At 55.8% G+C, this 55,780-nt stretch carries 58 protein-coding genes, 1 pseudogene and 1 other annotated feature (2 of these 60 cut by a window edge); of the genes and pseudogenes, 33 read left to right on the plus strand and 26 right to left on the minus strand.

The genetic code is table 11. The features are described 5' to 3' along the window. Nucleotides 1-431, minus strand: the 5' portion of a protein-coding gene (locus tag LOC22_RS19300) for a D-hexose-6-phosphate mutarotase (RefSeq protein WP_040117548.1). Its footprint begins 454 nt before the window's first position; 431 of the gene's 885 nt are visible here — the first part of the coding sequence; the start codon lies at nt 429-431; its stop codon lies beyond the left edge, outside the window. 74 nt (nt 432-505) lie between these two features. Next, nucleotides 506-1,501, minus strand: a complete 996-nt coding sequence (gene gapA, locus LOC22_RS19305) for a glyceraldehyde-3-phosphate dehydrogenase (protein WP_006809136.1) — start codon at nt 1,499-1,501, stop codon at nt 506-508. Nucleotides 1,502-1,842: 341 nt separating this feature from the next. Between gapA and msrB the strand changes: the two genes are divergently transcribed. Beyond that, a complete protein-coding gene (gene msrB, locus LOC22_RS19310) occupies nt 1,843-2,256 on the plus strand; it encodes a peptide-methionine (R)-S-oxide reductase MsrB (RefSeq protein ID WP_003857865.1) in 414 nt (137 codons plus the stop codon). 41 nt (nt 2,257-2,297) lie between these two features. Then, complete coding sequence (locus LOC22_RS19315) at nt 2,298-2,570, plus strand: YeaC family protein (RefSeq protein ID WP_063931388.1); 273 nt, start codon at nt 2,298-2,300, stop codon at nt 2,568-2,570. Between the two features lie 50 nt (nt 2,571-2,620). On the opposite strand, the gene LOC22_RS19320 is transcribed toward LOC22_RS19315, so the two are convergent. From LOC22_RS19320 to sppA, 4 genes are all read right to left on the minus strand, one after another. Then, nucleotides 2,621-3,874 (minus strand): glycoside hydrolase family 18 protein, encoded by a 1,254-nt coding sequence (locus tag LOC22_RS19320; RefSeq protein ID WP_230239130.1) that lies wholly within the window; start codon nt 3,872-3,874, stop codon nt 2,621-2,623. Between the two features lie 219 nt (nt 3,875-4,093). After that, the gene (gene pncA, locus LOC22_RS19325; RefSeq protein ID WP_017384686.1) at nt 4,094-4,735 is read right to left on the minus strand and encodes a bifunctional nicotinamidase/pyrazinamidase; all 642 of its coding nucleotides are present in this window, start codon (nt 4,733-4,735) and stop codon (nt 4,094-4,096) included. A 9-nt stretch (nt 4,736-4,744) separates the two neighbouring features. Further along, nucleotides 4,745-5,761 (minus strand): asparaginase, encoded by a 1,017-nt coding sequence (gene ansA / locus LOC22_RS19330; protein WP_023303507.1) that lies wholly within the window; start codon nt 5,759-5,761, stop codon nt 4,745-4,747. 62 nt (nt 5,762-5,823) lie between these two features. Beyond that, entirely contained in the window at nt 5,824-7,680 is a 1,857-nt protein-coding gene (sppA, locus tag LOC22_RS19335) for a signal peptide peptidase SppA (RefSeq protein ID WP_032653247.1), read from the minus strand. A gap of 167 nt (nt 7,681-7,847) precedes the next feature. On the opposite strand from sppA, the gene LOC22_RS19340 reads away from it, so the two are divergent. From LOC22_RS19340 to LOC22_RS19350, 3 genes are all read left to right on the plus strand, one after another. After that, nucleotides 7,848-8,399, plus strand: a complete 552-nt coding sequence (locus tag LOC22_RS19340) for an NAD(P)H nitroreductase (protein WP_045329659.1) — start codon at nt 7,848-7,850, stop codon at nt 8,397-8,399. Nucleotides 8,400-8,515: 116 nt separating this feature from the next. Further along, nucleotides 8,516-9,559, plus strand: coding sequence for a selenide, water dikinase SelD (gene selD, locus LOC22_RS19345; protein ID WP_045329661.1), 1,044 nt, complete (start codon nt 8,516-8,518; stop codon nt 9,557-9,559). A gap of 4 nt (nt 9,560-9,563) precedes the next feature. Beyond that, on the plus strand, nt 9,564-11,486 hold the full coding sequence (locus tag LOC22_RS19350) for a DNA topoisomerase III (protein ID WP_063931385.1): 1,923 nt from the start codon (nt 9,564-9,566) through the stop codon (nt 11,484-11,486). A 113-nt stretch (nt 11,487-11,599) separates the two neighbouring features. Here LOC22_RS19350 and gdhA read toward each other — a convergent pair whose 3' ends face one another. Beyond that, nucleotides 11,600-12,943 (minus strand): NADP-specific glutamate dehydrogenase, encoded by a 1,344-nt coding sequence (gdhA, locus tag LOC22_RS19355; protein ID WP_015570765.1) that lies wholly within the window; start codon nt 12,941-12,943, stop codon nt 11,600-11,602. A gap of 225 nt (nt 12,944-13,168) precedes the next feature. Here gdhA and LOC22_RS19360 point away from each other — a divergent pair, with 225 nt between their 5' ends. Further along, nucleotides 13,169-13,441 (plus strand): YnjH family protein, encoded by a 273-nt coding sequence (locus LOC22_RS19360; RefSeq protein ID WP_003857857.1) that lies wholly within the window; start codon nt 13,169-13,171, stop codon nt 13,439-13,441. Here LOC22_RS19360 and LOC22_RS19365 read toward each other — a convergent pair. Further along, nucleotides 13,401-13,817 carry a pyrimidine (deoxy)nucleoside triphosphate diphosphatase gene (locus LOC22_RS19365; RefSeq protein ID WP_017384679.1) on the minus strand — a complete coding sequence of 139 codons (417 nt, stop codon included), beginning with the start codon at nt 13,815-13,817 and terminating at the stop codon, nt 13,401-13,403. The two genes, LOC22_RS19360 and LOC22_RS19365, sit on opposite strands and share 41 nt — an antisense overlap. Nucleotides 13,818-13,892: 75 nt before the next feature. On the opposite strand from LOC22_RS19365, the gene LOC22_RS19370 reads away from it, so the two are divergent. Both LOC22_RS19370 and LOC22_RS19375 read left to right on the plus strand, forming a co-directional pair. Continuing rightward, nucleotides 13,893-14,465, plus strand: a complete 573-nt coding sequence (locus tag LOC22_RS19370; RefSeq protein ID WP_023303511.1) for a carboxymuconolactone decarboxylase family protein — start codon at nt 13,893-13,895, stop codon at nt 14,463-14,465. Further along, a complete protein-coding gene (locus LOC22_RS19375; protein WP_230239131.1) occupies nt 14,455-15,072 on the plus strand; it encodes a CDP-alcohol phosphatidyltransferase family protein in 618 nt (205 codons plus the stop codon). The genes LOC22_RS19370 and LOC22_RS19375 overlap by 11 nt, the downstream gene beginning before the upstream one ends. Here LOC22_RS19375 and LOC22_RS19380 read toward each other — a convergent pair. The 6 genes from LOC22_RS19380 to xthA form a co-directional block, all read right to left on the minus strand. After that, a complete protein-coding gene (locus LOC22_RS19380; RefSeq protein ID WP_023303512.1) occupies nt 15,069-16,376 on the minus strand; it encodes a sulfurtransferase in 1,308 nt (435 codons plus the stop codon). The two genes, LOC22_RS19375 and LOC22_RS19380, sit on opposite strands and share 4 nt — an antisense overlap. 73 nt (nt 16,377-16,449) lie before the next feature. Beyond that, entirely contained in the window at nt 16,450-17,070 is a 621-nt protein-coding gene (locus LOC22_RS19385; RefSeq protein WP_126291201.1) for an ATP-binding cassette domain-containing protein, read from the minus strand. Next, nucleotides 17,070-18,599 carry an ABC transporter permease subunit gene (locus LOC22_RS19390; RefSeq protein WP_230239132.1) on the minus strand — a complete coding sequence of 510 codons (1,530 nt, stop codon included), beginning with the start codon at nt 18,597-18,599 and terminating at the stop codon, nt 17,070-17,072. The genes LOC22_RS19385 and LOC22_RS19390 overlap by 1 nt, the downstream gene beginning before the upstream one ends. Next, a complete protein-coding gene (locus LOC22_RS19395) occupies nt 18,572-19,741 on the minus strand; it encodes an ABC transporter substrate-binding protein (protein ID WP_413464783.1) in 1,170 nt (389 codons plus the stop codon). The genes LOC22_RS19390 and LOC22_RS19395 overlap by 28 nt, the downstream gene beginning before the upstream one ends. A gap of 6 nt (nt 19,742-19,747) precedes the next feature. After that, nucleotides 19,748-20,431, minus strand: coding sequence for a TVP38/TMEM64 family protein (locus LOC22_RS19400; protein WP_032670970.1), 684 nt, complete (start codon nt 20,429-20,431; stop codon nt 19,748-19,750). A 6-nt stretch (nt 20,432-20,437) separates the two neighbouring features. After that, complete coding sequence (gene xthA, locus LOC22_RS19405; protein ID WP_230239133.1) at nt 20,438-21,244, minus strand: exodeoxyribonuclease III; 807 nt, start codon at nt 21,242-21,244, stop codon at nt 20,438-20,440. A 433-nt stretch (nt 21,245-21,677) separates the two neighbouring features. Here xthA and LOC22_RS19410 point away from each other — a divergent pair, with 433 nt between their 5' ends. The 7 genes from LOC22_RS19410 (at nt 21,678) to ves (ending at nt 29,257) form a co-directional block, all read left to right on the plus strand. Next, complete coding sequence (locus LOC22_RS19410; protein WP_230239134.1) at nt 21,678-22,898, plus strand: aspartate aminotransferase family protein; 1,221 nt, start codon at nt 21,678-21,680, stop codon at nt 22,896-22,898. After that, a complete protein-coding gene (gene astA / locus LOC22_RS19415) occupies nt 22,895-23,929 on the plus strand; it encodes an arginine N-succinyltransferase (protein ID WP_022650887.1) in 1,035 nt (344 codons plus the stop codon). The genes LOC22_RS19410 and astA overlap by 4 nt, the downstream gene beginning before the upstream one ends. Further along, complete coding sequence (gene astD, locus LOC22_RS19420; RefSeq protein WP_230239135.1) at nt 23,926-25,413, plus strand: succinylglutamate-semialdehyde dehydrogenase; 1,488 nt, start codon at nt 23,926-23,928, stop codon at nt 25,411-25,413. The genes astA and astD overlap by 4 nt, the downstream gene beginning before the upstream one ends. Continuing rightward, the gene (astB, locus tag LOC22_RS19425; RefSeq protein ID WP_023303517.1) at nt 25,400-26,725 is read left to right on the plus strand and encodes an N-succinylarginine dihydrolase; all 1,326 of its coding nucleotides are present in this window, start codon (nt 25,400-25,402) and stop codon (nt 26,723-26,725) included. Before astD ends, astB begins: the two co-directional genes overlap by 14 nt. A 9-nt stretch (nt 26,726-26,734) precedes the next feature. Next, nucleotides 26,735-27,700: a succinylglutamate desuccinylase gene (astE, locus tag LOC22_RS19430; RefSeq protein ID WP_230239136.1), complete on the plus strand. Its 966-nt coding sequence runs from the start codon at nt 26,735-26,737 to the stop codon at nt 27,698-27,700. Nucleotides 27,701-28,037: 337 nt separating this feature from the next. Beyond that, entirely contained in the window at nt 28,038-28,532 is a 495-nt protein-coding gene (gene spy, locus LOC22_RS19435; RefSeq protein WP_015570753.1) for an ATP-independent periplasmic protein-refolding chaperone Spy, read from the plus strand. A 167-nt stretch (nt 28,533-28,699) separates the two neighbouring features. Next, a complete protein-coding gene (gene ves / locus LOC22_RS19440) occupies nt 28,700-29,257 on the plus strand; it encodes an environmental stress-induced protein Ves (RefSeq protein ID WP_017384666.1) in 558 nt (185 codons plus the stop codon). On the opposite strand, the gene cho is transcribed toward ves, so the two are convergent. Continuing rightward, nucleotides 29,235-30,113: an excinuclease Cho gene (gene cho / locus LOC22_RS19445; RefSeq protein WP_063136382.1), complete on the minus strand. Its 879-nt coding sequence runs from the start codon at nt 30,111-30,113 to the stop codon at nt 29,235-29,237. The genes ves and cho overlap by 23 nt on opposite strands. A 115-nt stretch (nt 30,114-30,228) precedes the next feature. Beyond that, nucleotides 30,229-31,056, minus strand: a complete 828-nt coding sequence (nadE, locus tag LOC22_RS19450; RefSeq protein ID WP_003857837.1) for an ammonia-dependent NAD(+) synthetase — start codon at nt 31,054-31,056, stop codon at nt 30,229-30,231. Nucleotides 31,057-31,287: 231 nt separating this feature from the next. On the opposite strand from nadE, the gene osmE reads away from it, so the two are divergent. The 7 genes from osmE (at nt 31,288) to chbG (ending at nt 37,139) form a co-directional block, all read left to right on the plus strand. Next, entirely contained in the window at nt 31,288-31,632 is a 345-nt protein-coding gene (gene osmE, locus LOC22_RS19455; protein ID WP_003857836.1) for an osmotically-inducible lipoprotein OsmE, read from the plus strand. Between the two features lie 281 nt (nt 31,633-31,913). Beyond that, on the plus strand, nt 31,914-32,231 hold the full coding sequence (chbB, locus tag LOC22_RS19460; RefSeq protein ID WP_230239137.1) for a PTS N,N'-diacetylchitobiose transporter subunit IIB: 318 nt from the start codon (nt 31,914-31,916) through the stop codon (nt 32,229-32,231). A gap of 80 nt (nt 32,232-32,311) precedes the next feature. Then, entirely contained in the window at nt 32,312-33,670 is a 1,359-nt protein-coding gene (chbC, locus tag LOC22_RS19465) for a PTS N,N'-diacetylchitobiose transporter subunit IIC (protein WP_017384664.1), read from the plus strand. 47 nt (nt 33,671-33,717) lie between these two features. Continuing rightward, nucleotides 33,718-34,065: a PTS N,N'-diacetylchitobiose transporter subunit IIA gene (gene chbA, locus LOC22_RS19470; protein ID WP_230239138.1), complete on the plus strand. Its 348-nt coding sequence runs from the start codon at nt 33,718-33,720 to the stop codon at nt 34,063-34,065. 29 nt (nt 34,066-34,094) lie between these two features. After that, nucleotides 34,095-34,913 (plus strand): transcriptional regulator ChbR, encoded by an 819-nt coding sequence (chbR, locus tag LOC22_RS19475; RefSeq protein WP_017384663.1) that lies wholly within the window; start codon nt 34,095-34,097, stop codon nt 34,911-34,913. Between the two features lie 109 nt (nt 34,914-35,022). Next, the gene (locus LOC22_RS19480) at nt 35,023-36,378 is read left to right on the plus strand and encodes a 6-phospho-beta-glucosidase (RefSeq protein WP_017384662.1); all 1,356 of its coding nucleotides are present in this window, start codon (nt 35,023-35,025) and stop codon (nt 36,376-36,378) included. Between the two features lie 11 nt (nt 36,379-36,389). Then, nucleotides 36,390-37,139 carry a chitin disaccharide deacetylase gene (chbG, locus tag LOC22_RS19485; protein ID WP_230239139.1) on the plus strand — a complete coding sequence of 250 codons (750 nt, stop codon included), beginning with the start codon at nt 36,390-36,392 and terminating at the stop codon, nt 37,137-37,139. A gap of 89 nt (nt 37,140-37,228) precedes the next feature. Here the strand turns inward: chbG and katE are convergent, their stop codons facing one another. After that, nucleotides 37,229-39,478, minus strand: a complete 2,250-nt coding sequence (katE, locus tag LOC22_RS19490) for a catalase HPII (RefSeq protein ID WP_017384660.1) — start codon at nt 39,476-39,478, stop codon at nt 37,229-37,231. Nucleotides 39,479-39,680: 202 nt separating this feature from the next. Here katE and cedA point away from each other — a divergent pair, with 202 nt between their 5' ends. Beyond that, nucleotides 39,681-39,920 (plus strand): cell division activator CedA, encoded by a 240-nt coding sequence (cedA, locus tag LOC22_RS19495; protein ID WP_015570744.1) that lies wholly within the window; start codon nt 39,681-39,683, stop codon nt 39,918-39,920. Between the two features lie 48 nt (nt 39,921-39,968). On the opposite strand, the gene tcyP is transcribed toward cedA, so the two are convergent. The 4 genes and pseudogenes from tcyP to hxpB form a co-directional block, all read right to left on the minus strand. Then, the gene (tcyP, locus tag LOC22_RS19500) at nt 39,969-41,360 is read right to left on the minus strand and encodes a cystine/sulfocysteine:cation symporter (protein ID WP_015570743.1); all 1,392 of its coding nucleotides are present in this window, start codon (nt 41,358-41,360) and stop codon (nt 39,969-39,971) included. 127 nt (nt 41,361-41,487) lie between these two features. After that, a pseudogene (locus LOC22_RS19505) lies at nt 41,488-42,079 on the minus strand (metal-dependent hydrolase). Between the two features lie 95 nt (nt 42,080-42,174). Then, nucleotides 42,175-42,936, minus strand: coding sequence for a 2-dehydro-3-deoxy-D-gluconate 5-dehydrogenase KduD (gene kduD / locus LOC22_RS19510; protein ID WP_230239140.1), 762 nt, complete (start codon nt 42,934-42,936; stop codon nt 42,175-42,177). A gap of 128 nt (nt 42,937-43,064) precedes the next feature. Continuing rightward, entirely contained in the window at nt 43,065-43,736 is a 672-nt protein-coding gene (gene hxpB, locus LOC22_RS19515) for a hexitol phosphatase HxpB (RefSeq protein ID WP_003857825.1), read from the minus strand. Nucleotides 43,737-43,878: 142 nt separating this feature from the next. Here hxpB and LOC22_RS19520 point away from each other — a divergent pair, with 142 nt between their 5' ends. Further along, a complete protein-coding gene (locus LOC22_RS19520) occupies nt 43,879-44,415 on the plus strand; it encodes a YniB family protein (protein ID WP_063132866.1) in 537 nt (178 codons plus the stop codon). Nucleotides 44,416-44,451: 36 nt separating this feature from the next. On the opposite strand, the gene LOC22_RS19525 is transcribed toward LOC22_RS19520, so the two are convergent. The 3 genes from LOC22_RS19525 to pfkB all read right to left on the minus strand — a co-directional run bounded on the left by LOC22_RS19525 (nt 44,452) and on the right by pfkB (nt 46,732). Next, nucleotides 44,452-45,312, minus strand: a complete 861-nt coding sequence (locus tag LOC22_RS19525; RefSeq protein ID WP_032619835.1) for a fructosamine kinase family protein — start codon at nt 45,310-45,312, stop codon at nt 44,452-44,454. A 105-nt stretch (nt 45,313-45,417) separates the two neighbouring features. Beyond that, complete coding sequence (ghoS, locus tag LOC22_RS19530) at nt 45,418-45,708, minus strand: type V toxin-antitoxin system endoribonuclease antitoxin GhoS (RefSeq protein ID WP_047051472.1); 291 nt, start codon at nt 45,706-45,708, stop codon at nt 45,418-45,420. Nucleotides 45,709-45,799: 91 nt separating this feature from the next. Then, nucleotides 45,800-46,732: a 6-phosphofructokinase II gene (pfkB, locus tag LOC22_RS19535; RefSeq protein WP_230239562.1), complete on the minus strand. Its 933-nt coding sequence runs from the start codon at nt 46,730-46,732 to the stop codon at nt 45,800-45,802. 296 nt (nt 46,733-47,028) lie between these two features. Here pfkB and LOC22_RS19540 point away from each other — a divergent pair, with 296 nt between their 5' ends. Both LOC22_RS19540 and LOC22_RS19545 read left to right on the plus strand, forming a co-directional pair. After that, a complete protein-coding gene (locus tag LOC22_RS19540; protein ID WP_026080717.1) occupies nt 47,029-47,787 on the plus strand; it encodes a YdiY family protein in 759 nt (252 codons plus the stop codon). Between the two features lie 275 nt (nt 47,788-48,062). Continuing rightward, on the plus strand, nt 48,063-48,296 hold the full coding sequence (locus LOC22_RS19545) for a hypothetical protein (RefSeq protein WP_063132863.1): 234 nt from the start codon (nt 48,063-48,065) through the stop codon (nt 48,294-48,296). A gap of 150 nt (nt 48,297-48,446) precedes the next feature. On the opposite strand, the gene yniD is transcribed toward LOC22_RS19545, so the two are convergent. Then, nucleotides 48,447-48,554, minus strand: coding sequence for a small membrane protein YniD (yniD, locus tag LOC22_RS19550; RefSeq protein ID WP_003857815.1), 108 nt, complete (start codon nt 48,552-48,554; stop codon nt 48,447-48,449). Nucleotides 48,555-48,652: 98 nt separating this feature from the next. After that, nucleotides 48,653-48,745 carry a stress response membrane protein YncL gene (yncL, locus tag LOC22_RS19555; protein WP_071842885.1) on the minus strand — a complete coding sequence of 31 codons (93 nt, stop codon included), beginning with the start codon at nt 48,743-48,745 and terminating at the stop codon, nt 48,653-48,655. 324 nt (nt 48,746-49,069) lie between these two features. Between yncL and thrS the strand changes: the two genes are divergently transcribed. From thrS to pheT, 7 genes are all read left to right on the plus strand, one after another. Beyond that, on the plus strand, nt 49,070-50,998 hold the full coding sequence (gene thrS, locus LOC22_RS19560; RefSeq protein WP_047051470.1) for a threonine--tRNA ligase: 1,929 nt from the start codon (nt 49,070-49,072) through the stop codon (nt 50,996-50,998). A gap of 3 nt (nt 50,999-51,001) precedes the next feature. Beyond that, nucleotides 51,002-51,544 (plus strand): translation initiation factor IF-3, encoded by a 543-nt coding sequence (gene infC, locus LOC22_RS19565; protein WP_023616141.1) that lies wholly within the window; start codon nt 51,002-51,004, stop codon nt 51,542-51,544. A gap of 97 nt (nt 51,545-51,641) precedes the next feature. After that, nucleotides 51,642-51,839: a 50S ribosomal protein L35 gene (rpmI, locus tag LOC22_RS19570; protein ID WP_001124225.1), complete on the plus strand. Its 198-nt coding sequence runs from the start codon at nt 51,642-51,644 to the stop codon at nt 51,837-51,839. Nucleotides 51,840-51,889: 50 nt separating this feature from the next. Next, on the plus strand, nt 51,890-52,246 hold the full coding sequence (gene rplT / locus LOC22_RS19575) for a 50S ribosomal protein L20 (RefSeq protein WP_000124850.1): 357 nt from the start codon (nt 51,890-51,892) through the stop codon (nt 52,244-52,246). 117 nt (nt 52,247-52,363) lie between these two features. Next, nucleotides 52,364-52,488: a sequence feature (Phe leader region), on the plus strand. Beyond that, nucleotides 52,369-52,413, plus strand: a complete 45-nt coding sequence (gene pheM / locus LOC22_RS19580; RefSeq protein ID WP_001386830.1) for a pheST operon leader peptide PheM — start codon at nt 52,369-52,371, stop codon at nt 52,411-52,413. It overlaps the preceding feature by 45 nt. 62 nt (nt 52,489-52,550) lie before the next feature. Further along, complete coding sequence (pheS, locus tag LOC22_RS19585; protein WP_003857809.1) at nt 52,551-53,534, plus strand: phenylalanine--tRNA ligase subunit alpha; 984 nt, start codon at nt 52,551-52,553, stop codon at nt 53,532-53,534. A 15-nt stretch (nt 53,535-53,549) separates the two neighbouring features. Next, nucleotides 53,550-55,780: the 5' portion of a phenylalanine--tRNA ligase subunit beta gene (pheT, locus tag LOC22_RS19590; protein WP_015570734.1), read on the plus strand. The gene runs 157 nt beyond the window's last position; 2,231 of the gene's 2,388 nt are visible here — the first part of the coding sequence; it begins with the start codon at nt 53,550-53,552; its stop codon lies off the right edge, out of view.

Below are 55,780 nucleotides of genomic sequence, written 5' to 3' on the forward strand. Positions count from 1 at the left end.
CCCAGCTTGAAGCGGGCATACAGGGTGAACTCGTGTGGCCACAGGGCACGCGTTTCATCATTCGCCTGGAGTTCAAAGGTCAACACCGCAACGTTTTCATCTTCGTTGTGGGCTTTCAGCGTCCACTGCTGGTTACGGGCGAAACCGTGTGAGGGTAAACCCTGCTGCGCTGACGGGCCAAACCATGGCCAGCAGATCGGTACGCCGCCGCGGATCGCCGCCCCTTTTTTGAACGAGGTGGCCTCGCTCAGCCACAGGCCTTCTTCTTCACCTTCTGGTTTCCAGGAGAGCAGGTGGGCACCATTGAGCGCTACGGAGGCTTTAACGCGCGGATGATCAACGACGATGATATCAGCACCGTCGATCTGACGGCGGGAGAGCACAGGGGTAAGTTGTTCGACTACCGGAAGTGCAAAAATTTTATTAATCATTAAGCAATCCTCTGTCTAAAAACAATAAAAAAGGCGACCGAAGTCGCCTTTTAGGATCAAGCACTCATCTCAACTTATTTGGAGATGTGAGCGATCAGGTCCAGTACTTTGTTAGAGTAGCCAGTTTCGTTGTCGTACCAGGAAACCAGTTTCACGAAGTTGTCGTTCAGTGCGATACCTGCTTTAGCATCGAACACGGAAGTGCACACTTCGCCGTTGAAATCGGTAGATACAACGTCGTCTTCGGTGTAACCCAGAACGCCTTTCATTGGGCCTTCGGAAGCAGCTTTGATTGCTTTCTTAATTTCTTCATAAGAAGCAGCTTTTTCCAGACGAACGGTCAGGTCAACAACGGATACGTTAGGAGTTGGAACGCGGAACGCCATACCAGTCAGTTTGCCATTCAGTTCTGGCAGTACTTTACCTACTGCTTTAGCAGCACCGGTAGAAGATGGGATGATGTTCTGAGCCGCGCCACGGCCGCCGCGCCAGTCTTTGTGAGACGGGCCATCAACGGTTTTCTGAGTAGCGGTGGTTGCGTGAACGGTAGTCATCAGACCTTCGATGATGCCGAAGTTGTCGTTGATAACTTTAGCCAGCGGTGCCAGGCAGTTGGTGGTGCAGGATGCGTTGGAAACGATGTCCTGGCCAGCGTAAGTTTCGAAGTTTGCACCGCGAACGAACATTGGGGTGTTGTCTTTGGAAGGACCAGTCAGAACAACTTTCTTCGCACCCGCAGTGATGTGTTTACGTGCAGTTTCGTCGGTCAGGAAGATACCGGTAGCTTCAGCTACAACGTCAACACCGATTTCGTTCCATTTCAGGTTAGCTGGGTCTTTCTCAGCAGTAACGCGGATGGTTTTGCCATTAACAACCAGGTGGCCGTCTTTCACTTCAACGGTGCCGTCGAAACGACCGTGAGTTGAGTCGTACTTCAGCATGTACGCCATGTATTCAGCGTCCAGGAGATCGTTGATACCAACGATTTCGATGTCAGAACGTTTCTGAGCAGCACGGAAAACAATACGGCCGATACGGCCAAAACCGTTGATACCTACTTTGATAGTCATATATTCCACCAGCTATTTGTTAGTGAATAAAAGGTTGCCTGTAAAATTACAAAAACCTTACGCAGCGTCAAGCGGAATCGTGTCAATCATTGCGACAAATCAATCCTGTGACTAACGTTTGTGCGACTGACTCGCCTCACTTTCCCTTTGAGCTAGCAACCACATGGGGGCTGCGCCCGGAATTTTAAAGGCCTCGCAGGATTAAAATGTGAAATTGATCACAATTGCCTGACCGCCTTTTCGCGACACATAAGTTTAGAACAAAAGTGCACGCGCGGGTGTTAATGTTTTGTTAGAATCTGGGTTAAAAGATGTCTGTTTCAACAGCGAGATGTAAGCATATGTCGAACCAACGTAACCCCGACGATTTGAAAAAAAACCTTACAGAGATGCAGTTTTACGTGACGCAAAATCACGGCACAGAACCGCCGTTTTCCGGGCGTTTGCTGCACAATAAACGGGAAGGCGTCTACCACTGCCTGGTGTGTGATGCACCGCTGTTTAACTCCCAGACGAAGTACGATTCTGGCTGCGGCTGGCCGAGCTTTTACGAGCCTGTCAGCGATGATGCGATCCGCTACCTGACGGATACCTCGCACGGCATGGTGCGCACCGAAATTCGCTGCGGGAACTGTGACGCCCATCTCGGGCATGTCTTCCCGGATGGCCCGCAGCCGACGGGGGAGCGTTTCTGTGTAAATTCAGCTTCCATGAGCTTTACCGATGATGAAAACGGCGACCAGACCAAGGGTTGAAAAAACGATTCAGCAAATTATTCCTTTGAAAGGGAGAGATCATGAATATTGATGACATGATTGCAGGTATGACCCCGGAGGTTTATCAGCGTCTGGTAACGGCCGTTGAGCTGGGAAAATGGCCGGACGGTGTGGCGCTCACACCTGAGCAAAAAGAGAACAGTTTGCAGCTGGTGATGCTGTGGCAGGCGCGTCACAATACCGACGCCCAGCACATGACCATCGACACTAGCGGTCAGATGGTGATGAAAAGCAAGCGCGAGCTGAAAGAAGAGTTCGGCATCGCGCCGAAGCCGATTGCGACCTTCAAATAAAGCTCCCATGTAGGCCGGGTAAGCGCTAGCGCCACCCGGCACACTGCACTTTAGTGCGGGATCCCAAGCGACTCCGCCAGCTGTTTCGCGAGCTGGTTTTCGTCGTCAGCCCCATACTCCCAGAACATGGCGCCAGCCAGACCTTTCTCCTTAATGTAATCCGCTTTGATCGCCACGGATCGCGGGTTCTCATAGGAAATCGCAAACAGCGCCTTCCCGTCGGCGGATTTCACCGACAGCCACGGCACCTTCGCCTGTTCGTCCCAGTGCTCGGTAAAGCGTTTCTGCGGATCGTTCAGCAGCTTGCGGACGATATCGTTGTATTTCACATAGGTATCTTTGGTCAGATCATAGCCAAGCGATTTGAACAGGCCCAGTTCCTGCGGCCCGAAGTAGGGCTGCGTCACCGGATTGTTCTGCGCGTCCGATTTGCTCCAGTCGATACCCGGTTCAACGGCGCGCTTCGGCACGCGCCCATAGAAACCAATTCCGAGGTTCATCTGCTGCGGCTTCAGCCCGGCGGCCAGATAGTTATTCACCACAAAATCGACGCTGTACTTGTCTGCGGCAGCCACCGTTGGCCAGGCGCTGGAGTCATACAGATTCGCGTTAAAATACTGTGTACCGTACGCCATGTCGTAGGTCATCAGGTTGATGTAATCGAGCAGGGGGGCAATGGCTTTCACATCCACCCAGCTTTTCGGACTTTCCGCATTCGCGCCCACCGCAATCGTGACCAGCTTTTTCTTACCAAACGCGTCACGCATCTCTTTTAACAGCGCGGTGAAATTATCCTGGTCGGCAGGGGTGCTCTCGACCAGTCCCCACGCGCCGTTGACCGGATATTCCCAGTCCAGGTCGATCCCGTCCAGGCCGTATTTACTGACGATCTCCTGCGCGGAGCGAATAAATACCGCGCGACTCTCTTTGGTTGCCGCTGCGCCAGAAAAACCACGCGCCCCCCAGCCGCCAACGGAAAGCAGGACTTTCAGGTTCGGGTTTTGTTTACGAAGCTGAGGAAGTAACGCCAGATCGGATGCCACCTTAGGTGATAACCAGATTTGATGCAGTTTTGCCGGATCTTTCAGCACGGCGTTGGTTTCGTCTTTCTCGTTGTTATAGACCAGACCAAACGAGTAGTTGAGGTGGGTGATCTGGCGGACGTCCAGTTTATTAATATCGCCACCCGGTCCGGCGGTAACATCGCCACCGCCATTGAAGTAACCCACGGACATCAGGGGCGCGGCGGAAGCCAGTGACGCGCAAAGCAAGGGTAATGCTGCCAGCAAGGGCAAACGTTTCATATAATTTCCTCTTTGACTGAACAAAAATAACCACGCCACAGAAAAGGCGTGGCGAAAAAACAGCCTGAAGAGAATAGCATCGCCGTTTCGCTTGTGATGCGAGGGAGTTCACTTTATGGGGATTGGGGAAGAAATGCCGGGTGGCGCTGACGCTTACCCGGTCTACAAAACCAGAGAAAGTAGGCCGGGTAAGGCTAAGCCGTCACCCGGCTAAAAAGCTTACGCCTGCGTCTCCATCCAGTCAGCCAGCGTATACAGCGTTGCGCCTTCTGCGGCCATATCCATAAACGCCTGAGCGCTGTCATGCGGCTGAATATTTACCCCGCGACAGCCGTCGGTGATGACATTCACGGTATAGCCCAACTGGAGCGCATCCAGCACGGTGAACTTCACGCAGTAATCCGTCGCCAGGCCCAGCACAATCAGCTCGGTGATCTCATGGTGGCGCAACCACGCGTCCAGCGCCGTCTTCTGACGATGACCGTTATCAAAGAACGCGCTGTAGCTGTCGATGGTTGGGTTTTCACCTTTGTGGAACACCGCGTCGATGGCCTTCTGGTTCAGCAGCGGATGCAGCTCAGCGCCTTCCGTCTGCTGCACGCAGTGATCGGGCCAGAAGGTTTGCGCCAGCCCGTCCAGTTCGCCCTGGCTGTAAGGCTCAACGTTGTGCTGGCTGGCAAAGCTGCCGTGGTTTGCCGGATGCCAGTCCTGACTCGCCACCACCGCTTCACCACGAGCTTTACACCACTCAATCAGCGAATTCGCGACGTCTACGGTGCTGTCACCTTCCGCGACGGCCAGCGCACCGCCCGCACAGAAATCATTTTGCAAATCGACCAGTAACAGGGCGCGTTGCTTCATGGGACCTCCTTATTCGTCCGGCGTCAGTTCACCGCGCAGGTTTTGCATCATGGCGCGGCGAATGGAATCAATATCCAGATCCTGACTCAGTAAATAGTGAAGTTTAGTCAGCGTTGCCTCAACGGTCATATCGAAACCACTGATCACGCCAGCGTGCGCCAGGGCATTACCGGTGGCGTAGCCGCCCATATTGACTTTGCCGGACATACACTGGGTGAGGTTGACCACCACAATCCCGCGATCGCTCGCCTCCTGAAGCTCTTTCAGGAATTCACCGTTCTGCGGGGCGTTACCCACACCATAGGAGCGCAGTATTAGCGCCTTTACCGGCTGGCGCAGGAAGTTGCGCACCACGTCGGCGGAAATACCCGGATAAATCGTCACCACGCCGATCGGCTGCGGGGTGATCGGGTGAACGATCAGTTCGCCTGCGGTATTTGGTGCGGGCGGCGTGCCCAGACGACGGATATGGATCCCCGCTTCCAGCAGCGGTTGCAGGTTAGGTGAGGCAAAAGCGTCAAAGCCATCGGCGTGCGCTTTAGTGGTACGGTTCCCGCGGTACAGCCGGTTGTTGAAGAACAGCGTTACCTCGTTGATCGGGTAATTAGCGGCCACGTACAGGGAGTTAAGCAGGTTGATCTGCCCGTCTGAACGCAGTTCCGCCAGCGGGATCTGCGAGCCGGTCACGATGACGGGCTTGCTCAGGTTCTCCAGCATGAAGGAGAGCGCCGAGGCGGTGAACGCCATGGTGTCGGTGCCGTGCAGGATCACGAAGCCGTCGTACTGGTCGTAATGGGCTTTAATATCGTCCGCAATATGCTGCCAGTCTTCCGGCGTCATGTCGGAGGAGTCCATCAGCGGCTCATATTCGTGGATGGTAAAGTCAGGCATTTCCGGACGGTGGAATTCAGGCATCAGCGCCAGCTGGCGCTGCAAGTGGCCGGAAACCGGGATATAGCCATTTTCTGAGCGCTGCATACCGATGGTACCGCCGGTATAGGCGACATAAATTGATTTCTTCTGCATGGTAATGAGTTCTTGTTCTTCAAAAGAAAAAATCCCCTCTTCACGGGAAGAGGGGACGGTTTTTAACGCACGTTCGCACAGGTCAGGCAAAACGCGTAGCGGCTTTGTGGATCATTAAAGGCTGCAAGCTTGTCGCTCTCCGCTTTCATGGCTTTCGCCGCGGTCGCCACCGGCGCCGGCAGATAAGCCTGAAGCGCGTCCGGCAGCATGGCACGAACGGAGCCGGACATGCTGTCCATGACCATATCGAAGAACGTTGGTTCGTCCTGATAATAGTCCACGTGCCACTGCTTGAGCTTCGCCAGCTCCGCCGCTTTCTTCACGGCGTCGTCGAAGTCACCCAGGCTGTCTACCAGGCCGTTGCTCTTCGCGTCCTGGCCGGTCCAGACGTGGCCCTGAGCGATCTGGTCAATCTGATCGGGCGTCTTTTTACGGGAGTCCGCAACAAGCGTGATGAAACGTTTATAGCCACTCTCAATGCTGAGCTGCATCATCTCAGACACTTCAGGCGGCAGGGATTTGGTAACGGACACGTCCGCCAGCGGCGAGGTGGAGACGCCGTCGGTGTGGACGCCGAGATAATCCAGGCTGTTCTCTACGGTGTTGATCACGCCGAAGATGCCAATCGAGCCGGTCAGCGTGCTTGGGTTAGCCACAATGTAGTTGGCTGGCGTCGAGATCCAGTATCCCCCGGAAGCCGCCATGCCGCCCATCGAGACCACTACCGGCTTGCCTGCGGCGCGCGCGGCGGCCAGTTCAGCACGGATCACTTCAGAGGCGCTGACGCTGCCGCCAGGGCTGTTCACCCGCAGGACAATCGCCTTCACTTTCGGATCCAGGCGCGCATCGCGGATCTGCGACGCGGTGGTGTCCCCGCCGACGTTCCCCGGCGTTTCTTCGCCGTCCATAATGGCCCCGTTAGCAAACACCACGGCGATGCTGTCACCGCTGTCGTCCGGCTTTTTCGCGGCGTAGTCATACATGCTGATGGCGCTGTAGTTTTTATCCTCTTTACTCCAGCCGAACTGTTTGGTCAGCGCTTTTTCAATTTCAGCGCTGGAACCCAGCTGATCGACCAGTTTGTTATCAAGCGCGTATTTCGCTGTATCGCCGTCCACCTTGCGCAGGCCGTCCAGCACGCCGCGCGCGCCCGGGAAGACCTGCTCAGCGGTAATCTGACGGTTAGCGGCAATGGTGCCGAGGTAGTTCTGCCACAGCTCGCCAATCCAGCGGCTGTCCGCTTCACGGGCGGCAGGGGACATATCATCGCGGATAAACGGCTCCACGGCGGATTTATAGGTCCCGACGCGGAAGACGTGGGTAGTGACCTTCAGCTTATCGAGCAGCGATTTGTAGTACAGACCGTTAGTGGCGAAGCCATGCAGATCGACCGTGCCCTGTGGCGAAAGCCAGATCTTATTGGCAAAACTCGCCAGATAATATTGTCCCTGGGTGTAGCTGTCGCCAATGGCAATAACCGGTTTACCGCTGTCGCGGAATTCGCGCAGCGCCTTACCGATGTACTGCATTGACGGCTGATCGGCGCCGGCAAAATCTTTCAGGTCCAGCACGATACCGGTAATGTTACGATCGTCTTTAGCCTGACGGATGGTGTCGACAATATCAAACAGGGAGTTTTCCTGAAGACGGTCTGACGTTGCGCCGAACAGCTGGCGACCAATCACGCCCAGACGGTTGCTGGTCGATGGCTTATCAACAATCACCCCGGTGATATCGAGTAACAGCGCGCCGCGCGTCGAATGCTGCGACTGGTTTGCATTGCTGATATGCATCCAGATACCTGCGCATACCAGGACCAGGAAGATGAAGAAGATGTTCATCACCAGGTTGCGGACGAAGTTGAGCAGTCGCCACGTCCATTTAAAGAAACCGGCAAAGATTCGCCAAAGGGTTCGCATGTATTCTCCCTAACCAGAAAAGGACTGTTTCCGTCGCCACGGGACGGTAATGTGCGGTTATCGTAATGACCCAACCGCCACTTGTCAGCAGGAATCGCCTGCCACGCTGTAACAAATTCTGCTGTCGTGTTAATTTTGTGAGTAAATTTCATGAAAGGAGTTAACCAATGGACGCACTTGAACTGCTTGTTAACCGTCGTAGCGCTTCCCGCCTGGCCGAACCGGCACCCGTCGGCGAGCAGCTGGAAAACATTCTGCGTGCCGGAATGCGTGCGCCGGACCATGGCACATTGCAGCCGTGGCACTTCTTTATCATTGAAGGCGAAGGGCGCAACCGCTTCAGCCAGCTGCTGGAGCAGGGGGCTGTTGCCGCAGGCCAGGATGAGAAGGGGATTGATAAAGCCCGCAACGCGCCGTTCCGTGCGCCGATGATCATCGCGGTAGTCGCAAAATGTCAGGCCGATCATAAAGTGCCGGTCTGGGAGCAGGAGATGTCTGCCGGTTGCGCGGTAATGGCAATGCAGATGGCCGCCGTCGCGCAGGGCTTTAACGGCATCTGGCGTACCGGGCCGCTGACCGGGAGCGCCGCCGTGCGGGAAGGTTTCTCCTGCGGCGAACAGGATAAAATTGTCGGCTTCCTCTATCTCGGCACCCCGCAGCTTAAAGCTTCCAGCACCATTAGCGTGCCGGACACTACGCCTTTCGTCAGCCGTTTTTAATCACCCGCGCTAAACTGTCTGGATTCTGAGCATCCGCCGCAGAATTCAGACAGTCATACTTACCTCTTTATGGAATGAGCGCTACCATAGCGCGATTGAGATGACAGGAGACGTCCATGAGCGAGCAAACCATTCGTTTAACGCAATACAGCCACGGAGCCGGTTGCGGTTGTAAAATTTCCCCGAAAGTGCTGGAGACCATCCTGCACAGTGAGCAGGCGAAGTTTGTCGACCCGAACCTGCTTGTCGGTAACGAAACGCGTGACGATGCAGCGGTTTATGACCTGGGTAACGGCACCAGCATTATCAGCACCACTGACTTCTTTATGCCGATTGTCGACAACCCGTTCGACTTCGGGCGCATTGCGGCCACCAACGCCATCAGCGATATCTTTGCGATGGGCGGTAAACCGATTATGGCGATCGCCATTCTGGGCTGGCCGATTAACACCCTCCCGCCGGAGATTGCCCGCGACGTGATCGAAGGCGGACGCTTTGCCTGCCAGCAGGCGGGTATTGCCCTGGCCGGTGGGCACTCTATCGATGCGCCGGAGCCGATCTTCGGCCTGGCCGTCACCGGCGTGGTGCCGACCGAGCGCGTGAAGCGCAACAGCACCGCGCAGGCGGGCTGCAAGCTGTTCCTCACTAAGCCGCTGGGCATTGGCATACTGACCACTGCCGAGAAGAAATCCCTGCTGAAGCCCGAGCATATCGGTCTGGCAACGGAAGTGATGTGCCAGATGAACCTCGCCGGTGCGGCATTCGCCAATATCGACGGCGTGAAGGCCATGACCGACGTGACCGGTTTTGGTCTGCTGGGGCACCTCTCTGAAGTCTGTCAGGGCGCGGGCGTGCAGGCGCAGGTCTGGTATCAGGATGTGCCGAAGCTGCCGGGCGTGGAAGAGTACATTGCTCAGGGCGCAGTGCCGGGCGGGACGCAGCGCAACTTCGCCAGCTACGGCCATTTAATGGGCGAAATGCCGGAAGCGTGGCGTAACCTGCTGTGCGATCCGCAAACCTCCGGCGGCCTGCTGCTGGCGGTGACGCCGGAAGCTGAAGCTGACGTTCAGGCGACGGCTGCCGAGTTTGGCATCACCCTGACGGCCATTGGTGAGCTGGTGACCGCCCGCGGTGGTCGCCCGATGATTGAGATCCGTTAATTCGATGCGGTTGTTTATTGCCGAAAAGCCGAGTCTGGCGCGTGCCATCGCCGATGTGCTGCCCAGGCCGCATCGCAAAGGCGACGGCTTTATCGAATGCGGTAACGGGCAGGTGGTCACCTGGTGTATCGGTCACCTGCTTGAACAGGCGCAGCCGGATGTCTACGACAGCCGCTACGCCCGCTGGAATCTCAACGATCTGCCGATTGTGCCGGAAAAGTGGCGTCTCCAACCGCGTCCTTCCGTCACCAAACAGCTCAACGTCATTAAGCGCTTCCTGCATGAGGCGACGGAAGTGGTCCACGCGGGTGACCCGGACAGGGAAGGGCAACTGCTGGTCGATGAAGTGCTGGACTACCTGGAGCTGGCGCCGGAAAAGCGCCAGCAGGTGCAGCGCTGCCTGATCAACGACCTCAACCCTCAGGCGGTAGAGCGGGCCATTTCACGCCTGCGCGCCAACAGCGAATTTATTCCCCTGTGTGTCTCCGCGCTGGCGCGTGCCCGTGCGGACTGGCTGTACGGGATCAACATGACCCGCGCCTACACCATTCTCGGGCGCAACGCGGGTTATCAGGGCGTACTCTCCGTCGGTCGTGTCCAGACACCGGTGCTGGGGCTGGTGGTGCGTCGCGACGAAGAGATCGAAAATTTCGTCGCCAAAGACTTCTTCGAAGTCAAAGCGCATATCGTCACGCCGAAAGACGAACGCTTTACCGCCGTCTGGCAGCCAAGCGATGCCTGTGAGTCATATCAGGACGAAGAGGGACGGCTGCTGCATCGCCCGCTGGCGGAGCACGTGGTCAACCGCATTACCGGCCAGCCCGCAATCGTCACCAGCTATAACGACAAACGGGAAACGGAGCCCGCACCGCTGCCGTTCTCCCTTTCGGCGTTGCAGATTGAGGCGGCTAAGCGCTTTGGTCTTAGCGCGCAGAACGTGCTCGATATCTGCCAGAAGCTCTACGAAACCCACAAACTGATCACCTATCCGCGTTCGGACAGCCGCTATCTGCCGGAAGAACACTTCGCCGGACGCCACTCGGTGATGAATGCCATTGGCGTCCATGCGCCGGATCTGTTGCCGCAACCGGCGGTAAACCCGGATACCCATAACCGCTGCTGGGACGATAAAAAAGTCGATGCCCACCACGCGATAATCCCGACGGCGCGCACCAGCAACGTCAACCTGACCGACAACGAAGCAAAGGTCTATAACCTGATCGCACGTCAGTATCTGATGCAGTTCTGCCCGGACGCGGTGTTCCGCAAGTGCGTTATTGAACTGGAGATTGCCAAAGGCAAATTTATCGCCAAAGCGCGTTTCCTCGCGGAAGCGGGCTGGCGCACGCTGCTCGGCAACAAAGAACGTGACGAAGAGAACGACGGCACGCCGCTGCCGGTCGTGGCCAAAGGCGACGAACTGCTGTGCGAGAAGGGCGAAGTGGTTGAACGACAAACCCAGCCGCCGCGCCATTTCACCGACGCGACGCTGCTGTCGGCCATGACCGGCATCGCCCGCTTTGTGCAGGATAAAGATCTGAAGAAGATCCTGCGCGCCACCGACGGTCTGGGTACGGAGGCGACCCGCGCGGGAATTATCGAATTACTGTTCAGGCGTGGTTTCCTTGAGAAGAAGGGGCGTTACATCCACTCAACAGAGCCGGGACGGGCGCTCATCCACTCCCTCCCTGAACTGGCGGCCAGACCGGACATGACCGCGCACTGGGAGTCGGTGCTGACGCAGATCAGCGAAAAGCAGTGCCGTTATCAGGACTTTATGCAGCCGCTGGTAGGGACGCTTTATCAGCTGATTGACCAGGCGCGCAGTACGCCAGTGAAGCGATTCCGGGGAATGGTCGCCCCGGGCGGCGGGGCGAAGAAACCGTTCAAAAAGAAGAAAAGCGCAGCCAAAAATACAACCGCTTAAACCGTAGGCCGGGTAAGGCGAAGCCGCCACCCGGCGAAAGCCCCTCTGCGGCCTGAAAAAAGCCCGGTTGCGCTAACGCTTACCGGGCCTACAAGGGCGAGAATGCAGCGAAACTAAATCACACCCTGTCCGATCATCGCATCGGCTACCTTCACGAACCCGGCGATATTCGCCCCGCGCACGTAGTTAGTTTGCGAGGCCTCGCCGCCGTACTCCACGCAGGCGTGATGAATATCGAGCATGATGTGGTGCAGACGGGCATCCACTTTCTCTGCCTTCCAGCCCATTCTCGCGGCGTTTTGCGCCATTTCCAGACCGGATGTTGCCACGCCGCCAGCGTTCGCCGCCTTGCCTGGCGCAAACAGCACGCCCGCGTCCAGGAACAGGTCGGTCGCTTCAATAGTGGTGGGCATATTTGCCCCTTCCGCTACCGCTTTCACGCCATTGCTAATCAGCGTCCGGGCGGCATCCACGTCCAGTTCGTTTTGCGTCGCGCACGGCAGGGCGATATCCACCGGCACGCCCCACGGCTGTTTACCTTCCAGATAGGTCAGGCCAAATTCACGGGCATAATCCGCTACCCGACCGTCACGGCTGGCTTTGATTTCGCACAGACGCGCCAGTTTTTCTGCCGTAAAGCCAGCTTCATCCACCACGGTACCGCTGGAGTCGGAGGCGGTCACCACGCGCGCGCCAAACGCCATCGCTTTCTCGATAGCGTACTGCGCCACGTTGCCGGAGCCGGAGACCGCCACGCGCATTCCCTCGAAGCTCAGCCCGTGACGCTTAAGCATCGCTTCGGTGAAATAGACCAGACCATAACCCGTCGCTTCCGGGCGAATCAGGCTACCGCCAAACGACAGACCTTTGCCGGTAAAGACGCAGGCGCTGTTGTTGGAGAGCTTTTTCATCATCCCGGCCATAAAGCCCACTTCACGCCCCCCCACGCCGATATCCCCGGCAGGAACGTCGGTGTCCGGCCCAAGGTGGCGATAGAGCTCAGTGACCAGCGCCTGGCAGAAGCGCATCACTTCGCCTTCGCTCTTGCCTTTCGGATCGAAATCACTCCCGCCTTTACCGCCGCCCATCGGCAGGGTAGTGAGCGCATTTTTAAAGGTCTGCTCGAAGCCGAGGAATTTCAGAATCGACAGGTTCACCGAGGGGTGGAAGCGCATCCCGCCCTTAAACGGCCCAATGGCGGAGTTAAACTGCACGCGCCACGCGCGGTTGACCTGCACCTGATTGCGGTCGTCCACCCACGCCACGCGGAACTGGATGACGCGCTCCGGCTCTACCAGACGTTCAAGCAGCGCCATCTGACGGTAACGCGGATTTTCCTCAAGGAAGGGCCACAGGGTGGTCATGACTTCACGAACGGCCTGGGCAAACTCGCTTTGGTGCGGGTCGCGCTGCTGAACATGGGCAAGAAAGCTTTCCAGAGAGCGTGTCTGATCCATAGATATAAGAACCTCTTATAATAATTTATGCGTGTGGCGTAGATGTTTTGTGTCGTTTTTTTGACTATACCACCCGCACCGCTTTGAGAGGCAAGCAGAAATTTATGCCGCAAGGGAAATTAATGACAGGGCGCGCATCATAACCAAAAGCGATGACGAGATAAATTAAAGATCCCGTCCGGATCGACCGTTATAGATATAAACGATGCAAAGGAAATAAAGTCTATGAACCGTTACGCAATGGCCGCGTTATGTTTGATGGTGTCCGCCGGGGCACAGGCTGACCGCATTCGCCCGGATGTCGAGGTCAACGTGCCGCCAGAGGTTTTTAGCGCTGGCGGCCAGCGTGCGCAGCCGTGTAATCAGTGCTGTATCTATCAGGATCAAAACTATTCCGAAGGCGCAGTAGTCAGGGCAGATGGCGTGCTGTTGCAGTGCCAGCGTGATGAACGCACCCTCAGTACAAATCCGCTGGTCTGGCGTCGCGTAAAAGAATAAACGCTTCCAGCAGCGGTATATCCGCCGGGGCTAAAGCATACGTGAACGCGTCTTCTGGCGTGCACCATACCAGCGCCGAGTGATAATGCGCCTTCAGCTGACCGCTAAATTCAGGCACATGCCAGGCGTGGAGGTGAATCAGCCGCTGCGACACCTCCCGCTGGTGGCTTGCCACATACCGCGCGGGCACGGCTTCAATGCCGAGTTCTTCGCGCAGTTCGCGGATCAGCGCTTCCGGCTGGGTCTCACCGGCTTCAACCTTCCCTCCCGCAAATTCCCACATTCCTGGCTGATCGGCATGTTCGGGACGCTGCGCCAGCAAAATCTTGCCCTCTTTTTCGAGGATGGCCGCAACCACATCGAGTGTTTTCAGCATGTTCGTCAATAATTAATAGCGAAAAACGACATATTATCGTGCCCTTCCAAAGAGTCCAGTCATCAGGAGAATCAGGTGAAAGAGACATCCGCCTGGGTTGCGCCCATGGAAACCCTTCCCGTCAGCCTCAGCCCCATCGCCGCCATGCAGAAAAAACACTTCGGCGCGGTGCTGAACCCCACGCGCTGGTGGGGGCGCATGCCGCGTCTTTTCTGGCTGGTGGCGCTGTTTGTCGGCTATCTGGAGCGGCGCAAGGCGCGTTTGACGCCGGTTCTGCGATCGCTACTAATGACGCGGGTCTCGCAGATCTGCCACTGCGCATTTTGTATTGATGCCAACAGCCTGCGTCTGGCCGAGCGGAGCGGGGCGCTGGATAAAGTGCAGGCCGTCAGCGACTGGCAAAATTCCACCCTGTTCAGCGAAGAGGAGCGCGCGGCGCTGGCCTATGCGGAAGCGGTCACCGCCACGCCACCTCAGGTGGATGAAAATATCAAAAGTCTGCTGAAGCGCCACTTTACGGAAGAGACCATCACCGAAATGACGGCTCTGATTGCCTTTCAGAATCTTTCCGCCCGCTTTAACGCCGCGCTGGATATCCCGGCTCAGGGGCTGTGCGCCAAGTTTAAAGGTAAACCGCATGCTGGATAAACATCTGCACCCCCGACTGAAACCCGGGTTAAATCAGCTGGCCGCCACGCTGGATAAACCGTTTATCACGCCTGATGGCTTAACGCTCGCCGGGTTTGCGATTGGCGTGCTGGCGTTACCGTTTCTGGCGCTGGGCTGGTATCCGGCGGCGCTGCTCGCCATTGTGCTGAACCGGCTGCTGGATGGTCTGGACGGCGCGCTGGCGCGTCGCCGTGGCCTGACGGACGCGGGAGGATTTCTTGATATCACCCTCGACTTCCTGTTCTACGCCCTGGTGCCGTTTGGCTTTGCGCTGGCCGCTCCGGCTGATAACGCGATCGCCGCCGCCTGGCTGCTGTTCGCGTTTATGGGGACGGGCAGCAGCTTCCTGGCCTTTGCCGCGCTGGCGGGGAAGCATGATATCGACAATCCCGGCTATGCGCACAAGTCGCTTTATTACATTGGAGGATTAACGGAAGGAACGGAGACCATCGCGCTGTTTGTGCTGTGCTGCCTGTTTCCGGCGCATTTCGCGCTGTTTGCCTGGACATTTGGCGCGTTGTGCTGGCTGACCACCACAACGCGCATCTGGAGCGGTTATATCACGCTGAAATCACTTCCCCGCTAGCGTGCGCTTTCCGGTCCGCGCTCCCCGGTGGAGACCGGGTTCTGCGGATGGCTGCTCCATTCGTACCAGCCGCCGTCGTAGACGGCAACGTTCTGCCAGCCCATCGCGCGGGCGTACATAAAGGCTTCAGACGCGCGCCAGCCGGTACCACAGTAAAACGCAACGTGCTGCTCCGGCAGGATATTCCATGTTTTCCACATGGCGGCAATATCATCGGCGCTGCGCATGGTGCCATCCGGATTGTGGAAATCTTCCATGTGGGTCGCGTCGCTGCCCGCATGGCCCCAGCGCGCACCGGCAATCTCACCTTTTGGCTTGATATAGCTGTAGCCGCTGGTTTCACCGATAAACTCTGGCCAGGAACGAATGCTCACCAGCGAGGCGTCCTGACGGTGCAGCATTCCCCGGGCCTGCTCCATATCCACCATCAGCCGGGGCTGGCTCGGGATCGGCGCGCCAAAATCAGGGGCTGGCTTCACCTTTGCAGGCGTTCCGCGCTCAACGGGCAGGCTGGCGTCGGACCACGCCTTCCAGCCGCCATCCAGAATTCGCACATCCTTCACGCCCGCGTAGAGCATGATCTGCGCCACGCGCGCGGCGGCATACACGTCGCGACCGTACAGAATGACGGTGGTATCGTGACGGATCCCGTGCTTCGCCAGCATCGCTTTCAGCTTTTCGTCAGAGACCTTATTCCACAGCGGTTCGCTTTCCACTTCATTGGTGTCGATATAGCCCGCACCGGGAATGTGGCTCAGGAGATAAAGCTTCGGCGCACCCCAGCCAGCCTCGATCACCTTCCATTCTCCGGCTGGTGCGGCGGTAACGGGTTTGCCCTGCTGCAACTGGCGGATCCACTGCGGATAAACCAGCTGTTCGAAATGTGCCAGACGTTGCAGACGGTCGGATTGTTGCAGGGCATCGCTCAGGGTGGAGACGTGGGTAAAGCCCGCTTTCTCCAGCCGCGCTTTGACGGTCTGGTTGTCATCATCGTTGCCATAGAGCGCGACCGGCATGTCTGGCGTAAGCCGATGTTGTTTTGCCCAGCCGCTGAGCTGTTCATCGCTCATTGCCCCAAGCCAGCTGGCAGAGAGATTAAGCGCGGCGGGTTCATGCCCGGACGTTCCGCTCAGGGTCTGCGGCCAGCCGTTATAGAACGCACTGACGCGCGTATCAATTACCGCGCCGTTTTGCGCCTGGAGCTGGTCCAGCGTGAGGGAGTGGGGCATATCAGCCGCCGTGGAGGAGAGTGAGGCGAGGCCGCAGATCAGGGCCAGCGCGGTCAGTTGAGAAACACGTTTCATCGAAAAACCTGACGTCATTAAAAGAGGGGGGCATTGTCGTCTCTCCTGAAGCCAAAAACATTGCGTTAGCACATTATTGCCAGCGAGAAATCTCAATCACCTCGCCGCCGGGCGGAATATCGTCCTCATCATGCGTGACCAGCACCACCGGGATCCTGCGCTGGCGAGTAACCTCGAATACCCACGCCCGGAATGAGGCGCGCAGCGTTTTATCCAGTCGACTGAACGGCTCGTCGAGCAGCAATGCCTGCGGCTGGGCGAGAAGAGCGCGCAACAGGCTGACCCGGGCGCGCTCGCCGCCGGAAAGGGTCGCCGGATCGCTGGCGTAGTGGTTTGCCAGCCCGGCAGTGTCCAGGGCCTGTTCTACCGCGTTGCGGCGGGCGCGCCCGACGATGTGCGCCGGCAGCGCCAGCATCAGGTTTTGCCCCACGCTGAAGGCGTCAAACAGCAGGGCATCCTGAAACAGAATGCCGATCCCGCGCGTTTCCACGGGGAGCATATCGCAGCGGCGATCGTTCAGCCATATCTCGCCGTGCGCCTTAAAATCAGCGGATAACGCCCCCACCATCCAGGCGAAAAGGGTCGATTTCCCGCTCCCGGAGGGCCCCATCAGCGTGACAATCTCCCCCGCCGGGACGCGGAAGTTGACCTCATGTAAGAGTGGGGCAATGGTGAGATTTTTCACGTTCAGCATTAACGTAATCCTTGTCTGTGACGGCCCACGAGCCGGGAGAGCAGCGCGGCAAGGGCAAATACGCTGCTGGTCAACAGCAACAGACACAGCGCCCGGCTGGCGAGGATCGGAATGCTGCCGCCGCTGCTGAGGGCGACCGCCTCCGTCGTCAGGGTGGTGAAACGTCCCGCTCCCAGCCAGAGGGTCGGCATGTACTGGGCCATGCTCACGGAAAAGCCGGTGGCAAAGGCCAGCAGGGCCGGTCGAATCATCAGGGGGCATTTCACCAACCAGAAAATTTTCGCCTGTCGCCAGCCCAGCGTTCTGGCGGTGAGGATAAGCCGGGGATCGAGCCTGCGCCAGGCCGGTTGCAGCACCAGGAGCATCCACGGGAGAACCCAGAGCATATGGCTCCAGAGCACCGCAGCGTACTGGCCGTCGATGCCCAGCCACAGCGCCACGGCATATTGCCCGGACACGAGGGGCAGCGCCGGGAGGGCGAGCGGCAGCCAGACCCACACCGCGGCGCGCTGGGGTCCCCACTCAAGCCAGAGCATGAGGATGGCCAGCGCTGTCAGGCTGGACAGCAGTCCCAGTGAAAGGCTGTCGCTGACGGGGCCGATGTCGTCCCGGCGTGCCAGCATCAGCAGAACCAGCGCACAGAGCACGCCGCACAGCGGCAGTAACCCGCCCAGCGTCCGTGCGGGCAGCGCAGTATGCGAAGCGCGACGAACTCCGGAGGGGTCACGCTGGGCGCGCCGCCATGCCGTCCAGAAGCCGTATCCCACCGCGGCAAGCGCCGCCAGCAGCAGGAGCAACACCAGACACAGCAGCGTTCCCTTTGTTTGCTGTTGTGCATCGCCCTGGGCGAGCCACTGCCAGGCCAGTACCGCCAGCGTAGGCGGGTTGCCTGGCCCGAGCACGATCGCCGCATCCACCACGGAAAGCGACCAGGCCAGCACCGCCAGCATGACTGCGCCCAGCGCGGGGGCGATTGCCGGGAGGACGAGCCAGTTGAGCGCCTGCATTCGTCCGTAGCCGAAGGTATGCAGGACGATTTTCTGCTGTGCGAGACGCTTTTCAGGCAGCGCGGCGTAGATTGCCCACAGAACGAACGCGCTCTCTTTGACCGCAAGCGTCAGGCCAAGCCCGATACCGTAGCGGTCAAGCTGCGGCGAACAGACCGTACAGATCCGGTAAAACTGGCCGCCTTCCGCAAACAGCAGCAGCGCGCTGGTGGAGAAGGCGACGTGCGGCACGGCTAACAGCCACGGCAGACGGGTGCTCAGGCGCTGCCAGCCTTCACCCGGCCAGAGAAGCGCAAGCAGGGTCAGGGCGATAAACAGTGAGCCCAGCGTCGCGATAAGCGTGGAAACCAGCGTGGCGGCCAGCGCCTGCGGCAGCTGCGGGTCGGCAAACAGCGTCGCCCAGTTGCCGGGAGAAAACGCCGGGGCCAGCAGCATGCCGCTGGCGGGAAGCAGTGGCAGATAGATGACCGCCATTGCCGCCCAGACCAGCCCGCTTAGCGGGTTCCGTAGCGGCGAAGCCATTCCTGCTCCAGGGCGTTAACCCAGGCGGCGTGAGGTTCGGGAAGTACATCAGGCGTGCCTGAGGGGGTAAAGGCGCGAAGCTGTTTTGCCGCTTTCGCAGGCAGTTTTTCGCCATCCAGCACGCTCGGGTCACCCCAGACGGCAGGATTAGCTTTGCGGATCTGCGCCTGCGGTGACAGCAGGAAATTCGCCACCACCTTCGCGCCTGCGCTCGCGCTGGCGTTTGCCGGGATAGCGACAAAATGGACGTTGCCGATCATGCCTTTGAGAAAGCCGAAACTGTAGCTGTCGGCAGGCGGTTCACCGCTCGCCACCTTTTGCATCGCATGGGCGGGGTTAAAGGTGAGCGACAGGTTCAGGCTGCCGCTGGCCAGCAGCGTATCCATGCGCGCAGGCGACGGAGGAAAATCGTTCCCTTCGCGCCACAGCAGGGGGTGCAGCGTATCAAGGTAATCCCACAGCGGCGCGGTGACCTGCGCAAAGGTTCTGTCTGGCGCGTTTTTTAACGCCTCCGGATGAGCGGTCAGCGCCAGCAGTAGCTGCTCAAGAAACGCCGTGCCGGTAAAATCCGGCGGTCGCGGATAGCTCACCTTGCCAGGGTGCTGTCGGGCGTATACCAGCAGCGCGTGGGGATCTGCCGGTGGTGTCGGCGTACTCGCTTTACGGGCGATAAAGGTCAATTGCGCGCCGCCCCACGGGGATTCTGCCCCATCGGTCGGGATGGCAAAATCTTCCGTTACCGGTTTACGGGTATCGACGTGGCGCCAGTTGGGCAGGGTTTGCGCCCAGCCGGTGAGCAGCAGGTTTGCCGCTTTCAGGTTGCGGAAGTTTTCCCCGTTTACCCAGAGCAGATCCACCGACCCGTTACTGCTGCGTCCTGCGGCCTGTTCCGTCTGGATCCGCTTCACCGCGTCGGCGGCATCGGCCAGATGAACGATCTTCAGGTTGATGGCGTAGTGCGTTTTCATCTCGCCGCTTACCCAGTCGAGGTAGCGGTTAACGGCCTCGTCACCGCCCCAGGCGTTAAACCAGACGGTCTGCCCGGTGGCCTGTTGCTGAATGGATTGCCAGCTCTCTGCGGCGAAGGCAGAGGTTGCCAGCAGCAGATTCGTCAGAAACGCGCAAAAACGCACCCGGCGCATAATGCCTCACTTTTTAATCGAAGGGATGTAACGGGAAAACAGCCAGCGAGTGACCAGCGGTAATAACCCTAATAGTGTAAAGGCGAACAGCAGTCCCGGCGACAGAATATCGCGCAGCGAGGTGAGTTTCCCCAGCTCGCGTCCGGCGTTCAGATAAATGACGGTGGCAGGTAGCATTGCAAGCTGGCTGACCCACCAGTAGTGACGCACCCTGAGACGGGTTAGCCCCATCAGCAAATTAACCAGAAAGAACGGGAACAACGGCATCAGGCGCAGGGCAAAAAGGTAGCGTGCGCCGTCGCGATCCATCCCCGCATCTATCGTGCTCATCTGTGCGGCAAAGCGCCGTTGCACCCAGTCGCGCAGCAGATAACGGCTAACGAGCATGGCAAGCGTGGCGCCGAGCGTCGAGGCAAATGACACCAACAGCGTCGCCTCCCACAGGCTGAAAAGCGCCCCGCCGAGCAGCGTCAGAAGCGCGGCTCCGGGGATCGACAGCGCGGAGAGCAGAACGTAAACCGCAAAATAGATCAGCGCGCTCTGAAGAGGCGCCTGCTCCACACGATCGAGCAACGTTTGCTGGTGCATTTTTAGCGTGTCGAGGGAGAGCATGCCTGGAGGAAGCAAAACAACGGTCAAAACAAATGCGCCCAGAAGGGCGCACAGGAGACTGATTTTTTTAATATTCACTGAAGGTTACAGCTTGAACGTTGCCCATACCGGCGCATGGTCGGACGGTTTTTCCATGCTGCGGATATCATAGTCGATACCGGTTTCGATGCAGCGTTCGGCCAGGGGGGCGCTCGCCAGCAGCAGATCAATGCGCAGGCCCCGGTTGTCATCGAAGCCTTTAGAGCGATAGTCAAACCACGAGAAGCGATCCTGCGTCGCCGGGTTAGCCGTGCGGAAAGTATCCACCAGCCCCCAACCCAGCAGGCGCTCCATCCACTCGCGCTCCTCCGGCAGGAAAGAGCATTTGCCGGTGCGCAGCCAGCGCTTACGGTTCTCTTCGCCAATACCGATATCCAGATCCGTCGGGCTGATATTCATGTCGCCCATGATCAGCACCGGGTTTTCTTTTTTGAGTTCGGTTGTCAGGTAGTTTTGCAGATCCTGATAAAACTTCGCTTTGGCCGGGAATTTGGTTTCATGATCGCGGCTTTCACCCTGCGGGAAATAGCCGTTGATGACGGTCACATTGCCGAGCGCGGAAGGAATTTCCGCCATGATGATGCGGCGTTGCGCCTCTTCATCGTCACCCGGGAAGCCACGACGCACCGACACCGGCGTATCTTTGGTCAGCAGCGCAACGCCGTAGTGGCCTTTCTGACCGTGGTAAAAAACGTTATAGCCCAGCTTCGCTACCTCTTCGAGCGGGAACATATCGTCGTGAACTTTTGTCTCCTGCAAGCCGATCACATCTGGCCGATGTTGCTCAACAATCGCTTCAAGCTGGTGAGGGCGGGCACGCAGGCCGTTGATATTAAAAGAGACAAATTTCATAGTCGCTGCCAATGCAAGGTGAATAGTGCAAGGATGGTAGCAGAATTTACGTCGTCTGTTATCCGCTTCGCCCAATTACTGCGACAGATAATGCCGACGGTGCAATATTTGCACCATTTCGGCGCGTTTTGCCCTCGAACAGGGCATAAAGGACCGATAAATTTCGCGAGCGATCACAATTCCAGAATTATATTTGGCCTCTGCATACTCTTTCTTGTTTTCATGCGGCAAAGCGCCGCTTGTCGTAAAAATATTCACTATTTATGCATTAACAGTGAATAACTCCATATTGTAACTCATTGATATTCTGTTACCCCAACCCGTTTATGCATTTTTATCGCTGGCTGGCACGAACGCTGCAATCTACATTCACAGTGCAAACACTCAATTATTTAACATTTAAACAACCTTTTATTTACCGGGTGAGGTCGCTATGTCTCTGTCAGTTACGCGTGAAAATTTCGATGAATGGATGATGCCGGTATACGCTCCGGCGGCTTTTATTCCGGTACGTGGGGAAGGCTCTCGCCTGTGGGATCAGCAGGGCAAAGAGTATATCGACTTTGCGGGTGGGATTGCGGTGAATGCGCTGGGGCATGCAAACCCAGCGCTGCGGCAGGCGCTGAATGACCAGGCGGCGAAATTCTGGCATACCGGCAACGGTTATACCAACGAACCGGCATTGCGTCTGGCGAAGAAGCTGATCGACGCCACTTTCGCAGAAAAAGTCTTTTTCTGTAACTCCGGCGCGGAAGCGAACGAAGCGGCGCTGAAGCTGGCGCGCAAATATGCGCACGATAAATTCGGCGCGCACAAGAGCGGCATCGTAGCCTTTAAAAATGCCTTCCATGGCCGCACGCTGTTTACCGTCAGCGCGGGTGGTCAGCCCTCATATTCTCAGGATTTTGCGCCGCTGCCGCCGGATATCCGGCATGTGGCGTATAACGATTTACACTCTGCCAGCGAGCTGATTGACGACACCACCTGTGCGGTGATTGTCGAGCCCATGCAGGGGGAAGGCGGCGTCATGCCCGCCCAGAAAGCGTTCCTGCAAGGGCTGCGCGAGCTGTGCGATCGGCATAACGCGGTCCTGATTTTTGACGAAGTCCAGACCGGCGTGGGCCGCACGGGTGAGCTGTACGCCTACATGCACTATGGCGTGACCCCGGATGTGCTCTCAACAGCCAAAGCGCTCGGCGGCGGTTTCCCGGTGGGGGCGATGCTGACCACCGATAAATTCGCCAGCGTGATGACCGTGGGCACCCATGGCACCACATACGGCGGCAACCCGCTGGCAACCGCTGTCGCCGGACAGGTGCTGGATATCATCAACACCCCTGAGGTGCTGAACGGCGTGAAGCAGCGTCACCAGTGGTTTGTTGAGCGCCTTACTGCCATCAATAACCAGACCGGCTTGTTCAAAGAGATCCGCGGTCTGGGGCTGTTAATAGGCTGTGAACTTGCCCCTGAGTTTGCCGGCAAAGCGAAGCTGATTTCACAGGAAGCGGCAAAGCAGGGCGTAATGGTGCTGATTGCCGGTGCTAACGTGGTGCGGTTTGCCCCTGCGCTGATCGTCAGCGAGGAAGAGGTCAGAACTGGCTTAGATCGTTTTGCGCTGGCCTGCGAACAGGTGAAGTCCGGGGTGTCATCATGATGGTCATCCGTCCCGTTGCGCACGGCGATCTCGCCGGGCTTATGCAGCTTGCCGGTAAGACAGGGGGCGGGCTAACCTCGCTGCCTGCCGATGAAAAAACGCTGTCGGCGCGCATTGAGCGCGCCCTGCAAACCTGGCAGGGGACGTTGCCAAAAAGCGAACAGGGCTATGTGTTCGTGCTGGAAGATACCGACACGGGAACCGTGGCGGGGATTTGCGCCATCGAGGTGGCCGTCGGGCTTAACGATCCGTGGTACAACTACCGCGTCGGCACGATGGTCCACGCCTCGAAAGAGCTGAACGTTTACAACGCGCTGCCGACGCTCTTCCTCTGTAATGACCATACCGGCGCCAGCGAACTCTGCACCCTGTTTCTCGATCCGGACTGGCGCAAAGAGGGCAACGGTTATCTGCTCTCCAAATCGCGCTTTATGTTTATGGCCGCCTTTCGCGACCGCTTCAACGAAAAAGTGGTCGCGGAGATGCGCGGCGTGATTGATGAGACGGGCTACTCGCCGTTCTGGGAGAGTCTGGGCGAACGCTTCTTCTCCATGGAATTTAGCCGGGCGGATTACCTGTGCGGTACCGGTCAGAAGGCGTTTATCGCCGAGCTGATGCCGAAGCATCCTATTTATACCCATTTCTTAACCCCTGAAGCGCAGGCGGTGATCGGCGAAGTTCACCCGCAAACCGCCCCGGCCCGCGCAGTGCTGGAGAAAGAGGGATTTCGCTACCGTAACTACGTCGACATCTTCGACGGCGGCCCGACGCTGGAATGCGACATTGACCGCGTTCGCGCCATCCGTAAAAGCCGCCTGGTTGAGGTTTCAGAAGGCCAGCCCGCGCCGGGCGAGTGGCCAGCCTGCCTGGTCTCTAACGAGAATTACACCAACTTCCGCGCCATGCTGGTGCGAACCAACCCATCATGCGAGCGTCTGGTACTGACGGCTGCGCAACTGGATGCCCTGAAATGTAACGCTGGCGACACGGTTCGCCTGGTGCGACTCTGCCCTGAGGAGAAAACAGCATGACTCTATGGATTAACGGTGACTGGGTAACGGGCGAAGGTGACGCGCGGACAAAAACTAACCCGGTCGGCCAGGAGGTGCTCTGGTCGGGGAACGACGCCAGCGCCGGGCAGGTTGAGCAGGCCTGCCAGGCTGCACGGCGCGCGTTTCCAGCATGGGCGAAACGGCCATTCTCCGAGCGCCAGGCGCTGGTTGAGAAATTTGCTGCGCTGCTGGAGGCCAATAAAGCCGAGCTGACCCGCATCATTGCCTGCGAAACCAGCAAGCCGCGCTGGGAGGCAACAACCGAAGTCACGGCGATGATCAACAAAATTGCGATATCGGTGAAGGCGTACCATACCCGCACCGGCGAGCAGCATACCGAGATGCCAGACGGCGCCGCCACGCTGCGCCACCGTCCGCACGGGGTGCTGGCGGTGTTTGGCCCGTATAACTTCCCCGGACATCTGCCGAACGGGCACATTGTGCCTGCGCTGCTGGCGGGGAATACCGTCATCTTCAAGCCGAGTGAGTTAACCCCCTTAACCGGAGAAGCAGTCATAAAACTCTGGGAGCAGGCGGGGCTGCCGCCGGGGGTGGTGAATCTGGTGCAGGGCGGGCGTGAAACAGGTCAGGCGCTGAGTGCGCTGAGCGACATTGACGGTCTGCTGTTCACCGGCAGTGCCGGAACGGGCTATCAGCTGCATCGCCAGCTGGCGGGGCAGCCGGAAAAAATTCTGGCGCTGGAGATGGGCGGCAACAACCCGCTGATTGTGGAAGATCCGGATGATATCGATGCCGCGGTCCATCTGACCATTCAGTCGGCGTTCATTACCGCCGGACAGCGCTGTACCTGCGCCCGCCGCCTGCTGGTTAAACGCGGCGCGCAGGGGGATGCGTTCCTGAAGCGTCTGGTGGAGGTGAGCGCGCGTCTGGTTCCCGCGAAATGGGATGCCGAGCCGCAGCCGTTTATCGGCGGGCTGATCTCCGCGCAGGCGGCGCTGAACGTGCTGAAAGCGTGGCAGGAGCACGTGGCGCACGGGGCGAAAACCCTGCTGGAGCCGAAGCTGGTTCAGCCGGGCACGTCGCTGCTGACGCCGGGGATTATTGAGATGAGTGCGACGAACAACGTGCCGGATGAAGAGGTCTTTGGCCCGCTGCTGTGCGTCTGGCGCTATGACGATTTTGAGTCGGCGATCGAGATGGCCAACAACACCCGCTACGGCCTGTCGAGCGGCCTGATATCGCCGCATCGCGAGAAATTCGAACAGCTGCTGCTGGAAGCGCGCGCCGGGATCGTAAACTGGAACAAACCGCTGACCGGTGCGGCGAGCACCGCGCCGTTTGGTGGCGTAGGGGCGTCGGGCAACCATCGCGCCAGCGCCTGGTATGCCGCCGATTACTGCGCGTGGCCGATGGCAAGCCTGGAAACCCCGGCGCTGACGCTGCCGGAGACGCTGAATCCGGGGCTGGATTTTACAGAGGGTGACGCCCATGAAAGCGCGTGAGGTTAACTTTGACGGCCTCGTGGGGTTGACGCACCACTATGCCGGGCTGTCGTTCGGTAATGAAGCCTCGACGAAGCACCGTTTCCAGGTCTCGAACCCGAAGCTGGCGGCGAAGCAGGGTCTGTTGAAAATGAAGGCGCTGTCCGATGCCGGTTTCCCGCAGGCGGTGATCCCGCCTCAGGAGCGACCAAACGTGGCCGTGCTGCGCCAGCTGGGGTTCAGCGGTACGGATGAACAGGTGGTGGAAAAAGCAGGCACGCAGACGCCACACCTGCTTTCGGCGGCCAGTTCAGCCTCCTCGATGTGGGTGGCGAATGCCGCCACCGTTGCGCCGTCGGCGGATACGCTGGACGGCAAAGTGCATCTGACCGTTGCTAACCTGAACAACAAATTCCACCGCGCCAGCGAAGCGGAGACCACCGGGCGCGTGCTGCGCGCCATTTTTAATCATGAAGCGCATTTCGAGGTACATTCGGCGCTGCCGCAGGTCGCGATGTTTGGCGATGAAGGGGCGGCAAACCACAACCGTCTGGGCGGCGACTATGGCGAGCCGGGTTTGCAGCTGTTTATCTATGGACGGGAAGAGGGCGGCCACGCCGCGCCGGTTCGTTATCCGGCGAGACAAACTTTAGCCGCAAGCCAGGCGGTTGCGCGGCTGAACCAGGTTAATCCTTCTCAGGTGATTTTTGCCCAGCAAAATCCGCAGGTGATCGACCAGGGCGTGTTTCATAACGACGTCATTGCCGTTTCCAACCGTCAGGTGCTGTTCTGCCACGAGCAGGCGTTTGCCCATCAGGAAAAGTTGCTGGCCACGCTGCGCGAACGCGTGCCGGGATTTATGCCGATTCAGGTGCCCACGCAGGCGGTAAGCGTGCAGGATGCGGTCGAAACGTATCTGTTCAACAGCCAGCTGCTGAGCCGGGATGATGGCAGCATGATGCTGGTGCTGCCGCAGGAGTCCCGCAACCATCAGGGCGTCTGGCGCTATCTGAGCGAACTGGTGCAGGCGGATAACCCGATTGATGAACTGCGCGTGTTTGATCTGCGGGAAAGTATGGCCAACGGCGGGGGACCGGCGTGCCTGCGACTGCGCGTGGTGTTAACGCCGGAGGAGATGCAGGCCGTGAATCCGGCGGTGATGATGAACGACACGCTGTTCAATACCCTCAATGACTGGGTGGACCGCTATTATCGCGACCGTCTGGTTCAGGCCGATCTGGTTGATCCGCAGCTGCTGCGCGAAGGCCGCGAGGCGCTGGATGCATTATCGACAATCCTGCAACTGGGATCGGTTTATCCGTTCCAGCGCTAAGGAGACGATATGGAAAACTTACTGGCGCTGACGCTGGCTGAAGAGACACCGGAGCGGCACGAGGGGAAAGGCCCTTCGTTCCACTGGCGATGGCTGGGGCCGGGCGTGCTTGAACTGACGCCGACGGGGGAATATGACCTGTCGCTGCTGCTTTCGACCGGCATTCACGGAAACGAAACCGCGCCCGTGGAGATTGTCGATCTTTTGCTGCGCGCGCTGTTTCGCGCAGAGATCACGCTGCACTGCCGTCTGCTGGTGGTGCTGGGAAATCCGCCTGCGCTGGCGCAAAATAAACGGTATCTCGTGAGCGACATCAACCGCATGTTTGGTGGTCGCTGGGCGCAGTTTCCACAGAGTGATGAGACGACACGCGCGCAATGGCTGGAGAAGGTGGTCACGGCGTTTTTTGCCGGGGCGGGGGAAACGCGCTGGCACCTCGATCTGCATACGGCCATTCGCGCCTCGTACCACGTGCGTTTTGGCGTGTTACCGCAGCGTCATCAGCCGTGGGATGAGGCGTTTCTGACCTGGCTTGGCGACGCGGGGCTGGAGGCGCTGGTTTTCCACCAGACGCCAGGCGGCACGTTTACCCACTTCACCTGCGAGAATGTTGGCGCGTTATCCTGCACCCTGGAGCTGGGAAAAGCGCTGCCGTTCGGGCAAAACGACCTGACGCGTTTTGCCCCTACGCATCAGGCGCTTCGGGCGTTGCTCGCCGGGGTTGCGCCGGAACCCTCCCGGGAACCCGTTGTGCGCTATCGGGTCGTGCAGCAGATCACGCGTCAAAGCGAGGCTTTCCAGCTACATATGGCGCCCCACACGCTGAACTTTACGCCGTTTCGCCAGGGCGTCCTGCTGGCGGAAGATGGTGAGACGCGCTATGCGGTACAGAAATCCACGGAATATGTTTTATTTCCTAATCCGTTGGTCGCGTTTGGTTTGCGAGCTGGCCTGATGCTGGAAAAAATGCCCTGATCGTCTCCCCTCGCGCAGACCGGAGGGGAAATGAAGAATAAATTTCTTAGCGTTAAAAGCGCTCTGGTATTGTTTGCGGAATATTCCTGGGGAATTGCTTTATTATTAAACGGCACTTCGCTATACTTCTCCATAATCTCTTTAAAATCATCCTGTTGAATATTTCTGTTTCATCTCTCCACGCTTTTTCCTTAATTTCTCCACAATTGGCGAAAAGTTGTTTTTTACACTTTCATTGTTTTACCGTTGCTCTGACTAATTGACGATAAACCCCGTAAAGTTAATCTCGTCAACACGGCATAGCGCCGAAGAATAACTGAAAGTAAGGAAAGACATTATGCGTAAATTAACTGCACTGTTTGTTGCCTCTACCCTGGCTCTGGGCGCTACCAGCATGGCGTTCGCCGCCGATACCGCGACCACTACCGCCGCGCCGACGGAAGGCAAAATGATGATGCATCATAAAGGCAAGCCGGGTATGCACCATGAGATGATGATGTTTAAAGATCTGAACCTCACCGATGCGCAGAAGCAGCAGATCCGCGACATCATGAAAAGCCAGCGTGACCAGATGAAACGTCCTCCGCTGGAAGAGCGCCGCGCAATGCATGACATCATTGCCAGCGACAGCTTCGATAAAGCAAAAGCGGAAGCGCAAATCGACAAAATGGCCGAGCAGCATAAAGCGCGCATGCTGGCCCACATGGAAACCCAGAACAAGATTTACAACATTCTGACGCCGGAACAGAAAAAGCAATTTAATGCCAATTTTGAGAAGCGTCTGACAGAACGTGCAGCGCCGGAAGGTAAAATGCCTGCACCAACCGAATAATCGGTTCACTCTCTTAAGACCGCCGGGCTCCTGTCTACAAAAGCGAAAACGCTGTGGACAGGACCGGCGGTTTTTCTTTTATCCCATGCCTAAGGTCTGGGCTGACTGCTGCCGATAATACGTCTGTGAAAATGCCCTGGCGCACGGTGCGTCCTTCAGGAGTGGTCATGGAATTCTTTGATATCCGTAAAATGCCGGTCAGTCTCTGGCGTAATGGTGCGGGTGAGACGCGTGAGATTTGCTGTTTTCCTCCCGCGACGCGGGATTTTTTCTGGCGGGCCAGTATTGCCTCCATCGCCAGTAACGGCGAATTTTCCGCGTTCCCGGGCGTTGACCGGGTGATTACGCTGCTGGAGGGCGGCGAGGTGACCCTGGATGCAGGCAGGGCGTTTTGTCATACCCTGAAGCATCATCAGCCTTACCGATTTGCGGGCGATCTGGCGGTGAAAGCCGTGCTCACAGAGGGGCAGATGTCGATGGACTTCAACATCATGACCCGACGGGATTGCTGCCAGGCAAAGGTGCGCGTTGCTACCCGGACGTTCACTACCTTCGCATCACGCGGTGGGGTGGCATTCGTATTAAGCGGCGCCTGGCAACTGGGCGACAAATTACTGACCGCCGATCAGGGCGCCAGCTGGGAAGCGGGCAGTCATACCCTCCGTTTACTGGAAACGAAGGGGTCGCTGCTGTTCAGTGAAATTACCTGGCTGCCGGGTCATTGAGGACGATGATCTCATATTTTCCGGTTAACAGTGGCTTGCAGAGAATTTTGTAACCATCCTGATCGAAACCGGCAGGGGTGCGCAGCAGAGCGGTAGCGTCATCCAGATTTTCAACGGCGCCAAGCCAGAGCCAGTTGCGGATGATGTGATAGTGCGTCATCCCATCGCGGGTTTCTTTCAGCGCCACCGCGCCTTCCCACGGCCAGCAGTTAACGCTGATAGAGGCAAGGCCAGCCATAAACCGGGCATGATGTTCTTCAACGCTCTCTTTTCCACAGCACGCCCCGGCGCAGCGTTTCAGAGCTGAGCGGAAACAGGCGCGACCACGGGTGGTGGCTTCCAGTCCTAACAGGCCGTAACAAAGCTGTAATTCATCAGCCAGGGATTGCAGGGTTTGCAGTGCGGCACGTTTGTTGGCAAACAGACCGTAAAGATTGGGTTCATGCGAAAAATCCACTTCCCGGGCATAAACGACCTGCGGTTTTCCTGCGTTAATCTGCAAGGAACACAGCTGGCGGTTGCGGCGCAGGCGTTTGTTAAACAGCGGCTGCTGTTCCTTGATGAGCCGGGCTTCGAGCAGAAGCGCGCCCAGTTCGCCTGCCGTCTCGATCCAGGTGATCCGCCGGGACTGCCTGAGCATCGATGCTTCATCCGGCGTACGCAGGTGCGACATCACCCGGCTGCGGATATTCACGCTTTTGCCGATATAGAGCGGCATGGTGTCGCTGTCGCCGTGGAAGAAATAGACGCCAGGCTGTTTAGGCAGTGCCTCAAGCCAGGGGCGAAGATGCTCGGGATATTCGTAGATAGCCGCCGCTTCGAACTCAAGACGCGGGGCGGATTGACGCCTGCTCACATACTGCTCCATATACTGTTCAGGCATACAGTGTAGCAGGTGTTTGGTGGTTAAAAAAGAGCCGGGTGGCGGCTACGCCTTACCCGGCCTGCAAAGCGGAGTTACCGTTTTGCTTTTACTTTTTCCAGAAATCATCAAACACCGTAATGGGCGGACGGCGCTTATGCTCGGTTTTCAGATACCAGCCTTCGATAATTTTAGCGGTACCTTCGTCGAGCGTTTTGCCTTCCAGATAATCATCGATGTTGTCATACGTAACGCCCAGCGCCGCTTCATCCGGCAGGGAAGGGCGATCGTCCTCCAGGTCCGCCGTTGGCGCCTTCTTATACAGGTGCTCCGGGCAGCCCAACGCCGCCAGCAGTTGCTTGCCCTGACGCTTGTTCAGGCGGAAGAGGGGGTTGATATCCGTGCCGCCATCGCCGTATTTGGTGAAGAAGCCGGTGATGGCTTCCGCGGCGTGGTCAGTGCCGACGACGACCCCTTTGGTCATCCCTGCGATACTGTACTGCGCTTTCATGCGCTCACGGGCTTTCTCGTTGCCGCGGACAAAATCGCTCAGTTCAATACCGGCTTCACGCAGGGCCTGCTCGCTGGCCAGTACCGAACCTTTGATGTTTACGGTAAGAACACGGTCCGGCTGAATAAACGCGATTGCATCCTGACAGTCCTGCTCGTCGGCCTGCACGCCATACGGCAGACGTACGGCAATAAATTGCAGCGCGGTGTCACCGGTCTCGTCACGCAGCTCGGAGATGGCCATCTGGCTCAGCTTACCGGCCAGAGTGGAATCCTGACCGCCGCTGATGCCCAGCACCAGCGTCTTCAGGAAAGGGTGTGCAGACAGGTAAGCTTTCAAAAAATCAACGCTACGACGGATCTCTTCATTGGCATCAATCGCAGGTTTCGCGCCCAGCGCCTGAATAATTTCTTGTTGCAGAGCCATTACGCCCTCCCTATGCAGAACCAAACAGAAAGTGTGATCTGTTAAAACTAACCCTTTGTCGGGGAAACGACAAGGATCACAGTTTTGAGTGTACTGTTTTACAGCGATTTAGCAGCTTACCGTTGTTTTATTAGAATTTTCCGAAATTCGTCTGGCGTAACTCGCAAAGTTGAACAATAGTAATTTTTATCCCATGCTTAGTTAACACGCTGATAAACAAGAGGACGGAATATGAACAAGAACGTAGCAGGAATTTTAAGCGCAGCGGCGGTACTGACTATGCTGGCAGGGTGTACAGCTTACGATCGCACTAAAGATCAGTTCACACAGCCAGTGGTAAAAGACGTCAAAAAAGGCATGACGCGTTCCCAGGTTGCAGCCATTGCCGGTAAACCTTCTTCAGAAGTCACTATGATCCACGCGCGTGGTACCTGCCAGACCTATATTCTGGGTCAACGTGATGGTAAGGCAGAGACCTATTTTGTCGCCCTGGATGATACGGGTCACGTGATCAATTCTGGTTACCAGACCTGTGCCGAATACGACACCGACCCACAGGCACCTAAGGCACAGTAAGCCTGCTTGCCTGAGAGCGTTAACAAACCGGCCGGAAGGCCGGTTTTTTTATGCATACGTGAATCTTATTTCTTGGCGCGAATTATTTGCCTGAAATGTGAAGGTAGTCAACAAGCCAGGTCAATGAGAGACAATTTCAGTCTATCCAGAATTATCCCCTCCCTGTACCATTGCGTATACTCACTTCAACGACAAACAATGTTCAGCACACTGCCCGTCAGCCAGGATAGCGAGTCGAGTGATAGCGCGACGGCGGGTAGCCAAACAAGAGGGAAGTTATCATGGAAAAGAAACATATCTATCTGTTCTGCTCTGCGGGCATGTCCACTTCGCTGCTGGTTTCCAAAATGCGCGCGCAGGCCGAAAAATATGAAGTCCCTGTGGTGGTTGAGGCGTTTCCGGAAACGCTGGCGGGCGAGAAGGGCCAGACAGCCGACGTTATTTTACTCGGGCCGCAAATCGCTTATATGCTGCCAGAAATTCAGCGTCTGCTACCCAATAAGCCGGTCGAAGTGATCGATTCCGTTTTATACGGCAAGATTGATGGTTTAGGTGTATTAAAAGCTGCCGTTGCGGCGATTAAAAAAGCTGCTAATTAATTTTTTATTTTTCCCGTCAAAGAGTTATTTCACACACAATACGCCGTAACGGTCGTTGCGGCATTTAAGGGTATTTTCCTATGAGTAAAGTCATCGCTTCACTTGAAAAGGTACTCCTTCCTTTTGCTGTTAAAATAGGAAAGCAGCCTCACGTTAATGCCATTAAGAACGGCTTTATTAAATTAATGCCGTTGACATTAGCCGGGGCAATGTTCGTTTTAATTAACAACGTTTTTCTGAGCTTTGGAGAAGGTTCCTTTTTTTATTCATTAGGAATTAGGTTAGATGCTTCAACTATTGAAACCCTTAATGGTTTAAAAGCCATTGGCGGCAACGTATACAACGGTACGTTGGGTATTATGTCGCTAATGGCGCCTTTCTTTATCGGAATGGCGCTGGCGGAAGAGCGTAAAGTGGATCCGCTGGCGGCAGGCTTACTGTCCATTGCCGCGTTCATGACCGTCACACCGTACAGCGTGGGTGACGCTTACGCCGTTGGCGCCAACTGGCTGGGTGGGGCAAACATCATTTCCGGTATTATTATCGGGCTGGTGGTGGCCGAAATGTTCACCTTCATTATTCGCCGTAACTGGGTTATCCGCTTGCCGGATAGCGTTCCGGCCTCCGTTTCTCGTTCATTTTCCGCGTTGATTCCGGGCTTCATTATTCTCTCCATCATGGGGATTATTGCCTGGGCGCTCTCTCACTGGGGCACAAACTTCCACCAGATCATTATGGACTCTATCTCAACGCCGCTGGCGTCGATGGGTAGCGTGGTCGGTTGGGCGTATGTCATCTTTACCTCCCTGCTGTGGTTCTTCGGCGTGCATGGTTCACTGGCACTGGCGGCGCTGGACAGCGGTATTATGACCCCATGGGCACTGGAAAACGTCGCGCTTTACCAGCAGTACGGCTCCGTCGATGCGGCGCTGGCGGCCGGTAAAACCTTCCATGTGTGGGCGAAGCCGATGCTTGACTCCTATATCTTCCTGGGCGGTACCGGGGCGACGTTGGGTCTGATCATCGCGGTCTTTATTGTCTCTCGCCGCGCTGACCATCGTCAGGTTGCGAAGCTGGCCCTGCCGTCAGGCATCTTCCAGATTAACGAGCCGATCCTGTTTGGTCTGCCAATTATCATGAACCCGGTGATGTTCATTCCCTTCATCCTGGTTCAGCCGCTGCTGGCCGCGATTACGCTGACGGCGTACTACCTGGGCATTATCCCGCCGGTGACCAACATTGCGCCGTGGACGATGCCGGCTGGTCTGGGCGCGTTCTTCAACACCAACGGTAGCGTGGCGGCCTTCCTGCTGGCGATATTCAACCTCGGGATTGCAACCCTGCTCTACATGCCGTTCGTGGCGATTGCGAACAAGGCCGCAACGGTTATCGATGAAGAAGAGAGCGAAGAGGATATCGCCCTCGCACTGAAATTCTAAAATTGCACGGCGCGGGGCAACTCGCGCCAGCGGAAAGGAGCTTAAAGATGTTAGATTTAGAGAGTATCGTTGCCGAAGAAACCGCAGAGAACGAACTGGAAGAGGTGGTGATGGGCCTCATCATCAACTCCGGGCAGGCACGCAGCCTGGCGTATGCGGCGCTTAAGCAGGCTAAGCAGGGCGACTTCGTTGCCGCGAAAACCATGATGGAGCAGTCCCGTACAGCGTTAAACGAAGCGCATCTGGTGCAGACGAAGCTCATCGAAAGCGACCAGGGCGAAGGGAAGATGAAAGTGAGTCTGGTGCTGGTACATGCGCAGGATCATCTGATGACCTCCATGCTGGCACGCGAGCTGGTCGCGGAGCTCATCGAGCTTCACGAGAAGATGCAATAAGTCAGTTGAAGTAGCAGGAGGTCAGCACGATGGAAATCAAAACCGCACATGAGCAACAGCTGTTTAATGGCAAAAATTTTCACGTGGTGATTTACAACAAAACGGAGAGCGCCAGCGGTCTGCACCAGCATGACTACTACGAGTTCACGATTGTTCTGACCGGCCGCTACTATCAGGAGATCAACGGTAAGCGCGTCCTGCTTGAGCGTGGCGATTTCGTCTTCCTGCCAATGGGATCTTATCACCAGAGCTTTTATGAGTTTGGTGCGACACGCATTCTGAACGTAGGGGTGAGCAGGCGTTTCTTCGAGAAGCACTATCTGCCGCTGGTGCCGTTCTGCTTTGTGGCGTCACAGGTGTATCGCGTTAAAAATGAGTTTATGACCTGGATTGAAACGGTTATCGCATCGCTGAATTTCCGCGACAATGAATTTGATGAATTTATTGAAACCGTGACGTTCTACGTCATGAATCGCCTCCGCCATCACCGTGAAGAACAGCAGGTGGTGGATGATATTCCTCAGTGGCTGCGCAGTACCGTGGAGCTGATGCACGATAAAGGACAGTTCAGCGATAACGCCCTGGAGAATATGGTGGCGCTGTCGGGTAAATCGCAGGAATATTTGACGCGCGCCACGCAGCGTTATTACCGTAAAACGCCTGTGCAAATCATTAATGAAATCCGCATTAACTTTGCCAAAAAACAGCTGGAAATTACTAACTACTCTGTCACCGATATCGCTTACGAATCGGGTTACAGCAGCCCCAGCCTGTTTATTAAAACCTTTAAAAAATTGACTTCATTCACACCGAACAGTTACCGCAAAAATTTAACGGTAATTAATTAACTTTCGGCGGTTTATCCGCCAGGAACAGTGACGTAATGGCTTGCCCAAATAGCGGGAAGAGTACGCTATACCTTGCAGGCGATTAACCTGATATGCTAAGGGAGATATTATGCAACAGAAATTAAAAGTCGTAACCATTGGTGGCGGCAGCAGCTATACCCCGGAATTACTTGAAGGTTTCCTGAAACGGTATCATGAATTACCGGTCAGCGAATTATGGCTGGTGGATGTTGAAGAAGGTCAGGAGAAGCTGAATATTATTTTTGAACTGTGCAAACGCATGGTTGAAAAAGCGGGCGTGCCCTTAACCGTGCATAAAACGCTGGATCGCCGCCTGGCACTGAAAGATGCTGACTTCGTGACCACGCAGCTGCGCGTCGGCCAGCTGAAGGCGCGTGAGCTGGACGAGCGCATTCCGCTGAGCCACGGTTATCTGGGCCAGGAAACCAACGGGGCAGGTGGCCTGTTTAAAGGCCTGCGTACTATTCCGGTCATTTTTGACATCATTAAAGACGTGGAGGAGATCTGCCCGAACGCCTGGGTGATCAACTTTACCAACCCGGCCGGGATGGTCACCGAGGCAGTCTATCGCCACACCGGTTTCAAACGCTTTATCGGCGTCTGCAATATTCCGATTGGCATGAAGATGTTCATCCGCGATGTACTGGAACTGACCGATAACGATGATCTGTCCATTGATCTGTTCGGCCTGAATCACATGGTCTTTATCAAAGATGTGATAGTGAACGGGCAATCGCGCTTTGCGGAACTGCTCGACGGCGTCGCCTCTGGTCGCCTGACCGCGGCCTCGGTGAAAAACATTTTCGATCTGCCATTCAGCGAAGGGCTGATCCGCTCCCTGAATCTGCTGCCGTGCTCGTATCTGCTCTACTACTTCAAGCAGAAAGAGATGCTGGCCATTGAAATGGGCGAATATTACAAAGGTGGCGCACGCGCTCAGGTTGTACAGAAAGTAGAGAAGCAGCTTTTTGATTTGTATAAAGATCCGAACCTGAACGTCAAACCGAAAGAGCTGGAGCAGCGCGGCGGGGCATACTATTCGGATGCCGCGTGTGAAGTGATTAACGCCATTTACAATGACAAGCAGGCCGAGCACTATGTAAACGTTCCCCATCACGGGCACATCGACAATATTCCGGCAGACTGGGCCGTTGAGATGACCTGCATCCTTGGGCGCGAGGGTGCAAAACCGCATCCCCGCATTACCCATTTCGACGATAAGGTGATGGGCCTGATTCACACCATCAAAGGCTTTGAAGTGGCGGCGAGCAATGCGGCCCTGAGCGGCGAGCTGAATGACGTGCTGCTGGCGCTGAACCTCAGCCCGCTGGTGCATTCTGACCGTGACGCTGAAAAACTCGCGGGTGAGATGATCCTGGCGCATGAAAAATGGCTGCCAAACTTTGCTGCAACGGTTGAGAAACTGAAACTCACACACCGTTAAGAGGAGGCGCGATGGAAAACCTGCTGATCGTCAATGCCGATGATTTTGGCCTGTCAAAAGGGCAGAACTACGGCATTATTGAAGCCTGTCGCCGGGGCGTCGTGACCTCTACAACAGCGCTCATCAACGGTGAGGCGGTGGAACATGCGGCGCAGTTAAGCCGTGAGCTGCCCGAGCTGGGCGTGGGCATGCACTTTGTGCTGACGCTTGGGTTGCCCCTTTCGCCAATGCCGGGCCTGACGCGCGACGGCCAGCTGGGGAAATGGATTTGGGAAATGGCGGAGCAGGGCGCTCTGCCGCTCGATGAGATTGCCCGCGAGCTGGATTGCCAGTTTAACCGCTTTGTGGATGTGTTTGGCCGCGAGCCTACCCATATTGACAGCCATCATCATGTGCATATGATCCCGGCGATTTTCCCGCTTGTGGCAGAGTTTGCGCAACGTAAAGGCGTGGCGATGCGCGTGGATCGTGAGGTGCGCGGGTTGCCGGACGTCGCGGTGACGTCAACGGAGGGGTTCAGCAGCGCATTTTATGGCGACGAGATCGACGAAGCGCTGTTCCTGAAGGTGCTGGATGACTCCGCCGCAAAAGGGGAGCGCTCGCTTGAGGTAATGGCGCACCCGGCGTTTGTCGATAACATCGTACGTAAGAGCGCCTACTGCTGGCCGCGTCTGGCGGAACTGGATGTGCTGACGTCGGCGTCGTTGAAGTACGCGATTGCCGAGCGTGGGTATCGGTTGGGAACTTTCGCGGATCTTTAAGATAAAGCCCGGTGGCGGCTTCGCCTTACCGGGCCTACAAAAGCAATCGAAATGTAGGCCGGGTAAGCGCAGCGCCACCCGGCTTTTTTTTACGCCGGTATCTGGTCAATCTTACTGCTGCGCGACCACACGCGGTGCGCGGCAAGCAGGTCAAACAACCGGGTCATAAACGCATCGTCAATATTATCACCTTCGACAATGCCTTCTTCCCCTTGATCCGGTACCTTCAGCAGAGATTTAAACTTCCGCGCATCGCCTGCCAGGGCGATTGGCTTCAGGTGCTTATAGGCTTCCAGCAGATAATAGGCGGCATCACCGTTACCGAGCAGGCTCTCAACGTCGCCGCACGGCATAATCACCGCGTCAACCGTCAGCGACGGTGCCCCGGCGAAGGTCGCGGCAATTGGCAGGACAGAGCCATCGTCGGCTGTCACTTCACCCATGCGGGAGTAAAGCAGTTTGGCATGTACGCCCTGGGTTTTGAGCGCCTTCATGATCCCCAGCACGTCGCTGGCGCGCGGTTTATCATTCAGCAGGATAGCCACTACGCGGCCTTTAATTGACCCGCCAGGTACCGCGTACAGGCTCAGGGACGGATCCTTCTTCAGCCCGTTCACGTCTTTTGGCGGTGCGGCATGGCATTGCTCGTCAGTCAGCGTGATGCCGAGATTATTCGCCACGCCCTGAGCAAGCTGGATATCAATATGCGCCAGATGGTCGACCACGCGCTCGCGAATGTAGGTACGCACCACTTTGCTCAGCTCAAAGCTGAAACCGCCGATAATGTGCTGCTGTTCAATCGGGGTCTGGCTGTTCCAGAACAGGCGAGGCTGAGCGTAATATTCGCCGAATGACGGGCTGCGCTCGCGAATTTTTGTTCCGTCCACGCGCTCCTGATACGACTCAAATCCGCCACGTTTTGGCCCCGGCGGGGTTTCACGCGGCCAGTTATCGTTAATGGAGTTTGGCTCGTAGTTCGCCGGGTTGGTATCGATATCCTGGCGATGCATCCCGTCACGCTGGAAGTTATGGTACGGGCAGGTCGGACGGTTGATAGGAATTTCGTGGAAGTTCGGTCCACCGAGACGGCTGATCTGCGTATCGGTGTAAGAGAACAGACGGCCCTGTAGCAGCGGATCGTTGGTGAAATCCAGCCCCGGCACAATATGGCCCGGGTGGAACGCAGCCTGCTCATTCTCCGCGAAGAAGTTATCCGGGTTGCGGTTAAGCACCATTTTGCCCACCAGCTGAACCGGCACCAGCTCCTCAGGAATAAGCTTGGTCGGGTCGAGCAGGTCGAAGTCGAATTTGAACTCGTCCTCTTCCGGGATCAGCTGTAACCCCAGCTCGTATTCCGGGAAATCACCGGCTTCAATGGATTCCCACAGTTCGCGACGGTGGAAGTCCGGATCGCGCCCGGTCAGCTTCTGTGCTTCATCCCACACCAGGGATGCTTTCCCCGCGACCGGTTTCCAGTGGAAACGCACAAACGTCGCTTTACCTTCAGCGTTAATCAGACGGAAGGTATGAATACCAAACCCTTCCATGGTGCGATAGCTGCGTGGGATCCCCCGGTCAGACATCGCCCACATCACGTTGTGAAGGGTTTCCGGTTGCAGGGAGACGTAGTCCCAGAAGGTGTCATGCGCACTTTGTCCCTGCGGTATGGCCCAGTGTGGCTCTGGTTTTACCGCATGGACAAAGTCAGGGAACTTATGCGCATCCTGAATGAAGAAAACCGGGGTGTTATTCCCGACGAGGTCGAAAATGCCCTCTTCGGTATAGAATTTGGTGGCGAAGCCGCGGATATCACGCACCGTATCGGCCGAACCCGCGCCGCCCTGTACGGTAGAGAAGCGCACAAATACCGGTGTGATTTTGTTCGGATCGGAAAGGAAATCCGCCTTCGTGATCGCCTTCAGGCTCTTGTACGGCTGGAAATAGCCGTGCGCCGCGGAGCCGCGAGCGTGAACGATACGCTCAGGAATACGCTCATGGTCGAAATGGGTGATTTTTTCCCGCAGGATGAAATCTTCCAGCAGCGTCGGGCCGCGCGTTCCGGCGCGCAGGGAGTTCTGGTCATCGGCGATACGCACGCCCTGATTGGTGGTCAGCGCATAGCCTTCACCCCCTTTGCGGTGCGGGTCGAGAGATTTTAACTTCTCGTTATCCGCATCGGGCGACTTCACGCTTCCCGGTGCAGTAGGTTGCTCGCCCGGCGCGGACAGGCCCGGCGACGGTTTATGAGAGCCATCCGCAGGGGCGAGTGAGTCCATTCCCGGTTGAGATTCTTCGGTGCCATGAATAGGGGCTTGATGTGGTTTATCATTGTTCGACATTGCACGATTCTCCTTTGTTCGTTCCTGAAAACCCTATTAAGGATAGAACAATGTGATGAATTAGCAGGCGAACTAAGCGTTTTCAGATAAGTGATTAGCGAAAGGAGCCATCTGCCTCACGTCAGGCGCGACGGGTGGGGGGAGAATCGGCTATGATAGAAATTTCCTGCTTTAAGAATTTGCTTTAGTGAACCCGTCGCTTATGAAACCTCTTCGTCAACAAAACCGCCAGGTTATTAGCTATGTGCCCCGCGTTGAACCCGCGCCGCCTGACCATGCCCTGAAAGTGGATGGTTTTCGCGATGTCTGGATGTTACGGGGTAAATACGTTGCCTTCGTGCTGATTGGCGAGCACTTCCGTCGCTCCCCTGCGTTTACGGTGCCGGAATCGGCGCAGCGATGGGCTGTGCAGACCCGCCAGGATGAAGAGGTTGAAGAATAACAGCCATAAAAAAACCGCCCGCAGGCGGTTTTTTTATTTCAGCCGTGATTAACGATGGGCCAGTTCCGCATCTTCTTCACTGTCGAGAATCGTTTTGTCGGTCTGCTTCAGCCACTGGCTGGTCAGGGTACCGGCGGTCATTGAGCCACTCACGTTCAGAGCGGTACGACCCATATCGATCAGCGGTTCAACAGAGATCAGTAGGGCAACCAGCGTCACCGGCAGTCCCAGCGCAGGCAGAACGATCAGCGCAGCGAAGGTCGCGCCGCCGCCCACGCCCGCAACACCGGCGGAGCTAATGGTCACGATACCCACCAGCGTCGCAATCCAGACCGGATCCAGCGGGTTAATCCCCACGGTTGGGGCAACCATCACGGCCAGCATCGCCGGGTAGAGACCCGCACAGCCGTTCTGCCCGATGGTGGCGCCAAAGGAGGCTGAGAAGCTGGCGATAGACTCCGGTACGCCCAGACGACGGGTCTGTGCTTCCACGTTCAGCGGGATAGATGCCGCGCTGGAACGGCTGGTAAAGGCGAAGGTCAGCACCGGCCAGACTTTGCGGAAATATTTCAGCGGGCTAACGCCGTTCACGCCCAGCAGGATACCGTGCACCACAAACATAATGCCCAGCCCCAGGTAAGAGGCGATCACAAAGCTGCCAAGCTTGATGATGTCTTGCAGGTTGGAGCCTGCCACGACTTTGGTCATCAGCGCCAGGACACCGTACGGCGTCAGCTGCATGACCAGACGCACCAGCTTCATCACCCAGCTTTGCAGGGTATCAATGGCAGTCAGCACGCGCTCGCCTTTTGGCGCATCGTCCTTCAGCAGCTTCAGCGCCGCCACGCCCAGGAACGCCGCGAAGATCACCACGCTGATAATGGAGGTTGGGCTTGCACCGGTCAGGTCAGCAAACGGGTTCTTCGGAATGAAGGAGAGCACCATTTGCGGTACGGTCAGATCGGCCACTTTACCCACGTAGTTGGTCTCGATCGCCGTCAGACGCGCGGTTTCAGCGCTACCCTGCACAAGACCTTCAGCAGTCAGGCCAAACAGATTGGTTACCAGCACACCCACCAGCGCCGCAATCAGCGTGGTGAAGAGTAGGGTACCAATGGTCAGGAAACTGATTTTACCCAGTTGAGACGCATTATGCAGGCGGGCTACGGCGCTCAGAATAGAGGCGAATACCAGCGGCATAACGATCATTTGCAGCAGCTGTACATAGCCGTTACCGACAATGTTGAACCACTGAATGGAATCTTTCAGTACCGGGCTATCGGAGCCGTAAATGGCGTGTAAGGCCAGGCCAAACACCACGCCCATGACCAGACCGACCAGTACCTTTTTCGCCAGGCTCCACTGTTTGTGGCGAGCCTGGGCGAGAAGCAATAGCAATACGACGAACACAACAATGTTCGCGATGAGTGGAAAATTCATCCCCGTTCTCCTGATTTATTATACGGTCGGTTTTTACCGAACCTGTTGGCGCAAGGTTATCAGAAGTGTGATGTCGCGCTTATATCCATATGGAATGGTTTATGACAAAAGTGATTATATTGTCGGTTTAATGTTCAATCTGGTGATTAATAAAACGATTGAACTGAAATTGCAGCGAGTTGATCATCTGCGATGACCAGCGCACTGCACCATTTTCGGGCAATGTCTGCGGCATCCAGACGGCATACGCAAACAGCGCCATGCACAGAACGCGCTCCAGCTGGTTGCCTTTTTGCGGCACGAGAATGGGCAGGCGGAAACGCCAGCGGCAGGGCCAGAGCAGCGGTACGCCCGCTGGCGTCAGCATATCGGCGAGGATATGACTTAAGTAGCCGAGCACCATACCCTGAATGGCATCCGCCGGGACGATCCAGCTCTCCGGAACCTTCAAATAGAAGAGTGTAAGCAGGCCGAATACGGCCATCAGGCTGTGGGTAAACCCGCGATGACCAAAGGCTCTGGCGATGGGTTTTGAAATCCACTTCAGCCGCTGGCCAAGAAATGACTTTGGATGATCTATGTCCGGGCAGCAGGCAGGTCAGCACGGCGGAAGGGACAATATGCCACCAGTCCCCCTGTGCCAGCACAGGGGTCAGTTCAGCGTTTTTGGCAAACACTGCACAGGCAAGTGAAAAAAGCAGGTGGCCTTCCGCCGTCATGATAAAACCCGGTAAACTGTCGATTCATACAGTATAGGGTTTTTATACAGTGTGTGAAAGAGGTGACGGTGTAACTCTTTGTCACAAACGCGCGGTTAGCGCGCCAGCCAGCCACCGTCTACGGCGAGGGTATGACCGTTAACGTAATCAGAGGCCGATGAGGCCAGGAACACCACCGGACCCTGTAAATCCTCCGGCTGACCCCAGCGACCCGCCGGAATACGGTCGAGGATCGCCTGGCTGCGCTGCTCATCATCGCGAAGCTGCCGGGTGTTATTGGTCGCCATATAACCCGGCGCAATAGCATTCACATTAATGCCCAGCGTTGCCCATTCGTTCGCCAGCAGGCGGGTGAGGCCCAGCACGCCGCTTTTGGACGCCGTATAGGAGGGCACCCGGATGCCGCCCTGGAAGGAGAGCATGGAGGCAATGTTAATGATCTTGCCGCCCTGACCCTGCGCGATAAACTGTTTCGCCACTGCCTGAGAGAGGAAAAAGACCGATTTCAGATTGAGATCGATGACCTCGTCCCAGTCCTTCTCGCTAAATTCCAGCGCATCGGCACGGCGGATGGTGCCGGCATTGTTAACCAGAATATCGATACGACCCATCTCAGCGACTGCGGTATCCACCACGCTCTGAATACTCTCCTGCTTGCCAAGATCGGCGCGAATCGCGATAAAGCGTCGTCCCAGCGCCGTAACGCGCGCTGCCGTTTCGTCAGGAACCTTGCGGTTAACCCCCACGATATCGCATCCTGCCTGGGCGAGGGCAATGGCCATACCTTGCCCCAGACCGGTATCGCACCCGGTCACCATCGCCACTTTTCCTGCCAGAGTAAAAGCATCCAGTATCATACGCGCCTCAGAAGTCAGGTTATTGTCATTCTGCACGTAAGAATAGGAGTCTGGAATGAGAAAAGCAAATAAACTAAAACGATGTTTTGATTTGACGAGGCAGGCAGCCGAAGCTGCCTGAGAGGGCGTTACTCCCCGCGCAGATGGCGGGCAGTCAATTCTTCAAGAGACGTCAGCCTGACATCCGCGAGGGCAAAACGGGGGTCGTGTCGGCCTTCTTCAGCCGGCACAACGATGGAGCGCATACGTGCGGCTTTGGACGCCACCATACCGTTAACCGAATCTTCCAGCGCCACACAGGTAAGCGGATCCAGCCCCAGTTTCGCGGCGCAGTCCATATACACCTGCGGATGTGGCTTGCTGTAAGGAAGCTTTTCGGCCGAGGCCAGCGCGTCGAAGCTGTCGCGCAGCCCGAACATCGTCAGCACTTTTTCCAGCATATGCAGCGGTGAGGCGGAGGCCAGCCCCACTTTCAGCCCTTGCGCCTTGCACAGGGCGATAGCGTCGCGTACGCCCGGTAACAGAGGCTTATACTCTTCTACGAGAGAAATGGCGCGGTTGATAATGCGCGCCGTAACTTCGTCGCGATCCGGGCCAACCCATGGCTGGTGGGCATACCAGAGGTCAACCACCATATCGATGCGCAGCCCCAGGGTATCGGGAAGCTCGTTACGACGACTGATATCGACGCCGAGGCTGGCCATCACGTCCAGTTCAGCCCGATCCCACAGGGGTTCGGAATCAATCAGCAATCCATCCATGTCAAAAATAGCGGCAAGTATCTGGCGCGGGGTCGACATTACAACATCTCCTTATCTTGGGGGGTAAGACGAACGGTGCTAAGCACAAGCAATTTAGCATATTGCATTCAAAGAGCGGGCGAAAATGACCGACAGCAGGTAGACTTAGGCACAAATAACGCGTCTTTATGAAGAGGAACTAATGACGTATCAACAAGCTGGACGCATTGCGGTCTTAAAACGTATTGCTGGTTGGGTTATTTTCATTCCCGCCCTGATTTCAACGCTGATCTCCGTACTCAAATTTATGTACGATCACAGCGAAAAACAGCCGGGCATCAACGCCGTTATGCTTGATTTTGCCCACGTCATGATTGAGATGATGCGGTTTAACACCCCGTTCCTGAACGTCTTCTGGTTCAACTCGCCCACGCCGGATTTTCACCACCAGCTGAATGTCGGTTTCTGGATAATCTATGCGTTGATATTTATCGCGATGGCGTTGCAGGCCTCCGGCGCGCGCATGAGTCGCCAGACCCGCTTTTTACGCGAAGGGGTGGAAGACCAGCTGATCCTTGAGAAGGCGAAAGGCCCTGACGGGATGAACCGCGAGCAGATCGAATCGCGCATTGTCGTGCCGCGTCATACCATTTTTGTGCAGTTTTTCCCGCTCTACATCCTGCCGGTCATTATCATTGTGGCCGGCTATTTCTTCTTTACGCTGCTTGGCTTCCTGTAAATCCTAAGGGAAGGGGCGTGAAGCCGCCCCCTCCCGCTATGCGGCCAGAATGCGGTCCAGCGCCCGCTGGGCATTCACCAGATGACTCCCGCCAAACAAAATAGCCCGGTTTAGCAAGGTGTACAGCTGATAAACCGGCTGACGATCAAGGAAACCCGCAGGTAACGGCGAGACAGACTGATAGCCATCATAAATTTGCGGCGGCTGTTCAGGATGCAACGGCAGCATTGCGAGGTCACACTCTCTGTCGCCCCAGTAGCAGGCCGGGTCAAATATATAGGGACCATCGGGACCAAGCGCGCAGTTGTTCGACCATAAATCACCATGCAGAAGGGAAGCCTGAGGCTGATGCGAAGCCAGACGCTGCTGAATGTGTTCAACAATCGCGTCGATGTTGCCGAACGCTAATCCCTTTTCAGCGGCCAGCTCCAGCTGCCAGCCGATGCGCTGCTCGGCGAAAAAAGTCGACCAGCGGCGCTGCCATGCGTTTGGCTGTGGGGTAGTGGAGAGGTCATTATCGAAATCGAGCCCAAACTGAGGTTGATCGCTCCACTGGTGCAAACGGGCGATCTGTTGCCCGAGAATAAAAGCGTTGTGCGCATCCAGAGGACGCGCGGGAAGATAGTTCATCACCAGAAAGCTATAGTCACGATCGCTGCCGACGGCTAAAACCTGCGGAACGGTGACTGTTTTACTGCGCGATAACAGCTCAAGCTGATCGGCTTCGGCAGTAAAAATGGGGAGCAATTCGCGCTCATCACATTTAACGAAAAGATCGCGTCCGGCGTAACGTAAATGCCATGCGGCATGGATCTCTCCGCCTGGCAGTTCGTTACGCAGTTCAATTTCACCTTCACCCAGCTGCTCACTTAAAAGATGACTGATAGCCTGCCACATGATGTCTCTCCCATGTTGTCTGCCAGATCATAAAGTTAGCGCAAAACGGCTATAAAAAAACAGGAACTAACGCACAACTGAGCGGTTTAATTTTATACAGGGCACTTATTGTGCTTTTTTATGCCAGTTTTCCCAGCTATCCACATCAATTTCCGTGGCTTTGTCAGTCACGCTTTCCACCAGGCTACTGGCCAGCGCCTTCACCTCTTCCTGGCTCAGCGGGCTTATCAGGCCAAATGCCAGTGAGCCGAGATCGTGAATATTGCCCTCATCGTCCGTCAGCGTGAGCAGAAAATTCGCCCGCGTGAACGCGTTGTTGAGTTCATTCAGTTCGGTCAGCGATGCTTCATGAATATTGACAGTTACGACGTAGCGGGTGATATCACCACTGCTCATAATTCACCTCGTTGTTATCCTGAAAGTTTTCTTAGCATAGTCGATACGCTCTGTTTAGCGACTTCCCCTTCCATGGGAAGGGGAAGCAGGTTCAGCTTCTCGCCAGGTAATCGACAATTTTCTGGGTATCCGCAAGCGAACACAGACGCGTTCCCTGATTGATGGTGGCTGCACTCCCTGCCGCGACGCCATAGCGTGCCATCTCCAGAAGCGAAGCGCCCTGCGCCAGCTTCAGCACCATCGCGCCAACCATACTGTCACCGGCACCCACGGTGCTCTGGCTTTTCATCGGCGGTGGCACAACCTGCACAAAGCCCGTCTTGTCGACGGCCAGCGCACCCTGAGGACCGAGAGAAACCACAACGCGATGCGCTTTGCCCGTACGTACCAGCTCTTCTGCGGCAGTACGCACGTCGTCAGGCTGGCTGAGTTCTCGATTAACCAGGGCGCTGAGCTCTTTCTGGTTAGGTTTAACGAGTTCAAGTTGTCCGGGTTCTAACGCCGCCTTCAGGGCTTCGCCCGAGCTATCGACAATGCAACGGATGCCGCGCTGGAGCGCCGCCTGAACCAGCGCCGTCAGTTTCTCTGTTTCGACGCCCGGCGGCAGGCTACCGCTGATCACCAGTAATGCGCCGCTTTCAATGGTCAGCACTTTCTCTTCCAGTTGACGAAACTCATCATCGGTCAATTTCGCCCCCGGCATCACAAAACGATATTGCTCGCCACTTGATTCAACATGGACATGCAGGTTCTGTCGGGTCCAGTCTTTTGCGTCGACGGTGTCTACGGCAACCTGTTCATCTGCCAGCAACGCCACCAGATGTTCTCCCGTGGCGCCGCCAGCGGGGAAGATGGCGGTGGCTTTTCCGCCAAGATGGGTAATAGCGCGCGCCACGTTGATGCCGCCGCCACCCGGCTCAAACACCGGCGCGCTACAGCGCAGCTTACCTTTCGGGTAGATTTGCGGCGTTATGGTCGCGGAGTCGAGGGAAGGGGAGAGTGTCAGCGTATAAATCGAAGCCATCATGACCTCCTTTTATCATGGGTTCTTTTAAGCCTGGCACCGTTTGGCAGGAAGGCAACGTAAATAACAGTATGATTTTAAATATGAATGCTGACAAATAACCTGCGCCGGGCATATAAAATAAAACGCGTTTTGGGATCGTTCTTATTCAAAAAATGAAAGAAGAAAATATTGCTATGTTATTTGCGGCTTTTTATAATTTGTTACCTTTCTATGGTCGCCTTGTCATTGATCCGCAAGAAAGTTTCCGAGACCGTGACGGTCTCTTTTTATGTTGTACGGACTCCTTAAATAAAATGAAGCTTTTGAAGACAGTACCCGCAGCACTGATGCTGGCGGGTGGCGTATTTGCGTCACTGAATGCAACCGCCGATGATACCGTTTTTACTGTCATGGACGATCCCTCCACTGCCAAAAAACCCTTTGAAGGTAACGTGAATGCCGGGTATCTGGCGCAATCCGGTAACACGAAAAGCTCCTCCCTGACAGCAGACAGCACCCTGACCTGGTACGGCAACACCACGGCCTGGTCGCTGTGGGGAAATGCCAGCAACACCTCTGCTAACGATCAACGCTCATCGGAGAAATACGCGGTAGGCGGACGTAGCCGATACAACATGACCGATTATGACTACCTGTTCGGGCAGGCGAGCTGGCTGACTGACCGCTACAACGGCTATCGCCAGCGTGATGTCGTGACTGCGGGTTATGGTCGTCAGTTCCTCAATGGGCCGGTGCACAGCCTGCGTTTTGAATTCGGTCCGGGTGTCCGTTACGACGAGTACACCAACGGCGAAGATGAAACGCAGCCGCTGGGTTATGCATCGGGCACCTACGCATGGCAGATGACGGATAACGCAAAATTCACCCAGGGTGTGTCGGTGTTTGGCGCTGAAGATACAACGCTGAACTCTGAAAGTGCGTTGAACGTGGCCATCAACGAACACTTTGGACTCAAGGTGGCGTACAACGTAACCTGGAACTCATCCCCACCTGATTCTGCGCCGGAACATACCGATCGCCGAACCACGATTTCTTTAGGTTATAAAATGTAATTTCGTCGGGCCGGGACTCTTCTCGGCCCGTTTTTTATTTTCTGAAACTGTGCTTATTTATATTAAACGGCGTTTTAAAATAAATAATGGGTTTGATTACTTCTTCATAATTTCTCCATAATTGCTGGTCAGAGCTTATTCAGTTTATTTGACACGAATTGATAAATAATTTGACTAGGCAAAAATGTGATCCAGATCTACACTTACGGCACAGGCGAAAAAATCGCCTCAGGCATATCGCATTAAACGCATTAAATAAGTATGAGAATAAAATTATGAAAAAAATCAAAACCGCTACAGCAGCGATGGTGCTTTCCGCACTTTCATTTGGCGTATTTGCTGCTGATAATATGACACAACCTGCCAGTGACGTTAACAACCAAATTGGGATCGCTAAAGCCTCTGATGTAGAAGCAGGCTCCAACATTGCCCCCGGCTCTCAGTCTACCGGCCAGTCAATGAATGACGCATTTGATGTACACAAGCTGGTGGCGGGTGAGTGGTCCTGATATTTCAACTGCCACCTGTGACGCAATATATACGCTGTCACAGCCTGTCGAAAACCGGTTTATGACGTACCGGTTTTTGTACCCTAAATTATCGTAAAGATAGTTAAATTTTATTCAGTAAATTACCGCCACGTTTTCGCTGACAAAATATTAGCCCCAGATCATTGCGGCCCAGCGCAGCAGCAACATCGCGCCGCAAATAGCAATTAACACCACGACCATTTTCCAGTGCTTCACGGCAAATCTTTTTGTTGGCATAACCTAATCCTTGTCAGTTGATACCCTTAGTCTATCAAAATTTGCGCCAGAAGGCGCTCAACCCGGGACAACAGGTTATGCCGGAACACCGGTTCGGCTTAAAACCAATGGAATCTGTCAGCCAGAATCAATACCAGGCAAGCAGCGGAAAGTAGATTCAATATCACAACGGTTCTGCTGGATACATTCATGTGATACCCCTTCGATGTTTAAGGACCAAGTCAAGAATAGCTCAGCACTTTCGGATTGCGAGCCTCCGCCAGCAAAAGTTCATGAACGCATACAAAAGGATGTGCGGTTCAAAACGGTCGCAGGAAGGTGCATTCGCCCTGTTAATAGTGTTACCATTACGACGCCTGCCGTAAACACGCATTATTCTGAAATCGGCCGGTGAATGATGACGAACCAATTTGACGATTGTTGGTCAGATGGTTTCGTAATCTACTGTTTAATCACGATTATTTTCTTTGTATATGCTCTTATGTGTGGGGCATCACTGCAAATAAGGATATAAAATGCCTGTAATTACTCTTCCTGATGGCAGCCAACGCCATTTCGACCACGCTGTTAGCCCAATGGATGTTGCCCTGGATATCGGTCCTGGACTTGCAAAAGCAACCATTGCAGGCCGCGTAAACGGCGAGCTGGTAGACGCGTCCGATCTGATTGAAAGCGATGCAACGCTTGCGATCATCACCGCGAAAGACGAAGAAGGTCTGGAGATCATTCGTCACTCCTGCGCGCACCTGTTAGGCCATGCTATCAAGCAGCTGTGGCCAAACACCAAAATGGCGATCGGCCCGGTTATCGACAACGGTTTCTACTACGACGTTGACCTTGACCACACCCTGACCCAGGAAGATATCGACGCGCTCGAAAAACGTATGCACGAGCTCGCCGAAACCAACTATGACGTCATTAAGAAGAAAGTCAGCTGGCACGAAGCGCGTGAAACCTTCGTGAAGCGCGGCGAGAGCTACAAAGTCTCGATTCTTGATGAAAACATCGCTCATGATGACAAGCCAGGCTTGTACCATCACCAGGAATACGTCGACATGTGCCGTGGTCCGCACGTGCCGAATATGCGCTTCTGTCATCACTTCAAGCTGATGAAAATCGCGGGCGCTTACTGGCGTGGCGACAGCAACAACAAAATGTTGCAGCGTATCTATGGTACCGCGTGGGCCGATAAGAAAGCCCTGAACGCATACCTGCAACGCCTGGAAGAGGCGGCTAAGCGTGACCACCGTAAAATCGGTAAGCAGCTTGACCTGTATCATATGCAGGAAGAAGCGCCGGGTATGGTGTTCTGGCATAACGACGGCTGGACTATCTTCCGTGAACTGGAAACGTTCGTGCGCTCCAAGCTGAAAGAGTACCAGTATCAGGAAGTGAAAGGCCCGTTCATGATGGACCGTGTGCTGTGGGAAAAGACCGGCCACTGGGACAACTACAAAGATGCGATGTTCACCACTTCGTCTGAGAACCGTGAATACTGCATCAAGCCAATGAACTGCCCGGGCCACGTTCAGATCTTCAACCAGGGTCTGAAATCCTACCGCGATCTGCCGCTGCGTATGGCGGAGTTCGGTAGCTGCCACCGTAACGAGCCATCAGGTGCGCTGCACGGTCTGATGCGTGTTCGTGGCTTTACTCAGGATGATGCGCATATCTTCTGTACTGAAGATCAGGTTCGTGATGAAGTTAACGCCTGTATTCGTATGGTCTACGATATGTACAGCACCTTTGGCTTCGAGAAGATCGTGGTCAAACTCTCAACGCGTCCGGAAAAACGTATCGGCAGCGATGAGACATGGGATCGCGCAGAGGCGGATCTCGCCGTGGCGCTGGAAGAGAACGGTATTCCGTTCGAATACCAGCTGGGCGAGGGCGCATTCTACGGTCCGAAAATTGAATTTACCCTGTATGACTGCCTCGATCGCGCATGGCAGTGCGGAACGGTACAGCTGGACTTCTCCCTGCCGCAGCGTTTAAGCGCCTCTTATGTTGGCGAAGACAACGAGCGTCAGGTGCCGGTTATGATTCACCGTGCGATTCTCGGTTCACTGGAGCGCTTCATCGGCATCCTGACCGAAGAGTTCGCGGGCTTCTTCCCAACCTGGCTTGCGCCAGTGCAGGTCGTGGTGATGAACATTACCGATTCTCAGGCGGATTACGTTAAAGAATTGACGCAGAAACTACAAAATGCGGGCATTCGCGTAAAAGCAGACTTGAGAAATGAGAAGATTGGCTTTAAAATCCGCGAGCACACTTTACGTCGTGTCCCGTATATGTTGGTCTGTGGTGATAAAGAGGTGGAAGCAGGCAAAGTTGCCGTTCGCACCCGCCGTGGTAAAGACCTGGGGAGCCTGGACGTAAGTGAAGTGATTGAGAAGCTGCAACAAGAGATTCGCAGCCGCAGTCTTCAACAACTGGAGGAATAAGGTATTAAAGGCGGAAAACGAGTTCAAACGGCACGTCCGAATCGTATCAATGGCGAGATTCGCGCCCAGGAAGTTCGCTTAACAGGTCTGGAAGGCGAGCAGCTGGGGATTGTGAGTCTGAGAGAAGCGATCGAAAAGGCTGAAGAAGCTGGAGTAGATTTAGTTGAAATCAGCCCTAACGCCGAACCGCCAGTTTGTCGTATCATGGACTACGGCAAGTTCCTTTATGAAAAGAGTAAGTCTTCTAAGGAACAGAAGAAGAAGCAAAAAGTTATCCAGGTTAAGGAAATTAAATTCCGTCCTGGTACCGACGATGGCGATTATCAGGTAAAACTCCGCAGCCTGATTCGCTTTCTGGAAGATGGCGATAAGGCCAAGATCACGCTGCGTTTCCGCGGTCGTGAGATGGCCCACCAACAGATTGGTATGGAAGTGCTTAACCGCGTCCGTGACGATCTGAGTGAACTGGCAGTAGTCGAATCCTTCCCTACGAAGATCGAAGGCCGCCAGATGATCATGGTGCTCGCTCCTAAGAAGAAACAGTAAGGCCTTCAAGCAGCAAAATCTGTGGAGCCTTCGGGCCCCATAGGTTTTGTTCGCCTATGTTTCGTTTATTTAACAATGCGAAGTGGAAGTTATTAAAATGCCAAAAATTAAGACCGTACGCGGTGCTGCTAAGCGCTTCAAAAAAACCGGTAAAGGTGGTTTTAAGCACAAGCACGCTAACCTGCGTCACATTCTGACTAAGAAAGCTACCAAGCGTAAACGTCACCTGCGTCCAAAAGCCATGGTTTCTAAAGGCGATCTGGGCCTGGTCATCGCGTGCCTGCCGTACGCATAAGTCGTTAACGTTTAACTTTTTTAACTTAGAATAGATACAGGAGAGCACACATGGCTCGCGTAAAACGTGGTGTAATTGCACGTGCACGTCACAAGAAAATTTTGAAACAAGCTAAAGGCTACTACGGTGCGCGTTCACGCGTATACCGCGTTGCCTTCCAGGCTGTTATCAAAGCAGGTCAGTACGCTTACCGTGACCGTCGTCAGCGTAAGCGTCAGTTCCGTCAACTGTGGATTGCGCGTATCAACGCAGCAGCACGTCAGAACGGTATTTCTTACAGCAAATTCATCAACGGCCTGAAAAAAGCCTCTGTTGAAATCGACCGTAAGATCCTGGCTGACATCGCAGTATTCGACAAAGTAGCGTTCACCGCTCTGGTCGAAAAAGCGAAAGCAGCACTGGCATAAGCCAGTTGAGAGAGGGGGCTTTGCCTCCTCTTTTCATTTAACACCATCAGAAGATTGACATTTATCCGTGCAGGCTTTTCAATAAGGTCTTAACGGTTTTTACCCTACAAGGTAACGCAAGCATGAATGCTGCTATTTTCCGCTTCTTCTTTTACTTTAGCACCTGACTTCAGGAGGCTAGCGCGTGAAAGATGAAACGAAAAACAGCGCCAGATAAGCCTCCCGATGGAGGCTTTTTTTGTGCCTGAAGTTAAGAGAATACGTCCAACAATTCGGTGTCTGCACCGACATAATGAGGAAAACCATGTCACATCTCGCAGAGCTGGTTGCCAGTGCAACGGCCGCCATTAACCAGGCCTCAGATGTTGCCGCGTTAGACAATGTCCGCGTCGAATATCTGGGCAAGAAAGGGCATTTGACCCTTCAGATGACTACCCTGCGTGAACTGCCAGCAGAGGAGCGCCCGGCAGCCGGTGCAGTGATTAACGAAGCCAAAGAGCAGGTACAGCAGGCGCTGAACGCGCGTAAAGCCGAGCTGGAAAGCGCAGTACTGAATGCGCGTCTGGCGGCAGAAACGATTGACGTTTCTCTGCCGGGTCGTCGTATTGAAAACGGCGGTCTGCATCCGGTGACTCGTACTATCGATCGTATTGAAAGTTTCTTCGGTGAGCTCGGCTTTACCGTGGCGACTGGCCCGGAAATTGAAGATGACTACCACAACTTCGATGCCCTGAACATTCCTGGCCATCATCCGGCACGTGCTGACCACGACACTTTCTGGTTTGACGCTACCCGTCTGCTGCGTACTCAGACTTCCGGCGTTCAGATCCGTACTATGAAGGAGCAGGAGCCGCCAATCCGCATCATCGCGCCGGGTCGCGTATACCGTAACGACTACGATCAGACCCACACCCCAATGTTCCACCAGATGGAAGGTCTGATTGTTGATAAAAACATCAGCTTTACCAACCTGAAAGGCACGCTGCACGATTTCCTGAACAACTTCTTTGAGGAAGATTTGCAGGTTCGCTTCCGCCCGTCCTACTTCCCGTTCACCGAACCGTCTGCGGAAGTTGACGTGATGGGTAAAAACGGCAAATGGCTGGAAGTGCTGGGCTGCGGCATGGTGCATCCAAACGTGCTGCGCAACGTGGGTATCGATCCGGAAGTGTATTCCGGCTTTGCGTTCGGTATGGGTATGGAGCGTCTGACCATGCTGCGCTACGGCGTAACCGACTTACGTGCGTTCTTCGAAAACGATCTGCGTTTCCTCAAACAGTTTAAATAAGGGCAGGACAGAACAATGAAATTCAGTGAACTGTGGTTACGCGAATGGGTGAACACCACGCTGGACAGCGACGCGCTTTCCAACCAGATCACCATGGCGGGTCTGGAAGTTGACGGTGTAGAGCCGGTTTCTGGCGCCTTCACCGGCGTGGTCGTGGGTGAAGTGGTTGAGTGCGGTCAGCACCCTAACGCTGACAAACTGCGCGTAACAAAAGTCAATGTGGGCGGTGACCGTCTGCTGGATATCGTCTGCGGTGCGCCAAACTGCCGTCAGGGCCTGAAAGTGGCCGTGGCGACCGTCGGTGCGGTGCTGCCGGGCGATTTCAAAATCAAAGCGGCTAAGCTGCGCGGTGAGCCGTCTGAAGGCATGCTGTGCTCCTTCTCCGAACTGGGTATTTCCGACGATCACTCTGGCATTATTGAATTGCCGCAGGATGCGCCAGTTGGTACTGATATCCGCGAATACCTGAAGCTTGATGACAACACCATCGAAATCAGCGTAACGCCAAACCGTGCTGACTGTTTAGGCATCATCGGTGTGGCCCGCGACGTGGCCGTGCTGAACCAGACTGAACTGAACGTGCCGGAGATCGCTCCGGTTGAGGCAACCATCAGTGACGTGCTGCCGATACAGGTAGACGCGCCTGAGGCCTGCCCACGCTACCTCGGTCGTGTGGTGAAAGGTATTAACGTTAAAGCGCCAACCCCGCTGTGGATGAAAGAGAAACTGCGTCGCTGCGGTATCCGTTCTATCGATGCAGTCGTCGACGTCACCAACTATGTTCTGCTGGAGCTGGGCCAGCCAATGCACGCCTTTGATAAAGATCGTATCGAAGGTGGGATCGTCGTGCGCATGGCGAAAGAGGGAGAAACCCTGGTTCTGCTGGACGGCAGCGAAGCGAAACTGAACGCTGACACCCTGGTGATTGCCGATCACAACAAAGCGCTGGCGATGGGCGGGATCTTCGGCGGCGAGCACTCTGGCGTTAACGACGAGACGCAAAACGTCCTGCTGGAATGCGCGTTCTTCAGCCCGCTCTCCATCACCGGCCGCGCACGCCGTCACGGTCTGCACACTGATGCTTCTCACCGCTACGAGCGTGGCGTGGATCCTGCGCTGCAATACAAAGCGATGGAGCGTGCGACTCGCCTGCTGATCGACATCTGCGGCGGCGAAGCGGGTCCGGTTATCGATGTGACCAACGAAGCGACGCTGCCGAAGCGTGCGACCATTACCCTGCGCCGCAGCAAACTGGATCGTCTGATTGGTCACCACGTTGCCGATGCGCAGGTGACCGACATTCTGACGCGTCTGGGCTGCGAAGTTACTGAGGGTCAGGACGAGTGGAAAGCCGTTGCGCCGTCCTGGCGTTTTGACATGGAGATCGAGGAAGATCTGGTGGAAGAAGTGGCCCGCGTTTACGGCTACAACAACATCCCTGACGAGCCGGTGCAGGCGGGTCTGGTGATGGGCAGCCATCGCGAGGCCGATCTGTCTCTGAAGCGTGTGAAAACCATGCTGAACGACAAAGGCTACCAGGAAGTGATCACCTACAGCTTCGTTGATCCTAAGCTGCAACAGCTGATCCACCCGGGTCAGGAAGCGCTGATCCTGCCAAGCCCGATTTCCAGCGAGATGTCAGCGATGCGTCTGTCCCTGTGGACGGGGCTGCTGGGTACTATCGTTTATAACCAGAACCGTCAGCAAAACCGCGTGCGTATTTTCGAAAGCGGTTTGCGCTTTGTACCGGATACTCAGGCGAATTTAGGCATCCGTCAGGATCTCATGCTGGCCGGCGCCATCAGCGGTAACCGCTTTGAAGAGCACTGGGACCTGGCAAAAGGGACGGTTGATTTCTACGATATGAAGGGCGATCTGGAAGCGATTCTCGATCTGACCGGTAAATTATCCGAAATTGAATTCCGCGCAGAAGCGATTCCAGCCCTGCATCCGGGTCAGAGTGCGGCGATCTATTTAGACGGCAAACGTGTTGGTTTCATTGGGGTTGTTCACCCGGAACTGGAACGTAAGCTGGATCTGAATGGCCGTACCATCGTATTCGAACTGGAGTGGAACCCGGTTGCAGACCGCGTCATTCCTCAGGCGCAGGACGTCTCCCGCTTCCCGGCAAACCGCCGTGATATCGCGGTTGTGGTCGCTGAAAATGTGCCCGCAGCAGATATTTTGGCCGAATGTAAGAAAGTTGGCGTAAATCAGGTAGTTGGCGTAAACTTATTTGACGTGTA

It is taken from the genome of Enterobacter sp. AN-K1 (assembly GCF_020971765.1).
Lineage (GTDB): Bacteria > Pseudomonadota > Gammaproteobacteria > Enterobacterales > Enterobacteriaceae > Enterobacter > Enterobacter hormaechei_C.

Bases quoted from the DNA above. Each gene is read 5' to 3' on its own strand.
- gapA (WP_006809136.1), bottom strand. From the start codon at position 1,501: ATGACTATCAAAGTAGGTATCAACGGTTTTGGCCGTATCGGCCGTATT.
- msrB (WP_003857865.1), top strand. From the start codon at position 1,843: ATGTCGAACCAACGTAACCCCGACGATTTGAAAAAAAACCTTACAGAG.
- LOC22_RS19315 (WP_063931388.1), top strand. From the start codon at position 2,298: ATGAATATTGATGACATGATTGCAGGTATGACCCCGGAGGTTTATCAG.
- LOC22_RS19320 (WP_230239130.1), bottom strand. From the start codon at position 3,874: ATGAAACGTTTGCCCTTGCTGGCAGCATTACCCTTGCTTTGCGCGTCA.
- pncA (WP_017384686.1), bottom strand. From the start codon at position 4,735: ATGAAGCAACGCGCCCTGTTACTGGTCGATTTGCAAAATGATTTCTGT.
- ansA (WP_023303507.1), bottom strand. From the start codon at position 5,761: ATGCAGAAGAAATCAATTTATGTCGCCTATACCGGCGGTACCATCGGT.
- sppA (WP_032653247.1), bottom strand. From the start codon at position 7,680: ATGCGAACCCTTTGGCGAATCTTTGCCGGTTTCTTTAAATGGACGTGG.
- LOC22_RS19340 (WP_045329659.1), top strand. From the start codon at position 7,848: ATGGACGCACTTGAACTGCTTGTTAACCGTCGTAGCGCTTCCCGCCTG.
- selD (WP_045329661.1), top strand. From the start codon at position 8,516: ATGAGCGAGCAAACCATTCGTTTAACGCAATACAGCCACGGAGCCGGT.
- LOC22_RS19350 (WP_063931385.1), top strand. From the start codon at position 9,564: ATGCGGTTGTTTATTGCCGAAAAGCCGAGTCTGGCGCGTGCCATCGCC.
- gdhA (WP_015570765.1), bottom strand. From the start codon at position 12,943: ATGGATCAGACACGCTCTCTGGAAAGCTTTCTTGCCCATGTTCAGCAG.
- LOC22_RS19360 (WP_003857857.1), top strand. From the start codon at position 13,169: ATGAACCGTTACGCAATGGCCGCGTTATGTTTGATGGTGTCCGCCGGG.
- LOC22_RS19365 (WP_017384679.1), bottom strand. From the start codon at position 13,817: ATGCTGAAAACACTCGATGTGGTTGCGGCCATCCTCGAAAAAGAGGGC.
- LOC22_RS19375 (WP_230239131.1), top strand. From the start codon at position 14,455: ATGCTGGATAAACATCTGCACCCCCGACTGAAACCCGGGTTAAATCAG.
- LOC22_RS19380 (WP_023303512.1), bottom strand. From the start codon at position 16,376: ATGAAACGTGTTTCTCAACTGACCGCGCTGGCCCTGATCTGCGGCCTC.
- LOC22_RS19385 (WP_126291201.1), bottom strand. From the start codon at position 17,070: ATGCTGAACGTGAAAAATCTCACCATTGCCCCACTCTTACATGAGGTC.
- LOC22_RS19390 (WP_230239132.1), bottom strand. From the start codon at position 18,599: ATGGCTTCGCCGCTACGGAACCCGCTAAGCGGGCTGGTCTGGGCGGCA.
- LOC22_RS19395 (WP_413464783.1), bottom strand. From the start codon at position 19,741: ATGCGCCGGGTGCGTTTTTGCGCGTTTCTGACGAATCTGCTGCTGGCA.
- xthA (WP_230239133.1), bottom strand. From the start codon at position 21,244: ATGAAATTTGTCTCTTTTAATATCAACGGCCTGCGTGCCCGCCCTCAC.
- LOC22_RS19410 (WP_230239134.1), top strand. From the start codon at position 21,678: ATGTCTCTGTCAGTTACGCGTGAAAATTTCGATGAATGGATGATGCCG.
- astA (WP_022650887.1), top strand. From the start codon at position 22,895: ATGATGGTCATCCGTCCCGTTGCGCACGGCGATCTCGCCGGGCTTATG.
- astD (WP_230239135.1), top strand. From the start codon at position 23,926: ATGACTCTATGGATTAACGGTGACTGGGTAACGGGCGAAGGTGACGCG.
- astB (WP_023303517.1), top strand. From the start codon at position 25,400: ATGAAAGCGCGTGAGGTTAACTTTGACGGCCTCGTGGGGTTGACGCAC.
- astE (WP_230239136.1), top strand. From the start codon at position 26,735: ATGGAAAACTTACTGGCGCTGACGCTGGCTGAAGAGACACCGGAGCGG.
- spy (WP_015570753.1), top strand. From the start codon at position 28,038: ATGCGTAAATTAACTGCACTGTTTGTTGCCTCTACCCTGGCTCTGGGC.
- ves (WP_017384666.1), top strand. From the start codon at position 28,700: ATGGAATTCTTTGATATCCGTAAAATGCCGGTCAGTCTCTGGCGTAAT.
- nadE (WP_003857837.1), bottom strand. From the start codon at position 31,056: ATGGCTCTGCAACAAGAAATTATTCAGGCGCTGGGCGCGAAACCTGCG.
- osmE (WP_003857836.1), top strand. From the start codon at position 31,288: ATGAACAAGAACGTAGCAGGAATTTTAAGCGCAGCGGCGGTACTGACT.
- chbB (WP_230239137.1), top strand. From the start codon at position 31,914: ATGGAAAAGAAACATATCTATCTGTTCTGCTCTGCGGGCATGTCCACT.
- chbC (WP_017384664.1), top strand. From the start codon at position 32,312: ATGAGTAAAGTCATCGCTTCACTTGAAAAGGTACTCCTTCCTTTTGCT.
- chbA (WP_230239138.1), top strand. From the start codon at position 33,718: ATGTTAGATTTAGAGAGTATCGTTGCCGAAGAAACCGCAGAGAACGAA.
- chbR (WP_017384663.1), top strand. From the start codon at position 34,095: ATGGAAATCAAAACCGCACATGAGCAACAGCTGTTTAATGGCAAAAAT.
- LOC22_RS19480 (WP_017384662.1), top strand. From the start codon at position 35,023: ATGCAACAGAAATTAAAAGTCGTAACCATTGGTGGCGGCAGCAGCTAT.
- chbG (WP_230239139.1), top strand. From the start codon at position 36,390: ATGGAAAACCTGCTGATCGTCAATGCCGATGATTTTGGCCTGTCAAAA.
- katE (WP_017384660.1), bottom strand. From the start codon at position 39,478: ATGTCGAACAATGATAAACCACATCAAGCCCCTATTCATGGCACCGAA.
- cedA (WP_015570744.1), top strand. From the start codon at position 39,681: ATGAAACCTCTTCGTCAACAAAACCGCCAGGTTATTAGCTATGTGCCC.
- tcyP (WP_015570743.1), bottom strand. From the start codon at position 41,360: ATGAATTTTCCACTCATCGCGAACATTGTTGTGTTCGTCGTATTGCTA.
- kduD (WP_230239140.1), bottom strand. From the start codon at position 42,936: ATGATACTGGATGCTTTTACTCTGGCAGGAAAAGTGGCGATGGTGACC.
- hxpB (WP_003857825.1), bottom strand. From the start codon at position 43,736: ATGTCGACCCCGCGCCAGATACTTGCCGCTATTTTTGACATGGATGGA.
- LOC22_RS19520 (WP_063132866.1), top strand. From the start codon at position 43,879: ATGACGTATCAACAAGCTGGACGCATTGCGGTCTTAAAACGTATTGCT.
- LOC22_RS19525 (WP_032619835.1), bottom strand. From the start codon at position 45,312: ATGTGGCAGGCTATCAGTCATCTTTTAAGTGAGCAGCTGGGTGAAGGT.
- ghoS (WP_047051472.1), bottom strand. From the start codon at position 45,708: ATGAGCAGTGGTGATATCACCCGCTACGTCGTAACTGTCAATATTCAT.
- pfkB (WP_230239562.1), bottom strand. From the start codon at position 46,732: ATGGCTTCGATTTATACGCTGACACTCTCCCCTTCCCTCGACTCCGCG.
- LOC22_RS19540 (WP_026080717.1), top strand. From the start codon at position 47,029: ATGAAGCTTTTGAAGACAGTACCCGCAGCACTGATGCTGGCGGGTGGC.
- LOC22_RS19545 (WP_063132863.1), top strand. From the start codon at position 48,063: ATGAAAAAAATCAAAACCGCTACAGCAGCGATGGTGCTTTCCGCACTT.
- yniD (WP_003857815.1), bottom strand. From the start codon at position 48,554: ATGCCAACAAAAAGATTTGCCGTGAAGCACTGGAAAATGGTCGTGGTG.
- yncL (WP_071842885.1), bottom strand. From the start codon at position 48,745: ATGAATGTATCCAGCAGAACCGTTGTGATATTGAATCTACTTTCCGCT.
- thrS (WP_047051470.1), top strand. From the start codon at position 49,070: ATGCCTGTAATTACTCTTCCTGATGGCAGCCAACGCCATTTCGACCAC.
- rpmI (WP_001124225.1), top strand. From the start codon at position 51,642: ATGCCAAAAATTAAGACCGTACGCGGTGCTGCTAAGCGCTTCAAAAAA.
- rplT (WP_000124850.1), top strand. From the start codon at position 51,890: ATGGCTCGCGTAAAACGTGGTGTAATTGCACGTGCACGTCACAAGAAA.
- pheS (WP_003857809.1), top strand. From the start codon at position 52,551: ATGTCACATCTCGCAGAGCTGGTTGCCAGTGCAACGGCCGCCATTAAC.